Raw genomic sequence first — 55,126 nt, forward strand, 5'->3', positions numbered from 1 at the left:
CCCTGGTGAGTGCGGTCCGTACGCCACCTTCCATGCCATTGGTCGTCAAGGGTGACATCCAGAGCGCAGGTGCGGGCCTCGGCCTGCATAACACCGATCCGAAATCTGGTGGGCTGCTGCTCCAGATGGGCGGGAATTGGCCCGACAAGCTGGACACGCGGCTCGACACCGTGCCGGGTGCGTCACTTTCGCAGGCGGTCGTGCACGACGCGACGCTGAACGATCCGAAAACGGACGTCTTCAAGATGTACATGGGCGCCACGAGCGCTCGCTATGTGAACCACCCTGCGTTGCGCAAACTGGCCTGTGACGGCGATTGCGCCTCGGCCCTGGAGGATGCTTATGCGGCGGGCCAGCGCATCGTCTGGATTGCCGGCGACCTCAGGATCAGCAGCAACAAGGTGCTAGGCACGCTGGACGATCCCATGCTGATCGTCGCCACCGGCGCGGTCGCGTTGACCGGCCCCTTCCAGATCAACGGCATGCTGGTGGCACAAGGCGATCTGGCCTGGACCAACACCAGCGGCATGCCGTCGCTGATTAACGGCATCGTGCTTGTGGGGGGCGCCATGGCCACGCAAGGCGCCGTCGACATCGTCTACCAGCAAAAGATCGCCAACCAACTGCGCAATCGCATGGGCAGTTTCGTCCGCGTTCCCGGCGGCTGGACCGATTCGCCACCGCTGTGACCACCATGCAAAGCAGCACCAAACTTTCCCGTCGTGCTACCACGCGCCGGTCACGTGCCCAGCGCGGCGTTACGCTGATCGAGGCGCTGGTCGCCTTGGTCGTCATGGCCTTCGGCATGGTGGCGCTGGTCGGCCTGATGACCAATCTGCGCTACAGCAGCGATTTGGCGAAGCAGCGTTCCGAGGCGATGCGCCTGGCCCAGGCAGACCTGGAGTTGCTGAGGTCGTTCACGGTGCTGGACAAGACACCCATTGCCAATCCGCCGGCGGGCACCACGGACTACGACAACGACCTGAAAAGCAAGACCTTTCCTGCCATCGTCGGCCAGAACACCAATGCGACCTTCTCGCTGGTTCGTACGGTGCAGCCGCTGGTCGCAGACGCGCAGGAGCCGCAAGCCAAGATGGTGACAGTGCGGGTCTCCTGGCAGGACCGCAGCAACACCCAACAGACTCTGACGCTGGAAGGCATCATCTCCCGCTCCGACCCGGCCTACACGATGGCACTGGGTGTGACGCCACCGACCGAGGGGGTGCGCACGCCGGACGACCGCCATCCAGCGATCCCGCGCGGCGCGAAGAACCTGGGCGACGGCAGCAGCGCCTTCAGGCCGAGCCGGGACAGCGCGACGGTCTGGGTCTTCAACAACCTTAGCGGCGTCATCACCGGCAAGTGCTCGATCGACATCGACACGCCCATCACGACACTGACGGCGGAAAGCGTCGAGTCCTGCAAGAACAACACGGTAGGCTATCTTGTCAGCGGGGTGATCCGGTTTTCAACCGCCGACTCGCCCAATCCGGCCGCTCCCGACGGTGCGGCGCTGCCCGTATCGGTTTACGTCGCGCTGCGGGGCAGCGAATTCAAAGACAACATAGGCCAACTACTCCCCGGGGGCGAGTACCCGATCACTCCTAGCTCCGAGTGCTTCAGCGATGCGCCCTCGTCGCGTGCGTCGGACCAGCGGCTCGTCGACTACAACTGCATCGTCTATCCCAACAACCAGTCACCGCGCAACTGGTGGGGGCAGGTGCTGCTCAGTGGTATCGACCTCGGCGACACCGGCAAGACGTTCAAGGTCTGCCGCTACAGCGCCGACTACAACGGCAACGGTTACACCTACCTCGCCGGCTCGCCACCAAAAGTGCCGTTCCGCATCGACAACGAGGAGCACCCCGAGGTCTACCGCGGCGTCAGCGTGTCGCTCGCGCGTCAGAACTTCCTCGTCGTCCGCGGCGACGTGAGGTGCCCTACAGCACCTGCGCCCGACGCGAGCAAGGCCATCTTCGTCGACTACTCGACGATCCAGCTCCAGCCCTCGGCGCCCTGAGCCGCGTCGCTAGACTGGGCGGATGCCCCATTTCGACCCTGCCGGCGCGTGGCGCCGCGCCTTGCACCTGGCCGAACAGGCCATCGGCCTGAGCGACCCCAACCCGCGCGTGGGATGCGTGCTGCTGTCTGCTGATGGCAATGAACTCGGTGCCGGCCACACCCAGCCTGCCGGTCAGGCCCACGCCGAAGTCATGGCCCTGCTCGACGCAGCGCGGCGCGGCAACGACGTACGCGGCGCCACGGCTGTCGTCACGCTGGAGCCCTGCTCCCACCACGGCCGCACGCCGCCCTGCTGCGACGCGCTGATCGCAGCGGGCGTGGCCCGAGTCCTCGTCGCGGTGCAGGACCCCAACCCATTGGTGGCCGGCCAGGGAGCCGCCCGGCTGCGCGCGGCGGGCATCAGCGTGGAACTGGCGGAGCCCCTCGTCGCCGACGCGGCACGGGAGCTGAACATCGGTTTCTTCTCGCGCATGCAACGCGGCCGCCCCTTCGTCCGCCTGAAATCGGCCATCTCGCTCGATGGGCGCACCGCCCTGCCCGACGGCCGAAGCCAGTGGATCACCGGCGAAGCCGCGCGCGCCGACGGACACGCGTGGCGCAAGCGAGCCGGGGCCATCCTCACCGGCATCGGCACGGTGCTGGCGGACGATCCACGTCTGGACGTGCGCCTCGTGCCGACGGCACGGCAGCCACTGCGTCTCGTGCTGGACCCGCACGGCCGCCTGCCGGCCGCAGCCCGAATCCTGCAGCCGCCGGGTGAAGCGCGCGCGATCGGCCCGGGCCGGGCGGACCTGCCGGCCTTGCTGGACGACCTGGGGCGCCAGGGCATCAACGAACTGCACGTCGAAGCCGGACCCACCTTGTCCGGTGCCTTCTTCGATGCCGGCCTGGTCGACGAGTTGCTGGTGTACCAGGCGCCGATGCTCATTGGCGAAGGCCGCCCGCTGGCGGCGCTGGCGCCGCTGGCTGACCTGGGCCAGGCGCGCCGCTGGCGGCTCGTCGAAGCCGTACCAGTCGGCCCGGATCTGCGCCTTCGCCTGCGCCCAACCTAGGGTCGCCACCTACAATCGCCGGCTATGCCCATCTCCCCCATTCCCGAGCTGGTGGCCGAGCTGGCGGCTGGCCGCATGGTCATCCTCGTTGACGAGGAAGACCGAGAGAACGAAGGCGATCTCATCCTCGCCGCCGACCTGGTCACCCCCGAAGCCATCAACTTCATGGCCAAGCATGGCCGCGGCCTGATCTGCCTCACGTTGCCGCGCGAGCATTGCGAGCGTCTGCAGCTGCCACCCATGACGCGCCGCAACGGCACGCAGCACGGCACCGCCTTCACCGTGTCCATCGAGGCGGCCACCGGCGTCACGACCGGCATCTCGGCCGCCGACCGAGCGCGCACCGTGCAGGCCGCCGTCGCGCCCGATGCCAAGGCCAGCGACCTCGTCCAGCCAGGCCACATCTTCCCGTTGCAGGCCCAGGACGGCGGCGTGCTAATGCGCGCCGGTCACACCGAAGCCGGCTGCGACCTGGCCCACATGGCCGGGCTGTCGGCCACGTCGGTCATCTGCGAGATCATGAAGGACGACGGCACGATGGCCCGGCTGCCGGATCTCGAGATCTTTGCCGCCGAACACGACCTGAAGATCGGCACCATCGCCGACCTCATCGCCTACCGCAGCCGCCACGAAAGCCTGGTCACCCGCGTTGCGGAGCGCCGGCTGGCCACCGCCCATGGTGAATTCCAGTGCCAGGTCTTCACAGACCGCACCGGCGGCACCCACCTGGCCCTCACGCATGGCAGCTGGCAGCCCAGCGATGAAGTGCTGGTGCGCGTGCACGAGCCGCTGTCGGTCATGGACCTGCTCGAAGCCGGCCCCTGCGGCCATTCCTGGGCGCTGCCGGCGGCGCTGGCGGCCGTCAAGGCCAGCCCGGCCGGCGCCGTCGTGCTGCTGAACTGCGGCGAGGACGCCGCTGGCGTGCTGGCCCGCGCGCGCGACGAAAAGCCCGCAGCCCCGGTCAAGAGCGCGATGGACCTGCGCACCTACGGCGTGGGCGCACAGATCCTCAAGTCGCTGGGCGTGCACCGTATGAAGCTGCTCGGCAGCCCGCGACGCATGCCCAGCATGACCGGCTACGGCCTCGAAGTGACGGGCTTCGTCGCGGCGCCCGGCTGCTAACCGAAAGGCATCAAGATGCAAGACTCCGACCAAGGCCTGCCCGGCTTCGAGGGCGCTCTCGACGGCAGCGGGCTGACGGTGGCCATCGTCCAGGCGCGGTTCAACGACGCCATCACGACGTCGCTCGCCAGCGCCTGCATGGCCGAACTGTCGGTGCTGGGCGTGCCCGCCGAAGCCATCCGCCACGTCACCGTGCCCGGCGCGCTGGAAGTGCCATTGGCGCTGCAGGCGCTCGCCGAATCCAACGACTACGACGCGCTCATCGCGCTCGGCTGCATCATCCGCGGCGAGACCTACCACTTCGAGCTGGTCGCCAACGAAAGCGGCTCCGCCGTCACGCGAGTCGGGCTGGACCATGGCATCCCGATCGCCAACGCCATCCTCACCGTCGAGAACGAGGCCCAGGCCTGGGCCCGCGCCGAGCCCAAGGGCCGCGACGCCGCCCGCGTGGCCGTCGAGATGGCCAACCTGCTGAAAGAAATCGAGTGAACGCCCCTCAAAAGACCGCACCCAAGACGGCCAACAGACCCGCCGGCAAAAAGGCCCCCGTCAAATCGGCCCGCCGTCGCTCCCGCGAGGCCGCACTGCAAGGTCTCTACCAGTGGCTGCTGACCGGTGAGGACATCGGCGCCATCATCGCGCTGGGCCGTGAGCAGGAAGGCTATGCCAAGCTGGACCTCAAGCACTACGAGGCGCTGATGGGCGGCTGCGTGCACGAGGCTGCCGACCTGGACGAGATCCTCGCCCGCCACGTCGACCGCAAGACGACTGAGCTGTCACCCATCGAGCACGGCATCCTGATGATCGGCGCCTACGAGCTCAAGCACTGCCTGGACATCCCCTACAAGGTCGCGATCAACGAGGCCGTCGAACTGGCCAAGTCCTTCGGTGGCACCGACGGCCACAAGTACGTCAACGGCGTGCTTGACAAGGCGGCCGTCGATCTGCGCCCTCTAGAGCTCGCCGCGAAGCGTTGATGCAGGGCCGATGAAGCTGGCCACACGGCTCGACCGCATCGAGCCTTTCTACGTGATGGAACTGGCCAAGGCCGCGGCGCAGGTCGCAGCCGGCCCGGTCTGCGACCCGGCCCAGGGTGGGCGGCGCATGGTCCGGCTCAACATCGGCGAACCCGACTTCGGAGCGGCGCCGGCCGTGCGCGATGCCGCGGCTCGGGTCGCGCAAGGCCCCACGCCCTACACCGACGCCCTCGGCCTGCCTGCGCTGCGCGAGGCCATCGCGCGCTGGTACAGCCAGCGCTTCGGCCTGACCATTGCACCGGAGCGTATCGCCGTCACCGCGGGCGCGTCGGCCGGCCTGCAGCTTGCCTGCCTCGCGCTCTTCGAGCGCGGCGACGAGGTGCTGATGCCCGACCCCTGCTACCCGTGCAACCGCCACTTCGTGACGGCCGCCGACGCCACGCCGCGCCTGCTGCCCACCGGCCCGGCCGAGCGCTTCCAGCTCGATGCCGCGCAGGTGCGCGAGGCGTGGACACCCGCCACGCGCGGCGTGCTGCTGGCCTCGCCCAGCAACCCGACCGGCACCTCTATCGCACCCGAGGTGCTGGCTGAGATCGCCAGCTTCGTGCGCGGGCGCGGCGGCGCAACGGTGGTGGACGAAATCTACCTTCCGCTGAGCTACGAGGCCCAGTTCGGCCAGACGGCCCTGGGCCTGCCGGGTGGGCTCGGCGACGAAATCATCTCGGTCAACAGCTTCTCCAAGTACTTCGGCATGACCGGCTGGCGGCTGGGCTGGCTGGTACTTCCGCCGGTGCTCGTTCCGGCCGTCGAGCGCCTGGCGCAGAACCTCTACATATGCCCGTCCACGCTGGCGCAGCAGGCCGCCCTTGCGGCCTTCGAGCCGGCGTCCATCGCCGAATTCGAGCGCCGCCGTGCCGTGCTGCGCGAGCGCCGCGACTTCATCGTGCCGGCGCTGAACGAACTGGGCCTGACGGTGCCAGTCGCGCCCGACGGCGCGTTCTACGTCTGGATGGACGTGAGCCGGCGCCACGCGGACAGCTGGACCTTCGCCCACGAGCTGCTGCAGACGGCCCAGGTCGCATTGACACCCGGCCGCGACTTCGGCCTGGCCGACCCGCAACGCTGGATTCGACTGTCCTTCGCTTCGTCCATCGAAGACCTGCAGGAAGCCGTCGCGCGGCTGCGCAAGGTGCTCGGATGAACCGCTTCGAGTTCGCCGTCCGCGTCTACTGGGAAGACACCGATGCCGGCGGCATCGTGTTCTACGCCAACTACCTGAAGTTCTTTGAGCGCGCCCGCACCGAATGGCTGCGTGCGGCCGGCGTCGAGCAGCACCGGCTGCGCGAGGACACCGGCCTGATGTTCGTCGTCGCCGACACGCGCGTGCGCTACGTCGCGCCGGCCCGGCTGGACGACCTGCTGACCGTCACCGTCGCACCTGAACCCGCCGGCAAGGCCAGCCTCGTCGTGCGTCAACGCGCACTGCGGGGTGACACGTTGCTGGCCGAAGGCGAGATCCGCATCGGCTGCGTGCGCGCCCACGACCTGAAACCCCAACGCCTGCCCGACGACGTCGTCGCGGCGATCACCGCATGAACCAAGACCTCTCCATCGTCTCCCTGATCCTGCACGCCAGCTTCGCGGTGCAGCTCGTCATCGCCGGCCTGCTGCTCGTGTCGCTTGCAAGCTGGAGCGTCATTTTCGGCAAGCTCATCGGCCTGGGGCAGATCAAGCGCCGCAACGACGCCTTCGAGGCCGAGTTCTGGAGCGGCAAGAACCTCAACGACCTCTACCAGTCCGTCGGCAACCGCACGGACGGCGCGCCGCTGGAGCGCATCTTCGCGTCGGGCATGCGCGAGTTCATGAAGCTGCGCGAGAAGCGCGTGACGGACTCCGGCGCGCTGCTGGACGCCGCCCGCCGCGCCATGCGCGCGAGCTTCCAGCGCGAGCTGGACGCGATGGAAAGCAATCTGTCCTTCCTCGCATCGGTCGGCTCTGTCTCGCCCTACGTGGGCCTGTTCGGGACGATCTGGGGGATCATGCATGCGTTCGTCGGGCTGTCCAACCTGACGCAGGTCACGCTGGCCACCGTCGCGCCGGGCATTGCCGAAGCGCTGGTCGCCACGGCCATCGGCCTGTTTGCCGCCATCCCCGCCGTGCTGGCCTACAACCGCTTCGCGCGCCAGATCGACCGCAGCGCTATCACGCTGGAGACTTTCATCGAGGAGTTCTCCAACATCCTGCAGCGCAACGCCACCCAGGTCCACTGACATGGCGGCGACCATTCAGCGATCAGGCGGCCGCGGCCGCCGCACGATGAACGAGATCAACATGGTGCCGTTCATCGACGTCATGCTGGTGCTGCTGATCATCTTCATGGTCAGCGCGCCGCTGATCACGACCGGCCTGGTCGACCTGCCGAGCGTCGGGAAAAGCCGCCAGCAGCCAGAGCATGTCGTCCAGGTCATCGTCGGCACCGACGAGCGGCTGAAGATCAAGGTTGACCAGCTTGAGCCCGAGTCCATCGTCGTCAGCCGTCTCGCCGAACGCGTAAAGAAGGCACAGGGCAGCGACGCGACCAGCCCAGTCGTCATTTCCGCCGACAAGAACGTCAAGTACGAAGCCGTCGTGCAGGTCATGGACACGCTGCAGCGCGCCGGCATCCAGCGCGTAGGCTTGGCCGTCAAGAGCGGCGCGGCAGCCAAGTGATGAACACCGCCGTGCTGCGTCCGCCCGAAGCTGCCGGCATCGGCCGCGGCCTGGCCCTGGCACTGCTGGCCCACGGGCTGCTGATCCTCGCGTTGACCTACGGCCTGCACTGGCGTAGCGACAGCTCTCCGGCCTTCGAAGCCGAGCTGTGGGCCAGCGTGCCGCAGGTGGCTGCGCCGCGCGAGGAGGCCCCCCCAGAGCCAGAACCCGCGCCGGCCAAGCCCGAGCCTCAGGCCCAGCAGCGAGCGGCCGAGGAAGAGGCCGCACAGCAGCGCGAGGCCGAGATCGCCATCGCCAAAGAGAAGAAGCGCAAGGAGGAAAAGGCACGCGAGGACGCACTGAAGCTGGAGCGCGAGAAGGCCGAGAAGGCCGAGAAAGCCGCCAAAGAAAAGGAAGCCAAGGCGGCCAAGGACAAGGCAGCGAAGGAAGAGCAGGACCGCAAGAAGGCGCAGGACGCCAAGGACGCCAAGGCGGCCAAGGAAGCCGATGCCAAGCGCGAGGCCCTGCGGCTGGAAAACCTGCGCCGTATCCAGGGCATGGCCGGCGGCACGCCGGGCTCCACCGGCACGGCGGCGCAGAACGCAGCGCCGTCGGCCGGCTGGGTGGGCAAGGTCAAGGGCAAGATCAGGCCCTTGATCATCTATGCCGACGATGGCGGTGCCAACCCGACGGCCGAGGTACAGGTGGCGCTCGCGCCCGACGGACGCATCCTCGGCAGCAAGGTGCTCAAGGCCAGCGGCGACGCGGAGTGGGACCGTGCCGTGCTGCGCGCCATCGAGAAGGCCGAGACGCTGCCGCGCGACACCGACGGCCGCGTGCCGCCGGTACTGATCCTGAACCTCAGGCCGCGCGAATAGCCAGGACGCGGTCCGCCGACCAGCGGCCCGCGCCCCACAGCGCGATGACGACGGCCAGCACGCCCCACAACGTGTGCTGGAAGACGCCGGCCGCCGACAGTTCCTCGGCCGGCAGCGACAGCGCCGCCATCAGGTTGACGACGAAGAGCCCGGCGCCAGCGAAGCGCCCGGCTATGCCCAGCACCAGCAGCACGGGCAGCGCCACTTCGCCGGCGGTGCCGGCATAGGCTGCCAGCACGGGCGGCAGCAACGGCACCTGGTAGTAGTCGTTGAACAGCGCCAGCGTGGCCGACCAATCGCGCAGTTTCACGAGGCCGGACGAGAAGAAGACGTTGGCGACGTAGAGCCGCGCAGCCAGCAGCGCGAGCGACTGCAGGTGGCTGACGAGCGTGTCCAGCGGCGCCGGCAGGCGTGTGGGCGTCAGACCGGGGTCGGAAAAGCCGTGCCAGACGGCAGTGATGAGGCGGTTCATATGGGCGTTCCGGAGAGGTTCAGCGAGGAGGAGGCGTCGCGCTGGCCGCATGCAGCCAGGCGTTCTGCAGCGCGGCCTGCAGCCACGCGCCGAAGTCAAAGTCGGCTTCGGCGTCAGAACCTTTCACCAACGCGTCGGCCAGCGTGTCACCGGCCTGCAGCGCCGCCATGAAGGCGGCATCGCCCGCCGCGACCGAACGCCATTGCCCCCGCCAGCCCTGCCTCCAGACGAGCACCGGCCCGTCGTGTTGGGCGAGCAGTGCGACGCCGGGCCGCAGCACCAGCCGTAGCGCGTCGGGCGGCGTCGTGCCGAGCAGCGCCAATGACGCGGCGTCCAGCGCCACGTCGGCCGCGCGCTCCGCTTGGTGCAGCGCCCAGTCCAGCCGGGCAAGGTCCGGCAGGCCCGAAGCTTCACCGGCCCGCTCGACCAGGAAGCCGGCGAGCGCCCCGCCCCACTGCGCCAGGTCGCCCCGTTCCGGCGGATGGCTGCGCCAGAAGCTCCAGGCAAGTGCGGCGAAGTCCTCCTCGTCGAGCGCATCGCGCAGGCGCGTGAACGGCACGGCCAGCGCCTGGGCGGACAGCGCCTTCAGGTTGTTGCGGTAGGCCGCCAGCCGCCGCTCGCCACCGACAACGCCGGCCGGCGGCTCGCACCGGCCCAACAGCGCGTCGACCAACGCCTGCTGCGCGGCCTTCATCGGTGCAGCGCCCTCGCCCGCCCTGCCTCGGCCAGCAGTACGTCCAGCTCCGGTACGGCGGTGTCCCATTCGATGAGGGTCGGCACCGGGCCGAGGCGCTGCACGGCGTATTCGTAGACGCGCCACACCTCGTCGCGCACGCGGCTGCCGTGGTCGTCGATGACCAGGCCGTCCTCCAGCTCGCAATGCCCTGCCAGGTGGATCTCGCCGACGCTGCCGGGCCGGATCGCGTCGGTCCAGCGCATCGCTTCGGCCGCCGCCGCTTGCGGTCCATAGCCGGCGTTGCGCGCATTGACGACGAGATTGTTCACGTCCAGCAGCAGCCCGCAGCCGCTGCGCTGCGTCAGCGCGTTGAAGAACTCGGGCTCGGCCAGCGTGTCGCCGGCCCAGCCGACATAGGCGCTGATGTTCTCCACAAGCATCTGCCGGCCCAGGCGCTGCTGCACCTGGTCGACGTGCCGACACAGCAGCGCCAGCGAGTCGTCGTTGAAGGGGATCGGCAGGAGATCGCCCGCATGCAGGCCCGAGCCGACGCGGGCGAAGCAGGCGTGATCCGACACCCAGCCTGGCTGCACGCGCGCCACAAGGCGGGCGAGGCAGTCCAGGTGCCACGGATCCAGCCCCGCGGCCGAGCCCAGGCCCAGCCCCACGCCGTGCAGGCTGAGCGGGTAGGCCTCGCGGCCGGCATCCAGCACGGCCAGCGTCGCACCGCCGTCGGCGAAGAAGTTTTCCGAATGCACCTCGATGAAGCCGAGGTCCGGGCGGCGCGCCAGCAGCAGCTCGTAGTGCGGCTGGCGCCAGCCGATGCCGATCGGGGCGTCAGCCAAGGCTCACTTCTTCAGCTTGGCCTTGGCCTCGTCGGCCGTCATGCCGCCGCTGCTCTTGCAGCTGCCCTTGGCAACGTACTTCCACTCCTCGGCCGCATTGTCCGTCTTGGACTGGCCGGCACACGAGTGGCTGCCGTTGAGGTTGGCGCAGTCGTTCTGGCCGGCCTTGGCGATGCCGAAGCATTTCTCCTTGGCCGCGTCGGCCGCCTGGGCCTGGGCAACGAGGCCCAGCGACAGGGCGGTGACGAGGGCGGACGACACGAGGGTCTGGGTTTTCATGGACAGGTCTCCAAAAGGTGGGGCAATGAAAGGCGGCCGATGATGCGGCGGCACGAACGAAGTCGCAACAGCCGCCCAATCCTTACACTGCGCGCCGCAATGACAGCCTCACCCGACTACTGCCGGCAGATCGAAGCCCTGCGCCCCGTGCTGCTGAAGTACGCCCGGCTGCAGCTGCGCAACCCGGCCTGGGCCGAGGATGCCGTGTCCGAAACGATGCTTGCCGCGCTGGAGAAGCCACAGGCCTTCGCTGGCCACAGTCAGCTCAAGACCTGGCTCATCGGCATTCTGAAGCACAAGCTGGTCGACCAGATCCGCCGCAACAGCCGAGAGCTGTCCACCACCGCGACGGACGACGAGTCCGCCGACCTGGACGACCTGCTCTTCGCCGCCGACGGCCACTGGCGCGAGGCCCAGCACGACTGGGGCAATCCGGAAGACTCACTACGCCAGCTGGACTTCATGCGCGTGCTGGAGGCCTGCGTCGAGAAGCTGCCCGGCCAGCAGGGCCGCCTGTTCATGATGCGCGAGTGGCTGGAGCTGGAGTCCGACGAGATCTGCAAGGAATTGGCGATCACACCGACCAACCTGTGGGTCATGCTGCATCGCGCCCGGCTCCGGCTGCGGGACTGCCTGCAGTCGGGCTGGTTCGGTGCAACGTCCGGGGAGGCGACGTGACGGGTTGGATGATCAGTTGCCGCGAGGCCACACGCCTCACGCTAGAGGGCGAAGACCGCCGGTTGCCGCTGACGGAGCGGTTGTCGCTGCGCCTGCATCGCCGCGTCTGCACGAACTGCCGGCGCTTCGCCCGCCAGGTCGCGTTGATGCGCGAGGCCAGCGCACGCTGGCGCCACTACACCGAAGACTGACCCTCAGCTGACCGGCGCACCCTCGTCCGGCCCGACGGCCTGGCGCGCATCGGCCGTCAGCGCCACGGCCAACGCCAGGCGTACGGCGTCCACCTGCGCGGCCAGCCCCATGCTCGGCACGCTGGGCTGGGTGCGCGCCGCCTGCTCGGGCAAGGCCGGCAGGTGGATGAAACCACTGCGCACCGTCGAGCCCGCTAGCCGGTGCTGCAGCTCGTAGAAGACCTGGTTGCAGACAAAGGCCCCCGCTGAAAGCGACAGCCCGGCCGGGTAGCCTGCCGCACGCAACGCATCCCGCATCGCCTTCACAGGCAGCGTTGTGAAGTAGCCGTCGGGCGCGCCGGGGCGGACCGGCACGTCCTGCAGACGATCCCCGGCGTTGTCCGCGATGCGGGCATCGATCAGGTTGACCGCCACGCGCTCGAAGGACACCTCGCTGCGCCCGCTGGCCTGCCCCATCGCGACCACCAGCAGCGGCCGCACCACGGCCAGCGCGTCGGTCAGCGCCACCGGCGCTCCGCTGAAACTCGTGGGCAGACAGCGCGCGTGCACCGTCGCACCGGCGATGATCTGGCCATGCAGCGAACGCGCCACCTCCCAGGATGGATTGATCACTTCGCCACCAAAAGGCTCGAAGCCAGTGAGCAGGATGTTCATCACGCCATTGTCCCGGACAGACGGTACGCGCACGCCGCCGCGACCCTGGCGATCTGACGCCGAATCCGACCTTCCTCGATGACCGACCTCTCACTGCAAAAACCCTGGCCCCTGCCCGACGCCGACCCGCCCGCCGGCCCCGACCACTTCATCTGGCCCCAGCCCCCCTACGCTGCCTATCTGCACGCGCAATCCGCCGGCGAGCCCGGCCCCTGCGAGATCCTCGGCTTCAACGCTGGCCGCAGCACCGGCCGACTCGTGGCGCTCGACGCCAACGAGCGTGTCGTCCACATCCTGCTGACGCCCAATGGCGCCAGCGTGCCGCTGAAGTTCAGCCAGTTCCGCATGATCCAGCTGGCACAGCCCTTGACGCTGCCCTCCCGCGGTCAGCACGGCGTTGCTGGCAGCCCGGTGGCCGCGCTGAGCCTGGACCAGCCCACGCGCAGCTCCTTTCGGGTCGCGTTCGTCGGTGGGGGCGAGGTCAAGGGCTTCACGATCGGCCACCAGCACGACGCGCTGGGGGCGTTCCTGTTCCCGCCGGTGTCCGAACATGACGAGTCGGTCTACCGCGTCTTCATCCCGCGCGAGGCCATCGCGCAGTTTGAGGTCGGCGAGCGCATCGGCGACCTGCTGCTGAAGGAGCGGCTCGTTACGCCGGACCAGCTGGCCGAAGCGGCCCGCGAGCAGCAGGAGCTGCGGCACCGGCGCGTGGGCGACATCCTGGTCGAGCAGCACATCGTCACCGCCGAACAGCTGCTGCTGGCCATCGAGCAGCAGGCCCGCATGCCGATGGTCCGCATCGGCGAGGCGCTGCTGGCGCTGGACCTCGTCAAGCCCGAACAGCTGGAGCAGGCGCTGGCCCAGCAGCGCGACGACCGCTCGGTGCCGTTGGGCGAGCTGCTGGTGCGCCGCGGCTTCATCAGTCGCGCCCAGCTGCAGTCCGCGCTGGCACGCAAGATGGGCTACCCGGTCGTGGACGTGGAGCGTTTTCCGGTCGAGCCGGCCGCCATCCGCAAGCTGCCGCACGCGGTGGCCCGCCGGCTGGACGTTTTGCCGCTGCTCGTCCGCGATGGCCGCCTCGTCGTCGCGATGGAAGACCCGACCCGGCGCGACGCTCTCGACGAGATCGAGTTCATCACCCAGCTCAAGGTCGTGCCAACGCTCGGCCGCCTGGGCGCCGTCCAGCAGGCCATCACGATGGCCTTCGACCGCTTCGGTGCGGACGCGCTGGCCCGCCCCGCCGTTGACGGGCTGGCCGATCTGTCGGCCGACTTCGCGCTCGACAGTTCCAACAAGCTCATCGAAAGCCTGGAGCGCGACAGCAGCGAACGCGCCGCGCGGGAGGACGAACCCGCCATCGAGCAGAGCGACAACAGCCTCGTTCGCCTGATCAACACGATGATCATCGAGGCGCATGCACAGGGCGTGTCCGATATCCACATCGAGACCTACCCGGGGCGCGACAAGCTGAAGATCCGCTTCCGCCGCGACGGCGTGCTGCAGCCCTACCTGGAGCTGCCGCACACCTACCGCAACGCCATGATCGCCCGAATCAAGATCATGTGCGACCTCGACATCTCAGAACGCCGCAAGCCGCAGGACGGCAAGATCAACTTCGCGCGCTTCTCGCCGCAGCACAAGCTGGAGTTGCGCGTGGCCACCGTCCCGACGAACAACGGCCTGGAGGACGTGGTCATGCGCATCCTCGCCAGCAGCCGCCCCATCCCGCTGGAGCGGCTGGGCCTGGCGCCGGCCAACCTGGCCGCGGTGCATGCGGCGGTGCGGCGCCCCTACGGCATGGTGTTGTGCGTGGGGCCCACCGGCTCCGGCAAAACGACGACGCTGCACTCCGCTTTGGCCCACATCAACACCCCCGAGCGCAAGATCTGGACGGCCGAGGACCCGATCGAGATCACGCAGAGCGGGCTGCGCCAGGTGCAGGTCAACCCGCGCATCGACTGGACGTTCGCCAAGGCGCTGCGGGCCTTCCTGCGGGCCGACCCGGACGTCATCATGGTCGGTGAGATCCGCGACCAGGAGACCGCCGAGATCGCCATCGAAGCCTCGCTGACCGGCCACCTGGTGCTGTCGACGCTGCACACCAACAGCGCGGCCGAGACGATCACGCGGCTGCTCGACATGGGCATGGACCCGTTCAACTTCGCCGACTCGCTGCTGGCCGTCGTCGCCCAGCGCCTCGTGCGGCGCTGCTGCACCGCCTGCCAGACAGCCGCGCCGATGACCGAAGCCGAGCTGGCTGAGCGGCTGGACGACTTCCTGCACGTCTTCCCGGCAGACGCCCGCCCCGACCGCTCAGCAATGGCGGCGCAGTGGCTCACTGCCCACGGCCGGCAGGGCCGGCTGGTGACGTTCACCAGCATCGGTTGCGCCGCCTGCGGCGGCTCGGGCTACCGCGGGCGCGCCGGCCTACATGAGGTGCTGACCGTCACCAAGGCGCTGCGCCGCATGATCCAGACGGGCGCTCGCGCAGAGGAAATCCATCACGCCGCGCTGGCGGACGGCATGCATTCTTTGAGGCAGGACGGCATCATCAAGGTCTTGCAGGGCGTCACAACGCTCGCCGAAGTCCACGCCACGACCAATACCTGAACCCGGCTGGCGCAGCCCGCTGCGCCCTCTGTTGAAGGCCCGAACCGATGAGTGACGCATCCCCGGCCTCCGCTGCCGTCCGCCCCAAGCTGCGCCTGGGCGACGTCCTCGTCGAGCAGCAGCTGATATCGGCTGAGCAATTGACGCAGGCGCTGGAGTTGCAGCGCGCCACGGGCAAGAAGCTCGGCCGCATCCTCATCGAGGCCAACCTCATCACCGAAGAGGCGCTCGCCCACGTGCTGGCGCGCCAGCTGCGAGCGCCGTTCGTCAACCTGAAGACCTTCCCGCTGAAGACCGACCTCGTGCGCCTGCTGCCCGAGACACCGGCGCGGCGCTTCCGTGCACTGGTGCTGGAGGAGCGCGGTGACACGCTGCTCGTCGCGATGGCCGACCCGCTGGACCTGTTCGCCTTCGACGAACTGGCCAAGATCCTCAAGCGACGTCTGGCCATGGCCGTCGTGGCCGAGAGCCAGTTGCCGGCCGTCTTCGACAAGCACTACCGCCGCAGCGACGAAATCTCGGGCCTGGCCAAGGCGCTGGAAAAGGACATCGGCGACGCCGTGGACTTCGGCGCTCTGCAGGCCAGTGTCGGGCAGGAAGGCGCGCCGGTCGTGCGGCTGCTGCAGTCCGTGTTCGAGGACGCCACGCGGGCCGGCGCGTCGGACGTGCACATCGAGCCTCAGGAAGGCGAACTTCTCATCCGCAACCGCATCGACGGACTGCTGCAGACGCTGACGCAGGCCGACAAGCGCATCGCCCCGGCGCTGGCCCAGCGGCTCAAGCTGATGGCCGGCCTGGACATTTCCGAGAAACGCCTGCCGCAGGACGGCCGCTTCACGTTGCGCCTGTCCGAGCGCACGCTGGACGTGCGCCTGTCCACGATGCCCAGCCAGTACGGCGAGTCGGTCGTCATGCGGCTGCTGGGCCAGGGTTCGGCGCTGCGGCGACTGGGCGACATCGCGATGCCAGACGACATGCTCAAGCGCTTCCGCGAGCTGCTCGCCCGCGACGCCGGCATGATCCTCGTCACCGGACCGACCGGCTCGGGCAAGACCTCGACGCTGTACGCGGCGCTGGCCGAACTGGACGGCGAGCGGCAGAAGATCATCACCGTCGAGGACCCCGTGGAGTACCGGCTGCCGGGGCTGACGCAGGTGCAGGTGAACGACCGCATCGAGCTGGACTTCGCCCGCGTGCTGCGCGCGGCGCTGCGGCAAGACCCGGACGTCATCCTCGTCGGCGAGATGCGCGACGCCGAGACGGCCGAGATCGGCCTGCGTGCCGCCATCACCGGCCACCTGGTGCTGAGCACGCTGCACACAAGGGACACGGTGTCCACGCCGTTCAGGCTGCTGGACATGGGGGCACCGCCCTTCATGGTGGCCACGTCGCTCCAGGCCGTGCTGGCGCAGCGGCTGCTGCGCTGCGTCTGCAAGCACTGCGCCGAGCCGCATGTCGCGACGCCGCAGGAACAGGCCTGGGTGAACGAGGTGCTGGCGCTGAACGGCGAACCTCCGGGACCGGTGACGAACGTGCGCGGCACCGGCTGTGCGGAATGCCACGGCACCGGCTACCAGGGGCGGCGGGCCATCTACGAGATGCTGGAGATCGACGCTGACATGGCGCTGGCGATCCAGCGCAGCGATGCAGCGGCGTTTCTGGCGGCAGCGCGGCGGGCATTGAAGGGGCGCACGCTGGCGGATCGGAGCCTGGCGCTGGTGCGGGCGGGAAGGACGTCGCTGGCGGAGGCGGTGCGGATCAGTGTGGATGCGGAATGATGCGCTGCGCGGTGGCTTCGGCTTTTCGCCATGGCCCGCCCGGGCGAACTCCCCGCATGGGCTGCGGCGCCAAGCCACAGTTGCCCAACGAGCGCTTTGCTAGCACGCACACCGGCACAGCCCCCGCCCCCAAACCCCGCCCGCCATCGCAGCGCCACCCATGAACTTCGCCTTCAAAGGCCGCAACCCCCGTGGCGAACTCGTCGAAGGCATCGTCGATGCCGCCAGCAGCGATGCCGTCGCCGCCCAGCTCATGGCCGGTGGCGTCGTGCCCGTCAGCATCGAGCCGACGCAGGACGCCGTTACCCGCCCGGATGGCGGCCACTGGCTGCAGGCCCTGCTCGCCAAGCCCGTCAGCGCCGAGGACACCCTCGTGCTGACGCGGCAGTTCTACACGCTGCACAAGGCCGGTGTACCCATCCTGCGCGCGCTGGCCGGCCTCGAGGCGTCCACCGCCCATCCCGGCCTCATCCAGCTGCTGCAGGACGTGCGCGCCAGCCTGGACCAGGGCCGCGAGCTTGCCGCCGCATTCGCTCGCCACCCCGCCGTGTTCAGCCCCTTCTATGTCGCCATGACCCGCGTTGGCGAGCTGACCGGCCGGCTCACCGAGGTGTTCCAGCGGCTGTCGGAGCACCTGGAGTTCGAGCTCGACATCCGCGCGCGCATCAAGCAGGCGCTGCGCTACCCGACGATGGTCGTCGCCGCGATGGCCATCGCGCTGGTCATCATCAATCTCTTCGTGCTGCCCAAGTTTGCCGAGGTCTTCGCGCATTTCAAGAGTGAGCTGCCGCTGATGACGCGCGTGCTTCTCGGCTTCTCGTCCTGGACGGTTACGTGGTGGCCGCTGGTCCTCGCGGCCATCGTCGGCAGCGGGCTGCTGTGGCGTAACTGGATCGCCACGCCCGCCGGGCGCTACGCGTGGGACCGCTTCAAGCTGCGTCTGCCCATCGCCGGCGACATCGTGCTCAAGGCCACGCTCGCGCGCTTCGCCCGCAGCTTCGCGCTGGCCAGCCGCTCGGGCGTGCCGATCAGCCAGGCCATGACGGTCGTGGCGCAGACAGTCGACAACGCCTACATCGGCGCCCGCATTGAGCAGATGCGCGATGGCGTCGAGCGTGGCGAAAGCATATCGCGCTGCGCCACCGCCACCGGCGTGTTCACGCCCATCGTGCTGCAGATGATCGCCGTCGGCGAGGAAACCGGGGAGCTTGACACCCTGATGACCGAGATCGCGCAGATGTATGAGCGCGAGACCGACTACGCCATCAAGGGCCTGTCCGCAGCCATCGAGCCGGTGCTGCTCGCCATCATCGGCGCGCTGGTGCTGGTGCTGGCGCTGGGCGTGTTCCTGCCGCTGTGGAACCTGGGCCAGGCCGCCATGGGGCGCTGACGCCGGCACGGGCGTGAAGCCTGCAACGGTTTGCAGGCCTCCACCGGGCTGCGCGGCGGGCTTGTGCGTTTTTCACTCGGACGTTGCTGCTGCACCCCGGATAGTGCGCCGCGTCAAGAACAACACGCGCTGCGAAGGAATACCGCCATGAACAAGTCTCGGCAAGCAGGCTTCACGCTCATCGAGCTCGTGATGGTCATCGTCATCCTTGGCGTGCTCGCCGCCGTGGCGCTGCCCAAGTTCATCAGCGTCGACGCCGACGCCAAGCAGGCCGCCATCAACAGCGTCGCCGGTGCGCTCAGCTCGGCCTCGGCCATCAACTACGCCAGCCGCAAAGCCAACGCCGCCAAGGGCGTGGCCGTGGCCAACTGCTCGGACATCGAGAAGGCCATGCAGACCTACAACGGCACCGCCGGCACCGGCCTGCCGACTGGCTACACCATCACCGCGGCCGCCATCACGCCGGTGGACACGACCAAGTCCAACTGCGTGCTCAACGCCAACGGCCTGACGGCCAACTTCACGGCCACCAGCATCAACTGATGGCACGGCCACGCGCACCGCGTGGCTTCACGCTGGTCGAGCTCGTGCTCGTCCTCGTGATCACGGCCGCCCTGGCGGTGTTCGCCCTGCCGAAGGTGCTGGACACGACGCTGTGGCGGCTGCGTTCGTTTGGCGACGACCTCGTCGCCCGTCACCAGGCCATGGGGCGCCTGGCGCTGCAGCAGCGCAGGCCCATCGTCGCCACCATCACCGGCTCCGGCGTCAGCTGGGCCTATGCCGGCGGCGCCAGCCTGGGCACCCTGTCCTGCCCGGTCACCGAGTCGCCCTGCATCGCCGAGGGCGGCAGCCGCAGCATCACGTTCAACAGCGCCCACAGCGGTGCGACTGCCACCAGTACCGGCAGCGACCTCGGCGTCACCGTGGCACACGGCAGCTACAGCCAGGCCTATGTGATCGCCGCGGACACGGGCCTGATCTACCCCCTTCCTTGAACCTTGCCGCAGACTGGGCTGGGCTAGCATGAAACGCATGCCTCACCCGCGCCGCGCCTCGGGCCTCACGCTGATCGAACTGCTGCTGTTCATCGCCATCGTCGGCATCGCGCTGGCGGCGATGCTGAGCGTGTTCGTCACGGCCACCGGCGCGAGCGCCGACCCGATGATCCGTCGCCAGCAGCTAGCCATCGCCGAGTCGCTGCTTCGCGAGGTCCAGGCCATGCCGTTTACCTGGTGCGACCCGACCGATGCCAATGCTGTAACGGCCACGTCCAACGCTGGCTGCGCCACGCTGACCGAGGGCCCTGGCCCCGAGGTCGGCCAGACGCGCTACGGGCCCAACTCGTTCAACAACGTCAACGACTACGCCGGCTTTTCGATGGCCGGCATCCGTGACCTGAGCAACACGCTCGTCGGCGGGTTGTCCGGCTATGGCGCCAGCGTAGCCGTCACCGCCGCCGCGCTGGACTCGGTCACCGCCGCCAGCGGCGATGCGCTGCAGATCACCGTCACCGTCACCGGTCCCGACAGCAGCAGCCTCGTGCTGCAAGGCTGGCGAACCCGCTATGCGCCGGATGCGCCGTTCTGACGCCGGCCGACCGGCTCGGCCGCGCGGCTTCACGCTGGTGGAGGCCGTCATGGTGATCGCCATCACCGGCGTCGTCATCGGCGTCATCGCCGTGTTCATCGCGCCGGCCACGACGGCCTATTTCGCCAGCAGCACCCGCGCCCAGCTCGGCGACGAGGCCGACACCGCGCTGCGCCGCATCGGCCGCGACCTGGCCGCCGCACTACCCAACAGCACGCGCGTGACCGGCATGAGTTTGGAGCTGATCCCGGTCAGAAGCGCAGCGCGCTACGCGGTGGGCACCGAGACGGGCGACCCGCTGCTGTTCGGCACGCCCGACAGCAGCTTCGCCATCGTCGGCCCGGCGCTGCAGCTAGCCTCGGGCAACCAGCGGCTGGCCTGGTACAACCTGGGCGCCGGCGTGCCCGACGCCGACGCCTACACGCAGGCCAACGTGCGCATTGCCGCCAACGCCGCCGGCAGCGCCACCAGCATCACCCTCTCCGGCGGCGCGCTGCCGCCGGCGCTGCAGGCGCCACCCTACCGCGTCTACGCCATCGAGCAGCCCGTCACCTACCGGTGCGACACCACCGCCGAGACGCTGACGCGCTACAGCGGCTACGGCTTCCTGGCCACGCAGCCCGACCTGCCCAGCGGCGGCAGCGCGGCCGTGCTGGCCCGCCACGTCAAGAGCTGCAGCTTCGACTACGGCAGCGCTGCCGCCGTCGGCTACGGCGTCGTCACGCTGCGGCTGCAGCTCGGCGCGCAGGGCGAGACGGTGAGCCTCTATCACGCCGTGCACGTGGACAACCTGCCGTGATGCCTCACCTCCTGCCGACTTCGCCGGCCGCCGCTCCGCAGGCCCGGGCCCGGGCCATGGCACCCCGTGGCTTCACGATGGTCTCCATGCTGTTCATCCTCGTGGTGCTGGCCGCGCTCGGCGTGGCGCTGGCATCGCTCAGCCAGCGCCAGCAGCTCGGCTCGGCCGGCGAGCTGGCCGCGGCCAAGGCGTACCAGGCCGCCTATGCAGGCCTCGAATGGGGCAGTTTCCAGGTGCTGCGCGGCGGTGCGCAGCCGCCCTGCTTCGCCACGCGCAGCTTCAAGCTGCCCGACCAGCTCGCCGACTTCACCGTCACCGTCAGCTGCACCCGCACGCCGGCCAGCGGCACCGTGACGGACGACGGCGTACCGCTGGCCTTCTACACGCTGGTCGCGACCGCCTGCAACCTGACGGCCAGCGGCGCCTGCCCCAATGCCACGACGACCGAACCTACCTACGCCGAGCGGCAGCTGACAAGGACGCTGAGTCCATGATGCGCCGCCTGCTGGCCTCGTTCGCGCTGCTGCTCCTGGCGCTGCCGCTGCAGGCCGCCGCGGCCGCCTATAGCCTGCCCGGCAACCCGCCGCCGGGTTGCACCGGCAGCAACAGCAGCTACACCTGCGCCGCACTGACGCTGGCCTACGGCGACACGCTGGCAGTCAACGCACCCAAACCCGCCACGCTGACCATCAATGGCAACCTCAGCACCGACACCTCGCAGGTCAACACCGCCGGCGCTGCCAGCGACCTGACGCTCGTCGTCAACGGCACGCTGACGCTGGGCTACCAGGCCCGGATCACCGCCAACATCACCGCCACGAGCGTCAATGATGGCGGGGGCGGCAGCGTCGTCATCACCGGCAACCTGGCTGCCACCGGCGGCAACGTCACGCTGGGCTACCTGACCACCGTCAGCGGCAACCTATCCACCACCGGCGCCGGCACGCTGACCACGCCGCAGAACGGCAGCATCGGCGGCAACGTCTCGGCCGGCTCCGGCGCCATCGGCATCAGCCAGGTCACGTCCGTGGCAGGCAGCGTCACGGGCAGCGGGCCCATCAGCGTCGGCCAGGGCGCGGTGGTGTCGGGCAATGTCGCCACGTCGTCCGGCACGGTGGACCTGGCCTACCAGGCCCGTGTCAACGGCAACGTCAGCGGCCCCGGCGCCATCACATTGGGCCAGGACAGCGTGGTGGGCGGCAGCGTGACTGGCGGCGCCGGCAACGTCTCGGTGGGCTACGCCGCCAGCATCGCCGGACCCGTCACGACGAGCACCGGCACCATCGACCTGGCGCAGAACGCGATGGCTTCGGCCTGCGTCAAGTCCACCGCCAGCGCGGGCATCACGCTGGGCTACCAGAGCCGGGCGAACAGCGTCTGCTGCGGCGGCGCGAGCTGCAGCAACAGCTGTGTCGTCAACAACTCCACCTACGCGATGCCCGCGCTGTGCGCCGCCAGCGCGCCGACGCTGCTGGCCGACTACCGCATGGATGAGTTGCCCGCCTGGAACGGCACGGCCGCCGAGGTCAAGGACAGCAGCGGCAACGGTTACAACGGCCAAGCTGCCACCGCTGCGGCCGGCACGCCGGTGGCCACCACGCTGAGCGGCTCACCCGCCCATGGCACGACGGCCGCGGGCAGCTGTGGCTACGGCGTCTTCAACCGCGCGACGCCCAGCGCCACGCATGCCTATGTTCAGCTGCCCGGCAGCTTCCCGGCGTTGTCCGGCAACTTCAGCGTGGTGGCCTGGGTGCGCAGCAGCACGCCGGCGCAGCCGCACCAGCGCGTCATCGCGCGCGACGACAACCAGGACGGCTGGGCGCTGAGCCTGGGGGACGCAGGGACGCCGTCACTGCGCCTGTTCAACCGCAACGTCTCCGCCACCGGCAGCGTCACGGTGGCCGGCAGCAACGGCACCGGCGCCACGACGGGCAACTGCGCCAGCGGTACTTTCTGTCTCGACAGCGCACCGGTGTTCGCGGCCGACACCTGGTATTACGTCGCCGCGCTGGTGGACACGACTGGCCAGCAAGTGCAGATCCTCGTCTACAGCGCCGGCGGCACGCTGCTGGCCAGCGCCAGCTCGGCCTACAGCGGCACCTGGCGCGCGGGAACCGGCGGCACGACGCTGGGCGGCGAGTCCGCCAGCTCCAGCGAGGGCGTGCAACCCACCTTTCACTTCAACGGCAACATCGACGAACTGCAGGTGTACAACGGGCTGCTCACGCCCGCCGCCATCGCCAGCCAGTTGGCCCGCTCGCGCAGCTGCCCGGCCGTCGGCAGCTTCAGTGTGAGCGGCACCGGCAGCGCTTCCACCTGCACGCCGCAGACGCTCACCATCGCCGTGCGCGACATCAACGGCAACGTGCTGACGAACTACACCGGCACCGTCCAGCTCTCCACGAGCAGCGGCCGTGGCGACTGGAGCGCCGGCGCCGGCCCGGCGCCGGCGGGCGGCCTCGCGACCGGCGCCCCCAACAGCGGCCTGGCGAGCTACACCTTCGCGACGGGTGACGCCGGCGTCGTCAAGCTGCGGCTGGCCCACAGCTTGGGGCAGAACCTCACCGTCACTGTCGTCGACGTTGCCGTGCCCGCGTCCAGCAGCACATCGGCCGTCATCGGCTATCGCGACAATGCCTTTGTCTGGACCGAGGCGGTGCCCGGTGGCTTCGTGGCCGTCGCGGGCCGGCCGCATGGCCTGCGTGTCTCGATACTCAAGCGCGACCCGACAACCGGCGTCTGTGGCATCGCGACCGACTACACGGGCAACCGCGCCGTCAAGCTGTGGCGCACCGACAGCGGCGGCCCCTGGGCGGCGCCCGGCGTCGTCAGCCCAGCGCTCGCCGTCATCCCCGCGGCGCGCCCGGCCGCCAACAACCTGACGCTGGGCTTCAATGCCGGCGTGGCCGGTTTCGACCTCGCGACGGGCGACGTCGGCAAGTACGCCTTCAGCCTCGACGACGATTCGCTCGGCGGCGCCGCCACGACCGCCAGCGGCACGAGCGCCGAGCTGACCGTGCGGCCGTTCACGCTGGCCATCACGGGGCTCACCGCCGGCAGCACCGCCAACCCGGGCGGCAGCGCGGCGAAGGACGCCATCTTCGCCAAGGCAGGCGCGCCGTTCTCGGCCAGCGTCACCGCCTACCGCTGGAGCAGTGGCGCCGACAGCAACAACGACGGCGTGCCCGACGCGGGCGTCACGCTGGCCCAGGTGTCGGCCGGCGGTCCGACGCCGGGCTTCAACGCCAGCGTCGCGCTGACGCCGCTGGCCGACTCGCAGACGCCCGCGGGCAGCGCTGGCGGCGTGCTCGGCACGTTAGGCAACAACGTGCTGAGCGGCTTCAGCAACGGCACGGCCACCGCAGCCGGGCTGACCTACAGCGAGGTCGGCAGCTTCCAGCTCAACACGTCGGCCGTGACGGGCAACTACCTGGCCACAGCCGGCCTCAACCTCGACGCGCTGGTCTTCGATGCCGCCGGCCAACAGCAGCCGCGCGTGGGGCGCTTCATTCCGGCGGGCTTCGCGCTCAGCAGCCCAAGCTATGTCCACCGCGTCGACCTCGGCTGCACGGTCGCCTCCACCTTCACCTACCTGGGCGAGAACTTCCGCCTGGCCTTCACGCTGACCGCGCAAAACGCCAGCGGCGGCACGACGCAGAACTACGCCGGCAGCTTCGCGCGGCTGGACCTGGCGCTGCCCGGCAGCTTCAAGCTGGCCGGCATCGCGGGCACGACGGTGTTCAAGACCGGCAACGGCCGGCTCGCGACCGTGCGCAGCAACGGCAGCTGGCGCCAGGGCGTCGCCGACGTGAAGCTGGATGCCAGCGCAGGGCGCGCGGCAACGCCCGACGGCCCCTTCAATGCTGACTTCGGAATCGCCGCAGTGGACGGCGATGGCGTCGGCATGCTGGCGCCCAACCTCGACACCGACAGCCCAGCCGACGGGGTCGATGCGGTCCGCGTCGGCACAATCCCTCTGCGCTTCGGGCGTCTGCGGCTCCAGAATGGCATCGCACCCGCCAACCGGACGCTGGCCCTGCCGCTGGATGCCCAGTACTGGAACGCCACGGCCTCGGCCTTCAACACCAACACCTTGGATTCCTGCACCCGCGTCAGCGCCGCGAACCTCAGCTTCGGCAACCTGCGCAGGACGCTGGAGGCCAGCGATGCCGCCATGGCGGGCCCGTCGGTGACGGTGGCGCAGGGCAAGAGCAGCTTGCTGCTGGCCGCGCCGGCGGCGGGCCATGTCGGCACGTTGGACGTGGCCGTCGCGCTGGACGCTGCCACGCCGCCCGCCGATGCCTCGTGCCTCAAAACGCAGACCGGCTGGACGCCCGCCAAGGCCGCGACCGGCGGCGCCGGCCTCGCCGCGCTGCGCGGCGCGTGGTGCGGAAGCTCGGCCACCAGCGACCCGGCCGCCAGGGCCACCTGGGGCCTGGTCCGCGGCGCCAACGGCGTCATCTACCAGCGGGAGAACTACTGATGCGCTGGCCCTGGACACGGCGCCGCAGCGCCCACCGCCTTCTTTTACGCCGCGTGGGCCACGGCCCGCAACATGCCTTCGTGCTGACCGACGGCGCTTCCGGTGAACAGCCCGCGCGCCTGCTGCGCTGGGGCCTGTTGGCTGAGCCTGCGCCCATCGCGGCCGGCGAGGCCATCGCGCTGCTGGACCCCGGCGACTACCAGATCCTCAGGGTCGACGCGCCCAACGTGCCACCCGACGAACTGAAGGCGGCGGCACGCTGGCAGATCAAGGAACTGGTGGACGTGGACATCGCCGAACTGACGCTGGACGTCATGCACGTCGGCGGCGACACCGAGCGTCCTCACACGACGGCGCCCCGCCATCTGTTCGTCGTGGCCGCGCGCAGCCGCGCGATCCAGTCGTTGACGGGCAGCGCCGCCGCCGTGACATCCCAGATCGGCGTCGTCGACGTGTGGGAGACGGCCCTGCGCAACCTGCTCAGTGCGCAGGCGCGTGCCGATGACCTGGCCACGCGGGCCTGCGCGGCCGTGCTGATCGACGAGGGCCATTGCCTGCTGGTCGTCTGCGCCGGCGACGAGCTGTACTACACGCGGCGCCTCGACGGCGATCACAAGCTGCTGGCCCGGGCCCGCAACGGTACGGATGAGGCCAGCCCCGCCGAACTGCCGCTGGGTTTCGAGTACCAGCCGGGCGGCGACTTCGACGCGTCCGAGGAGTCGCCACTGGTCGTGGAGCTGCAACGCTCCATCGACGTCTGGGAGCGCAGCTGGCCCGAGCTGCCGCTGGCGCGGCTGTACGTCGCCACGGCGCGCCATGGCACCGAGATCGCCACCCTGATCCAGCGCGAGCTGGGCCTGCGCACGCTGGCGCTGGATCCGCTCGCGGCCTTTGCCCCGGGTGCGCCGGCCCCCGAGGGCGATGCCGCCCGCGCGCTGGCCGCCTGCCTGCCGCTGCTGGGCGCGGCGCTGCGCGCCGAGACCCGCCAGCTCTGAGAGACGCGATGCTGCCCGCCCACCCTTCCCGCATCCTCGCCCGCACCGGGCAGCCAGGTCTGCGCTGATGGCCCAGCAGATCAATCTCCTCACGCCCATCCTGCTGACGCCCAGGCGCCACTTCTCGGCGCTCATGCTGCTGCAGGCCGCCGGCGTGCTGTTGGTGGCGGGTGTTGCGCTCGCGGCATGGCTGCAGCAGCGCGACCGCGCGGCCGAGCGCGATCACCAGCAGTTGCTGGCACGGCTCGCCGCGGAGCGGCAGTCGTTGGCCGTCGCGCGCGCCAACCTGCCCGCACCGCAGGACGCCGCAGCGCTGCAGCAGCAGGTCCTGGCCCTGGAAGCCGGCAATGCCGAGCGCGCCGCGTTGCTGCAGGCGCTGAGCGGGCACGCGGGCCGGCCCGGCCAGCGCCACTCCGACCTGCTCGACCTGCTCGCACGCAGCCTGCCGGCCCCGGCCTGGCTCGGCGAGCTGCGCTACACGCCTGGCCACGTGGAAATGGTGGGCGGCACGCTGGACACCGACGTGCTGCGCCCGTGGCTGGCGCAACTGGCAGCGCAACCGCTGCTGGCCGGTCAGGAGCTGTCGGCGCTTCGCGTGGAGCGGCTCGGTACGCCGACGGCCGAGGCCGGCAATCCGCCGCTGCTGGAAAACGGTGCCGCGCTGTCCGCCAGCGGCCTGCCGGTCTGGGCTTTCCGCGTCGTCAGCGAACCGGCCAGGCCGGCCTCGGGGGTACCGCGATGAGCACCCCAACCTCCATCCACACGGCGCCGCTGCGCCGGCAGCTCGCGCCGCTAAAGGCTCGCTGGCAGCGCCAGGCCCGCCGCATCGACGCGCTGAGCCTGCGCGAGCGGGCCATCATGTTCCTCGGCATCGTTGCGGTGCTGGCCGCGCTCTTCGACACACTGGTGCTGACGCCGCTGTCCGCGCGCGCCCGCCAGCGTGGCGAGGCCGCGCAGCAGCAGGCCGCCGAAGTGGCCCAGCTGCGCGAGCAGTTCGTCGCCGACAGCCGCAACCACGGCGACCCAGGCGATGCGCTGCGCCGCCGCCTCGACACGGCCCGGGCCACGCGCGAGCGGCTGGACGCCGAGCTGCGTGCCGCCGGCTCGGCCGACGAAGGTGACGGGCTGCCCACCGTGCTGCAGCGGCTGCTGGCCCGCCAGCCCGGCCTCGTGCTGGAACGGCTGCGCCTGCTGGCCGACACGCCCGTCGCCTCGACATCCGGCGCCATGCCTGGCCCCGCGTCGGCCATGGCCGCCAGCGTGCGCACGACCACCGACATGCCAGCCCTGGCCTGGCAAGGCGTGGAGCTGCAGGTGCAGGGCCGCTATGGCGACCTGCAGCACTACGTGCAGGCGCTGGAGCGCCAGCTGCCTGGCCTTCGCTGGGGCGAAATGCGCCTGACCGCCGGCAGCGGCGACGAGCCGCCCCGCCTCACCGCGCAGGTCCACCTGTTGAAAGTGCAGCCATGAGACCACCTGCAGGGCGCCCGCCGAGGCTGTCGCCCGTCATCGCGACGCTGCTGCTCGCCGCCCTGCCGGCCACGGCCCAGCAGACCGCCCGCGACCCGACCGCGCTGCCGCCGTCGCTGCGCAGCGCGATGGCGGCAGCGGCAGCTTCCGCGCCGGCCGGCGCCAACGCAGCAGACACCGCCATCCGGCAGGTCGTTTTCGTACAGGGCCGCGGCTACGTCGTGCAGCGCGGCCGGCGCTACGGCGTAGGCGAGCTGCTGGACGGCGCTCGCATCGAGCGCGTCACCGAGCAGGCCGTCTGGCTGCGCGAGGGCGGCCAGCTGCGCCGTGAACCGCTGTATGGCGGCGTAGAGAAACGCCCGCCCGCCGCCAAGACATCCAAGGAGAAGCAGCCATGAAGGCTCCCGTCCCCCAGGCAGCGCCAGTGGCATCGCCGCTGGCGCTGTGGCTGCAGCCCTGGCTGCTCGGCGCCACGGCGCTGCTGGCCGGCTGTGCCGACCGGCCGCTGCAGGTGGCACAACCCAGCCAGTCGATGCGCGAGGCGCTGCAGGCCCAGCGCGCCGCCCCGGTCCCGCCGGCCGCAGCCTCTGCACCGGAGGCCGTGGCCCTGCCAGTGCCGGCACCCGCACCGGCGCTGCCGCCTGAGCCGCGCTTCGACCTCATCGTCAACGGCGCCAATGCGCGCGACGTGTTTCTGTCCCTCGTCAGCGACACGCGCTACAGCATGCTGGTGCATCCGGCCGTGTCGGGCACGCTGTCCGTCACGCTCAAGGGCGTCACGCTGCGCGAATCGCTGGAGGCGATCCGCGAGGTCTACGGCTTCGACTACGCGATCGACGGGCGCCGCGTCACCGTGTTCCCGCCCACGCTGCAGACGCGCGTGTTCACGATCAATGCGCTGGCCCTGCAGCGCAGCGGACGCAGCGAGGTGCGCGTGAGCTCCGGCGCCGCGCCGGTCAGCAGCCAGAACGGCAGCGGCAACACGCCGGCAGCGGCGGGCACCACCGGCGGCAGCAACACGGTGCTGCAGCAGGAAAGCAGCCAGCTCAGCACCAAAGTCGCCAATGACTTCTGGGCCGAGACGGCCACCGCCCTGGCGGCACTGGTGGGCAACGGCGAGGGCCGCACCGTCATCACGAGCCCGCAGACGGGCACGGTTGCCGTCCGCGCGATGCCCGAGGAGCTGCGCCATGTCGAAGCCTGGCTCAAGGCCACGCGCATGGCGGTGGAGCGCCAGGTCATGCTGGAGGCCAAGATCGTCGAGGTCGAGTTGCGCGAGGGCTACCAGAGCGGCATCGACTGGTCCAACATCGGCAGCCGCGGCGTCGTCGGCCAGACGAGCGTGAACCCGTCCATCCCGAGTGGCGTCAACAGCATCGTCAACCCGCTGGTGAGCAACAGCCGCGGTTTCCCGACGCTGTCCACCGGCACGCAGCAGCCCTCCTGGTCGGACCTCATCCCCGTGCCGTCCGCCGGCGGCGGAACGCTGGGTCTGGCGCTCACGCGTGGCGGCTTCCAGGCGCTGCTGAGCTTCATCGAGAGCCATGGCGACACGCAGATCCTGTCCAGCCCGCGTATCGCCACGCTGAACAACCAGAAGGCCGTGCTGAAGGTCGGCACCGACGACTACTTCATCACCGGCATCAGCGGCAGCAACAGCAACAACGCCACCAGCAGCACCGGCACGACAGGCACCACCAACCAGATCCCGACGCTGACACTGACGCCCTTCTTCAGTGGCATTGCGCTGGACGTGACGCCGCAGATCGACGCGGCCGATACCATCACGCTGCACATCCATCCGTCGGTGTCCAACGTGACCGAGAAGGTCAAGCAGGTGGACCTCGGCGCCATCGGCAACTTCCGCCTGCCGCTGGCCAGTGCCAGCGTCAACGAGACCGACACCGTCGTGCGCATCCCCGACGGCCACATCGTCGCCATCGGCGGGCTGATGCAGATGGAGGCGTCGCGCCGCGGCTCGGGCGTGCCGGGCGCCGACGGCAATCCGCTGACCTCCATGCTGTTCGGCAACCGCGCCAACAGCGGCCGCAAGCGCGAGCTGGTGGTGCTGATCAAGCCCAGCATCATCCGCAGTGCGGAGGACTGGGAGCAGCACAACCGGCTCGTCAGCGAGTCGCTTGAAGACACCGAAAATCGCTCCCGTCGCGTCATCCGTGTGAACGCGGCTGAACCCAACACGAAATGACTGAACCCCGACTGACTTCCCTCTCCCACGGCGGCGGCTGCGGCTGCAAGATCGCGCCGGGCGTGCTGTCTGAAATCCTGCGCGCCAGCGGCGCGGCCAGCGTCGTGCCGCCGGAGCTGCTGGTGGGCATCGAGACGTCCGACGACGCCGCCGTCTACCGGCTCAACGACGAGCAGGCGCTGATCGCGACGACGGATTTCTTCATGCCCATCGTCGACGACCCGTTCGACTTCGGCCGCATCGCCGCGACGAACGCGATCAGCGATGTCTACGCGATGGGCGGTCGGCCCATCCTGGCGCTGGCCCTCGTCGGCATGCCGGTGGCGCAGCTGTCAACGCAGACCATCGGCCGCATCCTCGCCGGCGGCCAGGCGGTGTGCGCGGCGGCAGGCATTCCGGTGGCCGGTGGGCACACGATCGACTCGGTCGAGCCTATCTACGGCCTCGTCGCGCTGGGCCTCGTGAACCCGGGCCGCGTCAAGCGCAACGCCGGCGCGCAGCCGGGCGATGTGCTCGTCCTGGGCAAGCCGCTGGGCGTAGGCATCTACTCAGCCGCGCTGAAGAAGGGCGCGCTGGACGACGCCGGCTATGCGCAGCTGATCGCCAGCACGACGAAGCTCAACACGCCCGGTGCGGCGCTGGCCGCGCTGGACGGCGTGCATGCGCTGACGGACGTGACCGGCTTCGGCCTTGCCGGCCATGCGCTGGAGATGGCGCGCGGCAGCGGCATGAAAGTGTCCATCGACTGGGCACGTGTGCCGCTGCTGCCCGGCGTGCGGGCGCTGGCGGAGCGAGGCTTCATCACCGGCGCTTCGGGCCGCAACTGGGCCAGCTACGGCAGCGACGTCGACACCGCACTGGCCGACGTCGACCGCGCGCTGCTGTGCGACCCACAGACCAGCGGCGGCCTGCTGGTGGCCTGCGCGCCGGACGCGCTGGACGCGGTCATGCAGGCCTTCGCGGGCTTCGACGCTGCCGTCATCGGCCGCGTCAAATCCGGCAGCGGCCTCAGCGTGGGCTGACGGCCGGCAATGCGCCGGGCAGGTGGCGAGCTTCCGGCCAGCCCAGCAGCCGGCGCAGTTCCGGCGAGACAGGCAGCGGCTGCACGCCGTCCGGCACGCGGGCCAGTTCGAAGCGGCGCAGCTCGACGCTGCGGAAGACGGTGCCGTCATCGCCGATGAACGCGCGACCCACGGCCTCGACGCCTGGCACGCCCTGGCGGAACTCCTCCAGCGTCGCGTACGTCGCCTGGCAGGCACTGCCGGTGACGGGCGCCCAGCTCACCAGCGGCTGGCCGGTGCCGGCACGCAGGTAGACGTTGCCGTCCACGCGCGTGGACGGCGCCTGCGTGACCTGGCCGCAGGTGACGGGGGCCTGCTCGAAGCGCAGCAGCGGGCCCTTGACGCTGGCATCAGCCACCAGCAGGTTGCCCTCGAAGACATGGCCCACGCGCTCGTTGACGTCCGGCCCGGTCTGCGGATGCCAGCCGAAGTGGTCGCCCTGCGCGCTGCGCTCGTTGCGATCGATCAGCACCTGCGAGTTGACGAACGTGTTGTGCAGCACCTTGGCGCCCGCGCTGTTGAGGATGCGCACGCCCTGCTGGTTGTTGACGAACACATTGCCGGCGACGGTGATGCCTTTGCTGATCTCGAAGAACAGCCCGGCCATCGCGCCCTCGACGTAGTTGTTGACGAAGACGCCGTCGATGTTGCCCACGTCGTACCAGACGCCGTTGGAGTACGGCTGCTCGACGATGAGGTTGTCGCGCACCGTCACGCGGTAGCTCTGGTTGAAGATCTTCACGGCCGATGGGTAGTAGCCGGTGAGCTTCTCGACGTTGTTGCGGCGGATCAGGTTGCGCTCCAGCAGCGCGTCGGACGAGCCGATGACGTAGATGCCTTCCGTGCCCGTGTCGCTGATGAGCGAGTTGCGGATGACGAGCTTGTCGCCACGGAAGTAGCCGGCCACGCGCGAGCAGTGGCTGATGGTCACGTTCTCCAGCAGCGTGCCGACGACCTCCTTGCCATGCGCGCTCTCGGGCGACGGGCCGACCGGGTCATCAGTGGGCTCCTCCGAGACGGGCGTCGACGGCTTCTTGCCCTCGATGTCGATGGCGCGGTAGGCGTACTGCGTGAACGTCAGGCCGCGCAGCTGCGGACCGATGCGGTCCGGCGCCTTGCCGTTAACCGGCCGCGACGGCCGGTGCAGCGCGATGTCGTGCGCCGTGATCTCGACGGTGCGGCCGGCCGGGTTCACGCCGATGTAGACGTAGCCCTTGTCGTAGTCGACGTAGAAGCTCTTGCCGCCAGCCAGTTCACCCTCCCAGCCCGCCGAGGCTAGCGCTTCGCCGTCGACGAACACCATGTCGTTGTTGAAGCGGTGCAGCGGTGTCTTCGTGCCTTCAAGCTTGCGCTGCCACCAGCCGAGCGGCCCGGCCGGGAACAGCGTGGCCCATTTCGTGCGCCAGACGCCATGAGGCAGCGCCTCCCAGTCGGCGGCCACGCGCGTGCCCTTGAGCACCGGCTTCTCGTCCAGGTAGGGCTGGATGGCGATGCCCTGGTTCAGCTCAAGCCCACCGGTGCGGTAGGTGCCGCCGCGCATGACGATGACGTCGCCGGTGACGACGCGGGCGATGGCCGCCTCGATCGTCGTCGGCGCATTCAGCTGCGTGCCGGCCGCGTCGGCCTGGCCGTCGGGCGCGACGTAGTAGACATGGGCCGCCTTGGGCACGGCATAGCGTTGCGGCACGGGGCCGTAGGGACCGCCGGACGGCTGTGCAGTGGCGGGGCCGGCGAGCCAGGGCGCGGCCAGCAAGCCGAGGGCAGCGGCCCAGCGGCGGATTCGGAAGGGGGTGGTCAATGCAGTCTCCGTTACTTTCACCGCGCCGGCCACCCAGAAGGTAGCGCTACCAGCCGCGGGGCCCGCACGCTACCACGTCACCGCGGCCGCGGGCCGACCACCCCCAGCGCCAGCGCAATGCCCACCAGCACGACGGCGCCGCCGGCCACCATCTGCGCCGTGACGCCCTCGCCCAGGAACAGCGCGCCCCACAGCATCGCGAACAGCGGGATGAGGAAGGTCACCGACACCGCATTCGTCGGCCCCACGCGGCTCATCAACCGGAAGTACAGGACGTAGGCCAGCGCCGTGCACAGCCCCGCAAGCGCGACCGCGCTGCCCCAGGCGATGCCGCCGGGCAGCGCCGCCGGCCGCAGCCAAAGTGCCGGCACCGCGAGCAGCAGCGCCGCCGCGATCTGGCTGCCGGCGGCCACGGCCAGCGGCGGCACGCCACCGAGCATCCGTTTTGTCGCGTTGGCCGCGATGCCGTAGCACAGCGTCGCCATGGCGCAGGCCAGCACGGCCCAGAAACCGCCGTGGTCTGCGCCCGGCTTGAAGCTGGCCTTGTCCCACGCCAGGAACGCCACGCCGGCAAAGCCGATGACGAGGCCTGCAACCCGCCACCGCGTCAAGCCCTGGCGCAGCCAGACGAAGGCGACGACGGCCGTCCACAGCGGCGTCGTCGCATTGACAATGCTGGACAGCCCCGCCGTGATGGCCAGCGCCGCGAATGAGAACAGCGCGAACGGGATGGCGCTGTTCAGCGCCCCCACCAGCAGCAGCCCGCGCCAGTGCGTGCGCAGCACGGCCAGCTGGCCGCGGCGGGCAAGCAGCGGCAGCAGCATCAGGCTGGCCAGGCTGACACGCACGGCAGCCAGTGGCACCGGGCCAAAGTCCGGCGCGCCAAGACGCATGAACAGGAAGGACGCACCCCACAGCGCCGCCAGCAGCGTCAACTCGGCCAGGTCGAAGGCCTTCATGCCGCGCCGCCCTCCAGCGCCAGCAGCGCCTGCTTGCGCGCCAGCCCGCCGGCATAGCCGGTCAGCGAGCCGTCGGCGCCGATGACACGGTGGCAGGGAATGAGGATGGAGATCGGGTTGCGGCCCACGGCCGCGCCGAGCGCCCGAGCCCCCTGCGCGCGGCCAAGCCGCTCGGCTAGGCGGCCGTAGGTGGCCGGCGTGCCGGGCGGGATGTCGAGCAGCGCCTGCCACACCGCGCGCTGGAACGCCGTGCCGGCCGGGTCCAACGGCGGCAATGTGAACGACTGTCCGCCGAAGTAGGCGGCCAGCGCGTCGGCCGTGGCGGCCAGCACCGGGTCGGCGCCGTCGTCCACGGGCACGTCCAGCGGGCCGGGGTGGTGCTTCTGGTCGTCGAACCACAGGCCGGACAGGCCCGTGGCACTACGCGCTGCCGTCAACGGCCCCAGCGGCGTGGCGATACGGCGTTGCAGCCGGTGATGCAGGGTCATGCGTGTCTCCAGAGATGCAGCACGGCGTAGCTGCGGAAGGGCCGGTAGCGCTCCGCGGCCTCCAGGTAGGCCTTGGGCGAGAGGGGCCCGCCGGCACCGAGTGCCTTGCGCAGCACCACGTCGCCGGGCGGGAAGGCATCGGGCCAGCTCCAGCCACGCATCAGCATGTAGCTGGCTGTCCACGGGCCGATGCCGGGGATCTGCGTGAGCGCCTCCGCGGCCGCCTCCGGCGGGCCCTCGCGCCGGGCAAACGACAGCTGCGGCCAGGCCTGCGCCAGCGCGACGAGGCTGTCGGCGCGGCGGCCGATGATGCCGAGCGACGCGATCTCGTCCCGCGTCGCGGCGGCGATGCGCTCGGGCGTTGGGAACAGCCGGCCGCAGCCTTCGGGCGCCTCGGCCAGCGGCTCGCCGAACCGCTCGACGAAGCGGCCCGCCAGGGTGCGCGCCGCGGCTACCGTCACCTGCTGGCCCAGCACGGCGCGCACGGCTAGCTCGAAGCGATCCAGGCAGCCCGGTAGCCGCTGGCCAGGCACGGCACCGTCGCCCAGCGCGGCGGTGATGGCGGCAGGGTCGGCGTCCAGGTCCAGCCAGCGGCGCACCAGCGGAAGCAGCGAGCCCACTGCCGGCCACAGCTCTGGTGACAGCGACACACCCGCCTCGCCCGGCTTGTCGAAATCCACGCGCAGCCAGCCGGCATGGCGCCGGCCCGCATGCACCAGCGCCACGGTCCGCGTGATAGCGCCCTGCTCCACCCGCTCGACGCCGGCCACGGCCCGCGGCGCCAGGAAGTCCAGCACGCCGGCCGCGTCGTAGGGCTCTCGGTAGCCCAGCCGCAAACGAGATGCCGGCGGCGCGGTGCTGCCCTCGCGGCGCAGCGCCGTGGGTTGCAGGCGGTAGTGCTCCAGGAAGGCCGCGTTGAAGCGGCGCAGGCTGGCGAAGCCGGCCGCAAACGCAACCTCCTGGACGGCCAGCGTGCTGTCGGTCAGCAGGGCCTTGGCCAGCAGCAGGCGCCGTGTCTGCAAATATTGCAATGGCGATACGCCATGCTCTGCCTGAAAGATGCGCCGCAGGTGGCGGCTCGTGATGCCCAGGTGCCTCGCCAGGTCCTCGACGCTGGCGTCGGCGTCGTCGCAGGAGTCCAGCCACGCGGCGGCCTGCTGGGCCAGCGTCCGCGAGGCGTCCATCGTCGTCCACGGCAATGCGCGCGGCGCGAGCTCCGGCCGGCACTTCATGCAGGGGCGAAAGCGCTCGGCCTCGGCCTGCGCGGCGGTCGCGAAGAAGCGGCAGTTCTCACGCCGCGGTAGACGCACGCGGCAGACGGGGCGGCAGTAGATGCCGGTCGACGTGACGCCCACGTAGAGCCGGCCGTCGAAGCGTGCGTCATGCGCCTGCAGCGCGGCGTAGGCGGCGTCGGGTGGGAGGGTGTCGATCAGCATGCCGCCAGTCTAGGCAGCGCCCCTGCCAGGTTCTGGCAGTTTTCGGACATGCCGCTGCCGGGCACCCAATCGTTCAGTGCAGGTAGCGGCGGCGGAGCTGAGCGACGGTGCCGTCGCTCTCGAGCTGCCGGTAGGCCGTGATCCATCGCTCCGCCTCGTCGGCGGCCAGGTCTCGCGACGCGGCCATGTAGAGCGTTGCGCCGCCGAGCGTCGTGTGCAGCATGAAGCGGTTGCGCGGCTGACCGTAGTCGTCCATGGCCGCCTCGAGCATCGGCGTCCCGGCATAGACGGCGTCCAGCATGCCGTGATGCAGGCGCCGCAGCAGATCCCGGTAGTCCTTGCCCTCGACGATGTTAACGAAGCCGGCTACGCGCAGGTTGGTCGTGAGCAGCGAGCCGCGCAGCACGCCGACACGCAGCTGGCGCAGCGCCGGCAGATCGAGCTGCTTGGCGCCCGCCCGGCCATAGATGCCGAAGCGCACCGGCATCAGCGGCAGCAGCCACTGGAAGCGGGTCTCGCGGTCCGGCGTGCGGGCCAGCGGAAAGATGCCGATGTCGGGCCCCTGCTCCGCCATGCGCACGGCGCGAGCCCAGGGCACGTATTGCACCTCGATCGACCGCCCCAGCCGCGCCGCCATGGCCATCGCTAGGTCATGCGCATAGCCGCGCGGTCGATCGTCGCCGGCGGAAGCGAAGGGCGGCAGGTCGCCGGCCACCCATTGCAGGCCCGGCTCGGCCTGCGCGCCGGCGCCCAGCAGCGCGGCTACGGCCAAGACCAGCATGCGGCGGAGCGACGGAGCCATGGGCGCCGACTCTAGCGCCCCCAGGTTCACATGGCCTTGAACAAATGCACATAGGCGCGGCTGACCGGCAGCTCGCGTGACTGGCCCCTGACGCGCACGAACAGCCGGCTCTGCTCGTCGCGCCGTGTGCCGGCCAGATGGTCCAGGTTGATGATCGTGGAGCGGTGCACCTGCCAGAAGCGGTCGGGATCCAGCTGGCCGGCCAGCTCGAAGATCGGCGTGCGGATCAGGTGCTCGGCCGTCGTCGTCTGCACGATGGTGTACTTGTCGTCGGCGTGGAAAAACAGCACATCGTCCACCGGCACCTGGTGCATCAGCTCGCCCTGGCCGGCGCGGATGTAGCGCAAGCGGACCGGCGCCTGGGCGGCGGCCGGCAGCAGGCGCTTGAGCGTCTCGGCCAGCGCGCTGTCGGCCGTCGTGGACACCTCGCGCAGCCGCTGCACGCAGGCGGCCAGACGCTCGGCCTTCAGAGGCTTGAGCAAGTAATCCACCGCGCGGGCCTCGAAGGCGTCAACGGCGTACTGGTCGTACGCGGTGACGAAGACCACACGCGTCCCCCCCTCGATGCCCTGCGCCACTTCCAATCCGGTGAGGCCCGGCATCTGGATGTCGAGGAAAGCGATGTCGGGCTGCAGCGTGGCAATGGCCTCGGCGGCCTCGATGCCGTTGACGGCGACCTTGACGATCTGCAGCTCCGGCCAGGCCTGCGCGAGCTGGGCCTTGAGGTATTGCGCGAGGTGCGGTTCGTCGTCGGCGATGAGGGCGGTCGTTGGGGTCTTCATGGGTCAGGCGGAAGCGGGGTGGGGAATCTGAATGCGAGCAAGCGTGCCGCCGCCGTCGCGCGGCAGCAGTTCGAGGCCGGCGGTCGGGCCGAAACGGGCGGTCAGCCGCTCGCGGATGTTGCCAAGCGCGATGCCGTTGCCGCCGCGGCGCCTGGGGCCGTCCAGCCCCTGGCCGTCGTCGGCCACCTCGATCCACAGGCGGCCGTCGGCTGTACGGGCGCTGACCGAGACCGTGCCGCCGGCAATCGTCGGCTCCAGCCCGTGATGGATGGCGTTCTCCACCAGTGGCTGCACCAGCAGCGGCGGCACGGCCAGCGCGCCGAGCTCCGCGGGCAGCGACATCGCCACGCGCAAGCGGTCGCCCATGCGCAGCTGCATGAGCCCGAGGTAGGCTTCCAGCATCGCGAACTCCTGGGCCAGCGTCGTCGCCTCGCCGCGCATCTGGCCGAGGCTGGCGCGCAGGTAGTCGGTGAAGCGCTCCAGCATCAGTTTTGCGCGTGCGGGGTCGAAGTCGATGAGGCTCTGCACGTTGGCCAGCGTGTTGAACAGGAAGTGCGGCTCGATCTGGCCCTGCAGCAGCTTGAGTTGCGCCTCAGTGACGCGGGCCTGCAGCTGCTCGCGGTGCAGCCGGGCGCGATAGCGCAGCATCATCGCGCCGGAGACGAGCGCCGAGATCAGCAGGAACTGGCGCCAGAACTCCGCGCGGCCCAGCAGGCGGGGCAGCGGTTCGGTCATTTTCCAGACCGTCTCGACCAGACTCAAGCCGACGACGACGCCCAGCAGGGCCAGCACGATGGAGAACGACGCGAAGAACAGGCCGTAGCGCCAGTCGCGCAAGCCATTGAGGACATCCAGCCACCGCTGCGGCGCGAACCGCTCCAGCCCGCGGTAACCAACGTACTGGCAAAGCGTCACGCAGGCGCTGACCAGCAGGTTGGCGGGCAGTTGGGCATGCCACCACGCCGCGGTGCCGAGGTTACCGGCCTGGATGCCGCCGAACACGGCAAAGGACAGGCCGAACGCCAGCATCCACGCAGCGTAGATCACCACGCGGACGTGCAGGCGGTCGGGGCGCTGCTTCATCAGCGTCCTGCGGCGACGCAAGGCCTGGGTCAACTCTTCTTTGAAGCTCATGGCCGGCGAGTGTAGGAAGCGTCGGCGGCATGCCCCTTGCATGAGTGACGGATCGACGGCGCGGCCGACGGATGGACAGCCCAGGGGGCTGCCTACAATCCGCCGCGATTTTCAAACCCAGCTTTCGAGGGCATCCATGCAGGTTCACGCTTCCATCTTCAAGGCCTACGACATCCGTGGCGTCGTCGGCCAGACCTTGAACGAGGAGCTCGCCGAGCACCTGGGCCGCGCCTTCGGCACCGAGGCCAAGGCGTTGGGCGAGAAGGCCGTGGCTGTCGGCCGCGATGGCCGCCTGTCGGGCCCGGGCCTTGGCGCCGCGCTGATCCGCGGCATCGCCTCCACCGGCCTCGACGTCGTGGACATCGGCGCCGTGACGACGCCCATGCTCTATTACGTCGCTGCCACGCGCGGCAAGCATGGCTGCACGTCGGGCATCCAGGTCACCGGCAGCCACAACCCGAAGGACTACAACGGCTTCAAGATGGTGCTGCAGGGCGCCGCCGTCTACGGCGAGCAGATCCAGGGCCTGCGCCGCCGCATCGAAGCCGAGGACTACGCCACCGGCAAGGGCCGCGTGGGCCAGATGGACATCGTGCCCGAGTACGCTGCCCGCATCGTCAAGGACTGCAAGCTGTCGCGCCCGATGAAGATCGTCGTCGACAGCGGCAACGGCATCCCCGGTGCCTCCGCCCCAGCCATCCTGCGCGCACTCGGCTGCGAGGTCATCGACATCTTCTCCAAGGTCGACGGCGACTTCCCCAACCACCACCCCGATCCGTCCCGCCCCGAGAATCTGGAAGACCTCAAGCGCATCGTCCACGCGACCGACGCCGAATTGGGCCTGGCCTTCGACGGCGACGGCGACCGCCTCGGCATCGTCACGAAGGACGGCGAGATGATCATGCCGGACCGCCAGATCATGCTGATCGCGGCGGACATCCTCAAGCGCCAGCCTGGCGCTGAGATCATCTTCGATGTCAAGTGCACACAGCGCCTGGCGCCGTGGATCAAGGAGCACGGCGGCAAGCCGCTGATGTGGATGACGGGCCACTCGCTCGCCAAGGCCAAGCTGAAGGAAACCGGTGCGCCACTGGCCGGCGAGCTGTCGGGCCATATCTTCTTCGCCGAGCGCTGGTACGGCTTCGACGACGCGATGTACACCGCCGGCCGCATGTTGGAGATCCTGTCCCGCTTCGCAGACCCGAGCGCCACGCTGCAGGCGCTGCCCAACAGTTTCAACACGCCCGAGATCAACGTGCCGTGCGCCGAAGGCGAGCACCATGAGGTCGTCAAGCAGCTTAAGGCGCTCGTCGGCCTGAAGGACTTGCCCGGCGCGCTGGAGATCAACACCATCGACGGCATGCGCTTCGAGTACGCCGACGGCTTCGGCCTGATCCGCCCGTCCAACACGACACCGGTGCTGGTGCTGCGCTTCGAGGGCCATACGCCCGAGGCGCTGGAGCGCATCCAGCACGACGTGCTGGCCCAGCTCAAGCGCGTGAAGCCCGACGCGACCTTCGCCGCCGGCCACTGAGCACGCCATGAGCGGCTTCGGCTTGGTCGTCGCGATGCTAGGCGCGCTGCTGCTCTACATCGTGCCAGCCCTGCTCGCCATTGGCCATGTGCTGCGCCACGACCAGCCTCGCATCTGGTTCGTGGTGTTCCTCTGCATGCCGCTGGGCGGGCCGCTGCTCTACATGCTGTGGCCGAGGAACTCAGCTTCCCGCCCGCTCCGCCAATGACCGAGTGGCTCGCCAGCGCGGCCTACGCGGCCGTGCTGCGACTGCTGACGCCGTTCTACCTGCTGAGGCTGTGGCGACGCGGCGCACAGGAGCCGCTGTACCGCCATGCGCTGGGCGAACGACTGGGCTTCTATCCCCGCGGCGTCCTGCCCGCGCCGGGCCGGCTGTGGATCCATGCGGTGTCCCTGGGCGAGACGCGTGCGGCCAGTGCGCTCATCGCCGCGCTGCGCGAACGCGAGCCGGGCCTGCGGCTGCTGCTGACCCATTCCACCGCCACCGGCCGCGAGGCCGGCCAGGTGCTGCTGCGCGACGGCGACGCACAGGCCTGGCTGCCCTATGACACGCCTGGCGCGGTGAGGCGCTTCCTGCGCCACTGGCAACCGCGCATCGGCGTGTTGATGGAAACCGAAGTGTGGCCGACGCTACAGTGCGAGGCCCGCGCGGCGCGGCTGCCCATGGTGCTGGCCAACGCGCGGCTTTCCGAGAAGAGCCTGCGCCAGGGCCTGCGCTTTGCGGCGCTGATGCGGCCTGCGGCCCGGCGCATGACGCTGGCCCTCGCCCAGACCGAGGCCGACGCCGCACGGCTGCGCGCCATCGGCGCTCCTCGCGTGGAGGTGGCCGGCAACCTGAAGTACGACATCGCCATCGATGCCTCGCTCATCGCACGGGGCCGGGTATGGGCGACACAGGTTGGGCGGCCGGTGCTCATGCTAGCCGTCAGCCGCGAAGGAGAGGAGGCGGCACTGCTGGCCGAGTGGGCCAGGCAGCCCCAGCCTCGCCCCCTGCTGGCCATCGTGCCGCGCCACCCGCAGCGCTTCGACGAGATCGCCGCGCTCGTCGAAGGCACGGGCTTCACGCTCGCCCGTCGCAGCCGCTGGGGCGACGAACCGCCGCCCGAGGCGCAGCAGGCCGACGTCTGGCTGGGCGACTCGATGCGTGAGATGCCGCTGTACTACGGCCTCGCCGCCGTGGCGCTGCTGGGCGGCAGCTTCGAGCCGCTGGGCGGGCAGAACCTCATCGAGGCTGCCGCCTGCGGCTGCCCGGTCCTGGCCGGGCCCCACACCTTCAATTTCGCCGAAGCCACCGAGCTGGCGCTGGCGGCCGGAGCCGCCCAGCGCTGCGCCTCGCTGCCCGAGGCCGTCTCGCGCGGCGTCGCACTGTGTGCCGACGCACCGGCCCGCACCGCGATGGCAACGCAGGCGCTCGGTTTCTCAGCCGCCCACCGCGGTGCGGCGGCGCGCATGGCCGGGGCGCTCGATCTCGTCAGCTGGCAGACAAACGATAAGGTCTGATGAACGCCATCAACGCATTGCTGCAACTTGCCTTTCTGCTGTCTGGCTGCGCGGCGCTGATCTACCAGTCCATCTGGACGCATTACCTCGGGCTCACCCTCGGACACGCGGCCTATGCCCAGTCGCTGGTGCTGATGATGTTCATGGGCGGCATGGCCCTCGGCGCATGGGTCGTCAGTCGCATCACGACGCGGCTGCATCGGCCGGTGATGGCCTACGCCAGTGTGGAAACCCTGATCGGCTTGCTGGGCCTGGCCTTCCACGGCGTCTTCCTGGCCGTGACGCAGTGGAGCGAGGCGACAGTGCTGCCGGCCATCGGCAGTGCAGGCGGTGCCGCGCTCTGGCAGTGGCTGAGCGCAGCGCTGCTGATCACGCCGCAAACCGTGCTGCTGGGCGCCACGTTCCCGCTGATGGCCGCCGGTGTGCTCCGCCTTCCCGGCAGCGCCCAAGGCCGCACCCTGGGCGGCCTGTACTTCATCAACGGCCTGGGTGCTGCGCTGGGTGCGCTGTTGGCCACCTTCGTGCTGCTGCCACGCTGGGGCATGCCGGGAGCGCTGACGGCGGCGGGCTGGCTCAACCTGGCGGTCGCCGCGCTCAGCTGCGCCGCCGCGCGTGGGATGCATGGGCCGGAATCCGGCACTGGGCCCCAACCCACACCATCCGCCGCCGCGCCGGGCCGGCTGCTGCATGCGCTTCTGGCGGCGACATTCCTCTCCAGCGCTGCATCGTTCGCCTACGAGCTGGGCTGGGTGCGCATGCTCAACCAGGCGCTCGGCAGCAGCCTGCACAGCTTCGAGCTGATGCTGTCCGCCTTCATCCTGGGGCTGGCGTTGGGCGGGTTGTGGGTGCGGCAGGTCGGCGACCGCATCGCGGACCTCGTCCGCTATGCCGGCATCGTCCAGGTGCTGATGGCGCTGTGCGCGATGCTGTCCGTCGCGGTGCTGGGCAGCGCCTACCACTGGGTGCCATGGCTGATGACGGCGTTGGCCCGCAGCGCGGCCGGGTATGTGCTCTACAACGTCGCCACCGCAAGCATTGCCATGGTCATCATGGTGCCGGCCGCCTTTTTCGCCGGCATGACGCTGCCGCTCTTCACGGCCGCGCTGCTGCGCCGGGGCGCGGGCGAACGCGCGGTTGGCCAGATCTACGCGGCCAACACGCTGGGCGCGATCCTGGGCGTGCTGGTGGCCGCCCACGGTCTGATGCCGCTGATGGGTGTGAGCCTGATGCTGCTGCTGGCGGGTGCGCTAGACCTCGCCATCGGCCTGGCCCTCCTGCGCGTGTTGAGCCCGGGCCGCTGGACGCCCGCCGTCGCGGCAGCCGGCCTGCTGGGCGCCGGCACCCTAGGGACACTGCTGCAATGGGGGTTGCCGGACCGGCTGCTGCAGTCTGCCGGTGTTTTCCGATATGCCACCGACCAGCTGGACCAACGCGAGCTGCTGTTCTATCGCGATGGCGCGACTGCCAGCATTTCCGTCGTCCGACAACATGGCAAGCTCGTCATCGCCACCAATGGCAAGCCTGATGCCGCACTCAGCCCCCTCGTCCAGCGCCCCGGCCCCGACGAGTCCACGATGATGATGCTCGCCGCGCTGCCGCTCGCAGCCCATCCACGGCCAGAGGACGTGGCCCTCATCGGCTGGGGTTCGGGGCTCAGCACGCATGCAGTACTGGGGTCCGACAAGCCGAAGCGGGTGGACACGATCGAAATCGAGCCCGCGATGTGGGAAGGCGCCCGCATGCTGGCCCCGAACAACTCGCGCGCCTACCAGGACCCGCGCTCGAAGGTGCATTTCGAGGATGCCCGGGAATTTTTCGCCCGCGGCCAGCGGCAGTACGACGTCATCATTTCCGAGCCTTCCAACCCGTGGGTCAGCGGCGTGGCCAGCCTGTTCACCCACGAGTTCTATCGCCGCGTGCGCGCCAGCCTGAAGCCCGGCGGCATGCTGGTGCAGTGGGTGCATAGCTACGAGATGTCGGACCCGCTGCTGGCGCAGATGATCGCGGCGCTGTTGCAGTCCTTCCCGGACAGCGAGGTCTATGCCGCCAATTCAGCCGATCTGGTCATCCTCGCCCCGACCGCCGAGCTGCCGCCGCTCAGCGGCGAGCCCTGGCGCCAGCCGCTGCTCGCCGCCGAGCTGCGTCGTGTCGGCATGGGCTCGCCCGGCGACCTGGCGATGCGGCGCCTGGGCAGCTCGGCCCTGCTGCGCACCTATGTGCGCCTGAACGAGGCCGCGGCGCACTCCGACTTCTTCCCGACCGTCTCCCTGCAGGCCCCCCAGGAGCGCTTTGCCAACGCGAACGCAGCATTGATGCAACGGCTGGCCACGTCAGGCCCGCCCGTGCTGCAGGTGCTGGACTGCCGCCCCCGGCCAGGCCGCGAGCAGGGCCGCCTGGCGGTACGGGCGGATCAAATGATCGAGGCCCGGCAGCAGGCCTTGTGGGCGCTGGACCGTTGGGCCGGGCGCGTCATACCGGCGGCCCGCGGCAGTGACGTGAACCGGCAGGTGGACGCCCTCCTCACGCATCGCCGCGCCTCGACCCCGCTGGACGCGGATAGCCTGATGCTCTACCTGGCCAACCTCGCCAACAACCTGCTCCCGCATGGGCCCGAAGCGGAACAGCACGCGCTGTGGGACCAGGCCGGCTGGCGACGTGAACACCCCGACCTGCCGACGAAGGTGCATGACCAGCTCGCGCTCTACGACGCGACGGTACAGCGCGATTGGCCTGCCGCAGAGGCAGCCGCAAGCCGCCTGCTCGCCCGCCCGGCCGCGGAACTCCCCCCTGCGCTGCGCGAGCAGGCCCTGGTGCTGGGCATGCTCGCGGGCAAGGCGCAAGGCCAGGCGGCTGCCGTACGCGACTGGGAAGCACGCTGGGGTACCGCCGTCCCGGCGGGGCCGTTCGGCGCCACGCGCCGCTTCCTCAAGGCCTGGGAAGATGGCGGCGAACGCGCCTGCGCCGCCGCTAGTCCCTGACGAAGCGCAACGTGTTGCCGCCCTGGAACAACGTCAGCGCCCGAGCGTCTGAGTCGAACTCGATCTCTAGCGGCGTCACCTTCGCAAAGAAGCGCCGCAGCGACTTGGCGAACAGCTCGAACTCGCCCTGCCCCGTCGCCTGCGCGAAGAGCCGCGCGCCATCGGCGCGCACGCTGAGCTTGAACTGCGGGTTCAGCGCGTAGGAGCCAGCCAGCGGCCGGAGCTGGTCGGCCGGCAACTCGATGACCGCCTGCTGCACGACGGCCGGATAGCGCAGCGGCACGCTGCGGTCCAGCAGATGCAGCGCGAGATCGCCGACCGGCACTTGGGCATTGGCCAACACGACGGCGGCGCGCCCGCGCGACGGGTCCAGCCACAGTGAACTGCTGAAGCCGCCGGTACCACCGTCGTGGTTGAAGAGCGTGCGGCCGTTCAGCGGCGCCAGCAGCCAGGCCAGGCCGATAGGGTTGATCGGCGCGGCCCCGTCCGCATGCCGGCGCAGGCACCGGTCGAAGGCCTCGCGCAACGGCCCGTTGTCGCGCCCCATCGCCACCTCGGCGTAGCGCAGCAGGCCTCGCGCCGAGCCGTGCAGCGCCCCCGCGCCCGCAGCGGCGCTCTGGAAATGCCAGGCCGGCACAGGCATGCCCTGTGCGTCATGCCCCTGCAGCAGCGCCGGCCGGGCAAAGCCGATGTGCCCCTCCAGCCGCAGCGGCTGCAGCACGCGCCGCGTTAGCAGCGTTGCGTAGTCGGTGCCCTGGCGTAGCGCCAGGGCATGGCCCAGCAGGCCGAAGCCGAGGTTGGAGTATTCAAAGCGGCTGTCGCGCGGCACCTGCGGTTGCCAGCCCTTCAGGAACAGGCGCAGCGCCGCCCAGTCGTAGTCGGCGTATGGGTCGCCAGCGTTCGCGGGGCGCATGTTCGACGCCACCCGCGGCAGGCCGGAGCGGTGCGTCGCCAAGTCCACCCAGCGGATGGGCTGGTCGACGCTGTCGCGCAGCCTCAGGCCATCGGGCAACGCGGCCTCGACGGCGTCGGTCAGCGCCAGTTCGCGCCGCACGACGGCATCGGCCAGCAGCAGCGCGGTGAAGGTCTTCGTGATGGACCCGATCTCGAACGGGCTGTCGGCGTCGGGCGGCGGGCCGACCTTGGCGGCGCCGGCGAACCGGGCCTGGCCGGCATCGAGACGGCCCGCGGCCAACGCCACCCCGTCCTGTTTCAGCCGCGCGTCCAGCAGCGGCTGCAGGTCATCCGCCGCAGCTTGCGTCGGCAGCGTCAGTGCCAGGCTGCCCGTCGTGAGCCATGCCTGCCGTCGGGTCATCCACATCCTGAGGCCTCCGTGGTGCGGCAGCATAACGGGCCTCTGCCGCGGCACGGCGCCGCAGCAGGAAGCGCCGGATCGCGTCGTCGCGGCACAGCGCTGCGGCCCGGCCGTAGGCGTCGGCGGCACCGGTGGCGCCGCGTTGCTGCAGCAGCTCGGCGCGCAGCGCCCAGTAGGGCTGGTGGTCGGCCACGAGCGCGTCGTCCAGCGCTGCCAGCAACGGCCAGGCGGCCTCGGCGCCCTGCCAGCGCGCCAGCGCGCCGATGTGGCCCAGCTGCAGGCCCAGCGTGGGCCAGCGCGACAGCAGCCCCTGGTAGAGCAGCGTCAGCGTCTGCCAGTCCGTGCGGCCGGTGTCGGCGCGGCGGGCGTGGACAGACTGGACGGCCGCCTCCAGCTGATAGCGGCCCAGCTGGCCGGCGCGACTGGCATGAGCCAGTACGTCGGCTGCCTGCTGCATCAGTTCACGGTCCCAGCGCTGCACGTCCTGCTCGTCCAGCGGCACGAAGGCGCCGTCGGCATCTCGTCGCGCACGGCGCCGGCTTTCGCAGAACAGCAACAAGGCGAGCAAGCCCAGCGCTTCCGGCTGCGGCAGCCGCTCGGCCAGCAGCCGCACCAGCGCCACCGCGTCAGGCAGCGGGCCGGCGGCATCCTCCCACGCCAGGCCATAGGCGCCATAGAGGGCGTCCAGCACCGCCGGCAGCCGCGCGGGCAGCTGCGGTTCAGCGGGCACCTCGAAGGCCATACCGGCGTCGCGGATCTTGGTCTTGGCGCGCGACAACCGCTGGCCCAGCGCCGCCGGGCTGACGAGAAACAGTCCCGCCATGCGCTCCACCGGCACGCCCATGACGACCTGCAGCATCAGTGGCGTGTGCACGGCACGGTCAATGGCGGGATGCGCGCAGACGAACAGCAGCTTCAGCCGCTCGTCGGGGAAGTCGGCTTCGCTCGGCGTCGGGCCCGCATCGGCCGGCTGCGCTTGCAGGTGCAGCCAGTCCTGCGCGAAGGCGTCGTGCACCTGCGCGTGGCGGCGCTCGTCGCGCCAGCGGTTGCGGGCGACCGTGAGCAGCCAAGCCGCCGGGTTGGCGGGCACGCCTCGGGCCGGCCAGCTCGCAAGTGCCTGCAGCGCCGCGTCGGCTACGGCGTCTTCCGCGGCTGCAATGTCGCGGCTGCGCGCGGCCAGCAGCGCGACGAGGCGGGCGCGGTCGGCCCGCAGCGTGGCGGCCAGCGCCGCGTCCGCGCCGACGGCGTCAGTCACGGGGCAGGTTGGGCCGAACCTCGACGACGATGCCCGGCCGGTCCGGGAAGCGCGCCGCCCACTTCAGCGCCGCATCCAGGTCGGGCACGTCGACGACGAAGTAGCCGCCCAGCATCTCCTTGGTGTCGGCCACCGGGCCGTCGTGCAACACCAGTTCACCCTTGACGCGGCGCAGCGTCGTGGCGGTTGCCGGCGGTTGCAGGCCCGCGCCACTGACGAAGACGCCGCCGTCCTTCAGTGCCTGCAGATAGGCCATCGTGCCGCCCCAGTAGGCGGCCTGGCGCTCAGGGTCGTTGCGCGCGGCAAAGCCATCGGCGGTCTCGAAGATCTGGATCGTGTAGTGCATGGCGTCGTCCTTTCGGCAAGTGTGGCAGGGCGAAGGGGCATGGGCTCCTTCGCGCCGATGACGCGCCAGGCGGGCCCGTTTCGACAACGGACCGCACTTTTTCTCAGCCGCCGGGGCCGGCGGGTGTCCAGCCCCCGCCCAGCGCCTTGACGAGCTGGGCCGTCGCCGCCCACTGCGCGCCGCGCAGTTGGGCCAGCGCGCGCTCGGTCGCCAGCGGCGTGCGTTCGGCCTCGGTCACGTCCAGGTAGCTGACCGCGCCCTGGTCATAGCGACTGCGGGCCACCTTCAACGCCTCTCCGGCGGACGCCAGCGTGCGGTTCTGCGCCGTCACGACGGCCGCGCGCCCCTGCAGCTCGGCCAGCGCATCGTCCACCTCGCGCAAGGCCTGCAGCATGCGCCCGCGGAAGGCGGCCAGCGATTCGTCGACCTGGGTCTTCGCACCGGCCAGGTTCGCCTGGTTGCGGCCGCCGTCAAAGATCGGCAGCGAAATGCTGGGGCCCACGTTGTAGAGCCGTGCCGGCGCGGAGATTAGGTCGCCCAGCTCCTTGCTCTGGTAGCCGAAGCTGCCGGTCAGGCGGATGGACGGGTAGAACGCCGCCTCGGCGATGCCGACCTGGGCCGTCGCCGCATGCAGCTGCGCGAGGCTTTGCGCCAGGTCGGGGCGGCGCTGGAGCAGCTCCGATGGCAGGCCTGCGCGGATCTGCGGCGGTGTCGCCAGCGGCGCGGCCTGCAACTTGAGCCCGGCCGCCGGCTGGCCGGTCAGTGCGGCGAGCTGGTTCAGGACGAGGGCCTCGCGGCGCGGCAGGTCGGCCAGGTCGGCGTCGGCGGCGGCCAGTTCGGCGCGCACCCGCTCCAGGTCCTGCGTCGTGGAAGCGCCAGCATCGAAGCGGGTTTGCGCCACCTGGAAAGCCTTGGCGCGGCTGTCACGCAGCCGCTGCAGCGCGTTGGCCTCGTCGGCCAGCGCACGCCATTGCCAGTAGGCAGCGGCCACGTCGGCCGTCAGCGCCACGCGGGCTGCCGCAGCGTCAAGCGTGGACGCATCGAGCTGCGCCTGTGCGGCCTCGGCCTGGCGCTTCACGCGGCCCCACAGGTCGATTTCCCAGCCGAGCGAGGCCTGGATGCCCGTCTGCGTGCCGTCGAAGATGATGGGCTGGCCGCCGAGGACCGGCGTCGTGACTGACTTGGCCGAGGTGCGCAGGTCGGTGACGCTGGCGCCGACGTCCAGCCGCGGCCGCTCGTCGGCCCGCGTTGCGCCGAAAACGGCGCGGGCGCGTTCGATGCGCGCCGCCGCGGCGGCCAGCGTCGGGCTGGCCTGCAGCGCCTGGCCTTCGAGGGCATTCAGCTGGGCGTCGTCGAACATCAGCCACCAGTCGCGCTGCAGTTCGGCGCCGGCGGGCGATGCCGCGCGGTAGGCGGCCGGCGCGTGGGCAGCGGGGGCCTCGTAGTTGGGGCCAACCGTCGTGCAGGCGGCCAGCACGGCAGAGGTCAGCAGCGTCAGGACAAACTTGGCATTCATTTCATTCTCCGAACCGGAGGGTGGGGTCCGGCGGCAGTCAGGTCGTGGCGGGGTGTCAGTGCGCGGCTTCGGCGGACGCCGCACCACCCAGCACCTTGTTGGTCATCCAGACGATGACGACGCAGCTCAGCAGCGCCAGGCCCAGGATCAGGAAGGCGTCGTTGTATGCCATGACGAAGCTGTCGCGGCGGACGACGTTGTCCAGGGCCTTGACGGCCATGTCCTGCGCCGTGGCGAGGTCGAATCCCTTGGCCGAGAAGTTCTGCGCGAGCGCATCCAGCCGCGCCTGCGTGGCTGGGTCGTAGGCGCTGACGGCCTCGCCGATGCGGGCGCTGTGCAGGTGTTCGCGGTTGGTCAGCATCGTGGAAAGCGTGGCGATGCCCACCGAGCCGCCGAGATTGCGCATCATGCTGAACATGCCGGCCGCACTGGACAGCAGCTGCGGCGCGATGCCGTTCACGGCGAAGTTCGTCAGCGTGATGATGATGAACGGCTGGCCCAGAGCACGCACGATTTGCGCTGCGATCAGCTCGGGGCCGGCGGTGTCCGCGCTCATGTGGGTGTTCATGAAGCAGGAAGCGGCGAACAGCACCAGGCCCACGCTCATCATGATCCGGTTGTCCAGCTTGGTGGACAGCTTGGCGGCGAATGGCATGACGAACAGCTGCGGCAGGCCCATCCACATGATGACGAGGCCGATCTGCATCGGCGTGTAGTTCGCGATCTGGCCCAGGTACAGCGGCAGCACGAAGGCCGAGCCGTAGAGGCCCATGCCGGTCGTGAACGCGATGACGGACGCGATCAGGAAGCTGGGCCGGCTCAGGATGTGCAGGTCGATGAAGGTGTTCTTGCGCGTCAGGCCACGCCAGGCCCAGCCGTAGAGGCCCACCACCGCCAGCACGGCAGCCGTGATGATGAAGTGGCTCTGGAACCAGTCCTTGGCATTGCCCTCCTCCAACATCGCGGTCAGCGAGCCCAGGCCCATGGCCATGAAGATGATGCCCAGCCAGTCGACCTCGCGCAGCAACCGCAGCTTCATCGGCTCCTTTTCCAGGCCAATGGACACGCCCAGCATCAGCAGCACGCCCGGCACCCAGTTGATGTAGAAAATGCTGGGCCAGCCGTACAGCTCGGTCAGGTATCCGCCCACCGTCGGGCCTAGCGTGGGCGCGAGCGTGGCCGTCATGCCGAACAGCGCCAGGCCGATGGGCCGCTTCTTCAGCGGCAGCTTGCGCGTGACCAGCGTCATCGCCATCGGAATCATGACGCCACCTGTGAAGCCCTGCGCCGCGCGGAAGGCGATCATGCTCTCCAGGCTCCAGGCCATGCCGCATAGCGTGCTGAAGACCAGGAACAGCGCCACGTTGACGACCAGGTAGCGCCGGGTGGAGAACACCATGGCCAGGAAGCCGGCCAGCGGAATAACGACGATCTCGGAGACGAGATAGGCGCTGGAGATCCAGCTGCCCTCTTCCTGCGTGGCCGACAGCGCGCCGAGGATGTCGCGCAACGACGAGTTCGTGATGGCGATGTCCAGCACCGCCATGAAGGCCCCCAGCAGGCTGGACAGCACGGCCAGCCACGTGCGGCCGCTGACCTTCTGGTCGGGCGGCGGCGGGAGATAGTTTTCATTGCCCATGTCAGTAATCCGTCGAGCCGGGGTTCATGGATTTGCGGGCCCGGCGCCGGGCCGCTCCCAAGCCGGCCCGCGTCGAGCGATGTGCTTGCCGGGCGACCCGGCTAGCATCGCCGTCCCCGCGGGGGACCGGCCAAGATACTTCTTGGACACGGGGCTCCATCACTCGGCGATTTCGACTTCCACCTGCACCGACAGCCCCGGCACGATGCGCGTGGCCTGCTCGCCGAGCGCCTGCAGACTTTCGGGCTCGAACACGACCTTGACCGGCACGCGCTGGACGATCTTCGTGAAGTTGCCGGTGGCGTTGTCCGGCGGCAGCAGCGCGAAGCTGGCGCCCGACGCCGGCGCGAAGCTGTCGACATGGGCTTGCAGTTCGCGGCCCGGGAAGGCGTCGACCTTGACGCGCACCTTCTGGCCCGGCTTCATCTTCGCGAGCTGCGTTTCCTTGAAATTGGCGACGACCCAGGTCTCGGTCTCCACGATGGCGGCCAGTTGCTGGCCCGGCTGAACGCGCTGGCCCACCTCGACCGTGCGCTTGCCGATGCGGCCATCCGCCGCGGCGCGCACCTCGGAGTAGCCGACCTGGTTCTGTGCGTCCTTCAACAGGGCCTGCGTCGCACTCTTCTGCGCGGTGGCCGACTGCCGGGCGCTCTCTGCGGCGGCAATGGCTTCCTTCGCGGCATTGGCGCTGGCCTTGCGCGCGGCCAGGTCGGCGCGTGCCACCTCGCGGGCGGCCAGCGCCGCGTCCAGCTCCTGCTTGCTCGTCGCACGCAACTCGGCACCGAACAAGGCCTGGCTGCGCTTGGCCTCCAGCTCCGTGCGCGCCAGCACGGCCTCGGCCTGGGCGACCTGCGACGTCGTGGCTGCCGCCTGGGCACGGGCCTGAGCGATCTGCGCGCCGCTGGCGGTGATCGCCGCGTCGGCCTGGGCGATCTGCGCCTTCAGCCGCTCAACTTGCACGGCTGCGTCGGCCGGGTCCAGCCGCAGCAGCACGTCGCCCGCCTTGACGGGCGCGTTGTCGCGCATATGCAGCTCCGTGACGACACCGGCCACCCGCGTGGCCACTGGGTGGAGGCGGCCGGCGACATAGGCGTTGTCGGTTTCGACGAGATGCTGGGCGCGCCACCACATGCGGCCGCCGAGGCCCAGACCACCGGCCAGCAGCAACGCGCCGATGACGAGCAGCGGCACGGGCGGGCCGCTCTTGCCTGCGGTAGGGGCGATGGGCGTGGGCACGTTGTCATCGGCCTGGGGAGCGTTCATCTCGGGTCCTGTCTATTCGTCAGATGTTGGGGGTGTTGCGGGGGCAGAGTCGGCCCATGCCGCCGCTCTGGAAGCGCTGCAGCGCGGCCACGACCTGGGCCTCATCGCTCATGACGAAGGGGCCGTGGCAGACGACTGCCTCGCGCAGCGGCCGGCCGCTGAAGCAGGCCAGCCGCAGAGGTTCTTCGGCCGTAATCCGGGCGCGGCCTGCCTCGTCGAGGCTGAAGGCACGGCCCGCCGTCAGCGGCAATGCTGCGGCACGGCCGCTGCCTCGGATGACCAGGGCAAAGCCCTGCTCACCGGCAGCCAGCGTGATGTTGAAGCCGGCGCCAGCGTCGATATCGACGACCCTGAGCGCTGCAGGCGACGGCAGATTCAGCCCGGTCTCGCCACCGAAGACCTGCACGGCACGCCAGCCGGCGCCCGTGCGCACGGGCATTTGCGCTGGCGAGAGTCGCATGATGGCGGGTGGGCAGAGCTTCAGCGCGGCCGGCAGGTTCAAGAAGATCTGCAGGCCGTGCGCCTCACGCCCCGAGTCGGCGGGCACCTCGTCGTGCATGAGGCCCCGGCCGGCCAGCGTCCAGTGCAGACCGCCGGGCGGGATGACGTGCTCGCCGCCGAGTGAATCGCGGCTCAACACGCCGGTGGCCGAGTCGGCAAAGAGATAGGTCACCGCCGAGAAGCCGGCATGCGGATGGGGCGCGAACGCGGCCTCGCGCATGCGGAAGTGGTCAACCCGGATGAACGGGTCGAGCAGCGTTGCGGGCTCGCGCCAGCCGTCGGCCTCGAAGCCGTCACCGATGCGGTGGCGCTGGGACTGCAGCAGGCGGGGTGTTGACATGATGGCCGCGACTGTAGAGAGTTCCATTTTTCGCGCATAGCCACAAACGGCGAACGCACTGTTCCAGAAACGAAACGAAACAAACCGACATGAAAGTCGATGACCTGTTGCTGTTGGCGCAGGTGCAGCGGGCGGGCTCCCTGTCTGCCGCATCCCGGTTGATGGACCTGCCCAAGGCAACGCTGAGCCGGCGCCTCACGGCGCTTGAGACCTCGGTGGGCGCGCGGCTGTTCGTCCCGGGCGCCGCACGGCTCACGCTGACGGAACTGGGCGAACAGCTGGCCGAACGCGCCCAGCGCCATGAAGACGACATCGCGGAGACGCGTGAATGGCTGGCCTCGCGCGACGCCACGCCGCAGGGCAAGCTACGCGTGTCGGTGCCCGCGGAGTTCGCGATGCTGTTGCTGGCGGACAGTTTTGCCCGCTTCGTGCGGCGCTATCCCAGAGTGGATTTGGAGGTTGACACGACGCCGAGGCACGTCGACCTCTTCAACGAACCCTACGACGTGGCGGTGCGCGCCGGCCCGGTGGACGAGCCGGAACTGGTTGCGCGGCTGTACATGCAGCTGGAGCGCGGGCTGTACGCCAGCCCCGTCTACCTGCAGGCGCGGCACGCGCCGCTGACGCCGGCCGACCTGGCCGCGCACGATTTCGTCGCGCTGACGCAGGCGAAGGACGTCAACAAGCGGCTGCGCAATGGCAAGCAGACCGTGGACGTGCCGATGCGCGGACCGCTGGAGGCGAACTCCATCGGCCTTGTGCTGTCGATGGCGCGGGCCGGCGGCGGCATCGGCAGCTTCCCGTTCGGCATGGTGGCGTCCGACGTCGAGGCCGGCACGCTGGTGCGGGTGCTGCCGGACTGGGGCTACGAGCCGCTACCCGTCTACCTGCTGACGGCCAGCCGACGGCTGATGCCCGCCAAAACGCGGGCCTTCATCGACCACCTGTTCGAGACCAAGCCCGACTGGGCCAAGGCCCAGCCGATGCCTAAGCTCAGGCGTTGAGGCCCAAAGACGCCTGGCGATCGGCCGAGGCACCGACAGGCCGCGCAGGCGACCAACGGCAGCCAGCGCTGCCAGCACGAGCGGCAATGTGGCGGGCTCGGGCAACTGGCCAAGCGAGACCGCCACGCCGACCGAAGAACGGACAGCCACGGCACTCGCGACGGACGGAACCTGCCAGACGTAGTCACACGCCATGTCAGCGCCCGCGTCACAGCCGAATTCCGGATACGGCGCGTGGCTCGGGCTCGTTCAGTAGCCGCCCCAGTCGCCCGCCCTGGCGCCGCCCACAGCCAGACCCGATACCCAGCCGGTCGCAACCGGGAAGGTGGTAAACGTCAAGCGGTTCCAGTCATGGAACCACAGCAACCGGGCCTCGGTATCCAGCACCTGCTGTCCATCCGGCTGCAGCACGAGCGCAGGCCGGGCAGTGCCTGACAGCTCCAGACAGGCCGCCAGGCCCCACAGTGATGTCTTCCAGTCCATGCGCGCCCCCGGACGTTTTTGCCATGGCGAACAGTCTGCGCGTCGTGCGACCGCCCTGCCCTTCGCAAGAACTGGCTACTGCCCCCGCGCAGGCTGGGGGTCCTGGCTTCCACCAGCTGGCGCGCAGACCGGGACCTATTGCACGAATCGCCGCCTTCGCTCCTGCTTGCGATAGCGGAACGCACCTATAAAGCGACCCGACCAGATGTGCGTCACAACCTCAGAAGTCACGCAACTTCGCATCGGCCACACGAAAACATCACCGAGCAGGGGAATGCTGCTCGGCCTGTTCCGGTGCCTGCCTGGCCGGTGGCGACGTTCGGTCGCACGAGCGGCCACGGACCGGCAGAACAGCCCCTACTTGAAACACGACGGAGAACTTCCATGACATCAGCCCAACGACTTCGCCTGCTGGCTCTGGCTGCCGCGGCAGCACTACCCATGCTGCCCGCCACCAGCTTCGGCGCCGAACCGGCCGCCCACTCGGGCCACCACCCGACGCACTGGAGCTACGGCGGCGCGACCGGCCCGGCCCAATGGGCCAGCGTCGACGAGAAGTTCGGCACCTGCGCGATCGGGCAGACCCAGTCGCCGATCGACATCCGCACCGCCGATGTGCAGACGGCCGCGCTGCCGGCCATCAACTTCGACTACAAGCCGACGCCGCTGAAGATCATCGACAACGGCCACACCGTGCAGGTTAACGTCGCGCCGGGCAGCTCGATCACGGTCGGAGACAGTCGCTACGAGCTGCTGCAGTTCCACTTCCACAAGCCCAGCGAGGAGCGCATCAACGGCAAGGCCTATCCGCTGGTGGCTCACCTCGTGCACAGGAGCGACGCGGGCCAGCTGGCCGTCGTCGCCGTGCTGCTGGACAAGGGCGCCCGGCATCCGCTGATCCAGGCCGTGTTCGACAACCTGCCCAAGACCCGGGAGCAGGAGACGCCCGTGCCGGGCATCGGCATCGACCTGAGCGCCCTGCTCCCGGAGAACCGCGCGTACTACAACTTCGCCGGCTCGCTGACCACGCCGCCGTGCAGCGAAGGCGTGAACTGGTTCGTGCTGAAGACGCCGGTCCAGGTGTCGGCCGAGCAGATCGGCCGCTTCGGCCGCGCCTATGCGATGAACGCCCGGCCGGTG

54 protein-coding genes (2 of these 54 only partly in view) are annotated in these 55,126 nt (G+C 70.1%); 34 read left to right on the forward strand and 20 right to left on the reverse strand.

What is annotated here, in order from left to right; genetic code table 11:
- The 11 genes in view from LXT13_RS15650 to tolA are tightly spaced (at most 24 nt apart) and all read left to right on the forward strand, a layout consistent with a single transcriptional unit that may run on beyond the window.
- Window positions 1-689: the 3' portion of a PilX N-terminal domain-containing pilus assembly protein gene (locus LXT13_RS15650; RefSeq protein ID WP_233372898.1), read on the forward strand. Its footprint begins 595 nt before the window's first position; the window shows 689 of its 1,284 coding nt (coding positions 596-1,284); its start codon lies beyond the left edge, outside the window; the stop codon is at window positions 687-689.
- Window positions 690-694: 5 nt separating this feature from the next.
- On the forward strand, window positions 695-2,020 hold the full coding sequence (locus LXT13_RS15655) for a type IV pilus modification PilV family protein (RefSeq protein ID WP_233373212.1): 1,326 nt from the start codon (window positions 695-697) through the stop codon (window positions 2,018-2,020).
- A 22-nt stretch (window positions 2,021-2,042) separates the two neighbouring features.
- Window positions 2,043-3,074, forward strand: a complete 1,032-nt coding sequence (ribD, locus tag LXT13_RS15660; RefSeq protein ID WP_233372899.1) for a bifunctional diaminohydroxyphosphoribosylaminopyrimidine deaminase/5-amino-6-(5-phosphoribosylamino)uracil reductase RibD — start codon at window positions 2,043-2,045, stop codon at window positions 3,072-3,074.
- 24 nt (window positions 3,075-3,098) lie between these two features.
- Window positions 3,099-4,196: a bifunctional 3,4-dihydroxy-2-butanone-4-phosphate synthase/GTP cyclohydrolase II gene (gene ribBA / locus LXT13_RS15665; RefSeq protein WP_233372900.1), complete on the forward strand. Its 1,098-nt coding sequence runs from the start codon at window positions 3,099-3,101 to the stop codon at window positions 4,194-4,196.
- A 15-nt stretch (window positions 4,197-4,211) separates the two neighbouring features.
- Window positions 4,212-4,685: a 6,7-dimethyl-8-ribityllumazine synthase gene (ribH, locus tag LXT13_RS15670; RefSeq protein WP_233372901.1), complete on the forward strand. Its 474-nt coding sequence runs from the start codon at window positions 4,212-4,214 to the stop codon at window positions 4,683-4,685.
- A complete protein-coding gene (gene nusB, locus LXT13_RS15675; RefSeq protein WP_233372902.1) occupies window positions 4,682-5,173 on the forward strand; it encodes a transcription antitermination factor NusB in 492 nt (163 codons plus the stop codon). Before ribH ends, nusB begins: the two co-directional genes overlap by 4 nt.
- Window positions 5,174-5,183: 10 nt before the next feature.
- Window positions 5,184-6,374, forward strand: a complete 1,191-nt coding sequence (locus LXT13_RS15680; protein WP_233372903.1) for a pyridoxal phosphate-dependent aminotransferase — start codon at window positions 5,184-5,186, stop codon at window positions 6,372-6,374.
- Window positions 6,371-6,769: a tol-pal system-associated acyl-CoA thioesterase gene (gene ybgC / locus LXT13_RS15685; protein ID WP_233372904.1), complete on the forward strand. Its 399-nt coding sequence runs from the start codon at window positions 6,371-6,373 to the stop codon at window positions 6,767-6,769. The genes LXT13_RS15680 and ybgC overlap by 4 nt, the downstream gene beginning before the upstream one ends.
- Window positions 6,766-7,443: a protein TolQ gene (gene tolQ, locus LXT13_RS15690; protein WP_233372905.1), complete on the forward strand. Its 678-nt coding sequence runs from the start codon at window positions 6,766-6,768 to the stop codon at window positions 7,441-7,443. The genes ybgC and tolQ overlap by 4 nt, the downstream gene beginning before the upstream one ends.
- Window position 7,444: 1 nt before the next feature.
- Window positions 7,445-7,882: a protein TolR gene (tolR, locus tag LXT13_RS15695; protein WP_233372906.1), complete on the forward strand. Its 438-nt coding sequence runs from the start codon at window positions 7,445-7,447 to the stop codon at window positions 7,880-7,882.
- Complete coding sequence (gene tolA, locus LXT13_RS15700; RefSeq protein WP_233372907.1) at window positions 7,882-8,739, forward strand: cell envelope integrity protein TolA; 858 nt, start codon at window positions 7,882-7,884, stop codon at window positions 8,737-8,739. Before tolR ends, tolA begins: the two co-directional genes overlap by 1 nt.
- On the opposite strand, the gene LXT13_RS15705 is transcribed toward tolA, so the two are convergent.
- From LXT13_RS15705 to LXT13_RS15720, 4 genes are read right to left on the reverse strand one after another with little or no spacing between them, the layout of a single operon-like run.
- Window positions 8,723-9,211: a DoxX family protein gene (locus tag LXT13_RS15705; RefSeq protein ID WP_233372908.1), complete on the reverse strand. Its 489-nt coding sequence runs from the start codon at window positions 9,209-9,211 to the stop codon at window positions 8,723-8,725. The genes tolA and LXT13_RS15705 overlap by 17 nt on opposite strands.
- 19 nt (window positions 9,212-9,230) lie before the next feature.
- The gene (locus LXT13_RS15710) at window positions 9,231-9,905 is read right to left on the reverse strand and encodes an HvfC/BufC N-terminal domain-containing protein (RefSeq protein WP_233372909.1); all 675 of its coding nucleotides are present in this window, start codon (window positions 9,903-9,905) and stop codon (window positions 9,231-9,233) included.
- Window positions 9,902-10,732, reverse strand: a complete 831-nt coding sequence (gene bufB, locus LXT13_RS15715; protein ID WP_233372910.1) for an MNIO family bufferin maturase — start codon at window positions 10,730-10,732, stop codon at window positions 9,902-9,904. Before bufB ends, LXT13_RS15710 begins: the two co-directional genes overlap by 4 nt.
- A gap of 3 nt (window positions 10,733-10,735) precedes the next feature.
- Complete coding sequence (locus LXT13_RS15720; protein WP_233372911.1) at window positions 10,736-11,011, reverse strand: BufA1 family periplasmic bufferin-type metallophore; 276 nt, start codon at window positions 11,009-11,011, stop codon at window positions 10,736-10,738.
- 99 nt (window positions 11,012-11,110) lie between these two features.
- Here LXT13_RS15720 and LXT13_RS15725 point away from each other — a divergent pair, with 99 nt between their 5' ends.
- Both LXT13_RS15725 and LXT13_RS15730 read left to right on the forward strand, forming a co-directional pair.
- Window positions 11,111-11,689 carry a sigma-70 family RNA polymerase sigma factor gene (locus tag LXT13_RS15725; RefSeq protein WP_233372912.1) on the forward strand — a complete coding sequence of 193 codons (579 nt, stop codon included), beginning with the start codon at window positions 11,111-11,113 and terminating at the stop codon, window positions 11,687-11,689.
- Window positions 11,686-11,880, forward strand: a complete 195-nt coding sequence (locus LXT13_RS15730; protein WP_233372913.1) for an anti-sigma factor family protein — start codon at window positions 11,686-11,688, stop codon at window positions 11,878-11,880. Before LXT13_RS15725 ends, LXT13_RS15730 begins: the two co-directional genes overlap by 4 nt.
- Before the next feature lie 3 nt (window positions 11,881-11,883).
- Here the strand turns inward: LXT13_RS15730 and pcp are convergent, their stop codons facing one another.
- Complete coding sequence (pcp, locus tag LXT13_RS15735) at window positions 11,884-12,534, reverse strand: pyroglutamyl-peptidase I (protein WP_233372914.1); 651 nt, start codon at window positions 12,532-12,534, stop codon at window positions 11,884-11,886.
- Window positions 12,535-12,612: 78 nt separating this feature from the next.
- Between pcp and LXT13_RS15740 the strand changes: the two genes are divergently transcribed.
- The 15 genes from LXT13_RS15740 (at window position 12,613) to selD (ending at window position 30,874) form a co-directional block, all read left to right on the forward strand.
- Window positions 12,613-15,144 (forward strand): GspE/PulE family protein, encoded by a 2,532-nt coding sequence (locus tag LXT13_RS15740; protein ID WP_233372915.1) that lies wholly within the window; start codon window positions 12,613-12,615, stop codon window positions 15,142-15,144.
- A 47-nt stretch (window positions 15,145-15,191) separates the two neighbouring features.
- Entirely contained in the window at window positions 15,192-16,922 is a 1,731-nt protein-coding gene (locus tag LXT13_RS15745) for a GspE/PulE family protein (RefSeq protein WP_233372916.1), read from the forward strand.
- A 160-nt stretch (window positions 16,923-17,082) separates the two neighbouring features.
- The gene (locus LXT13_RS15750; protein WP_233372917.1) at window positions 17,083-18,312 is read left to right on the forward strand and encodes a type II secretion system F family protein; all 1,230 of its coding nucleotides are present in this window, start codon (window positions 17,083-17,085) and stop codon (window positions 18,310-18,312) included.
- Between the two features lie 147 nt (window positions 18,313-18,459).
- Window positions 18,460-18,855 carry a prepilin-type N-terminal cleavage/methylation domain-containing protein gene (locus LXT13_RS15755; protein ID WP_233372918.1) on the forward strand — a complete coding sequence of 132 codons (396 nt, stop codon included), beginning with the start codon at window positions 18,460-18,462 and terminating at the stop codon, window positions 18,853-18,855.
- Window positions 18,855-19,307, forward strand: coding sequence for a prepilin-type N-terminal cleavage/methylation domain-containing protein (locus LXT13_RS15760; RefSeq protein WP_233372919.1), 453 nt, complete (start codon window positions 18,855-18,857; stop codon window positions 19,305-19,307). Before LXT13_RS15755 ends, LXT13_RS15760 begins: the two co-directional genes overlap by 1 nt.
- Before the next feature lie 37 nt (window positions 19,308-19,344).
- Window positions 19,345-19,899: a type II secretion system protein gene (locus tag LXT13_RS15765; protein WP_233372920.1), complete on the forward strand. Its 555-nt coding sequence runs from the start codon at window positions 19,345-19,347 to the stop codon at window positions 19,897-19,899.
- Window positions 19,886-20,698 (forward strand): PulJ/GspJ family protein, encoded by an 813-nt coding sequence (locus tag LXT13_RS15770; protein ID WP_233372921.1) that lies wholly within the window; start codon window positions 19,886-19,888, stop codon window positions 20,696-20,698. Before LXT13_RS15765 ends, LXT13_RS15770 begins: the two co-directional genes overlap by 14 nt.
- A complete protein-coding gene (locus tag LXT13_RS15775) occupies window positions 20,698-21,192 on the forward strand; it encodes an agglutinin biogenesis protein MshP (protein WP_233372922.1) in 495 nt (164 codons plus the stop codon). Before LXT13_RS15770 ends, LXT13_RS15775 begins: the two co-directional genes overlap by 1 nt.
- Entirely contained in the window at window positions 21,189-25,181 is a 3,993-nt protein-coding gene (locus tag LXT13_RS15780; RefSeq protein WP_233372923.1) for a DUF6701 domain-containing protein, read from the forward strand. The genes LXT13_RS15775 and LXT13_RS15780 overlap by 4 nt, the downstream gene beginning before the upstream one ends.
- Window positions 25,181-26,176 (forward strand): hypothetical protein, encoded by a 996-nt coding sequence (locus LXT13_RS15785; protein ID WP_233372924.1) that lies wholly within the window; start codon window positions 25,181-25,183, stop codon window positions 26,174-26,176. Before LXT13_RS15780 ends, LXT13_RS15785 begins: the two co-directional genes overlap by 1 nt.
- Before the next feature lie 67 nt (window positions 26,177-26,243).
- The gene (locus LXT13_RS15790; RefSeq protein ID WP_233372925.1) at window positions 26,244-26,918 is read left to right on the forward strand and encodes a hypothetical protein; all 675 of its coding nucleotides are present in this window, start codon (window positions 26,244-26,246) and stop codon (window positions 26,916-26,918) included.
- Complete coding sequence (locus LXT13_RS15795; protein WP_233372926.1) at window positions 26,915-27,646, forward strand: hypothetical protein; 732 nt, start codon at window positions 26,915-26,917, stop codon at window positions 27,644-27,646. The genes LXT13_RS15790 and LXT13_RS15795 overlap by 4 nt, the downstream gene beginning before the upstream one ends.
- On the forward strand, window positions 27,643-28,044 hold the full coding sequence (locus LXT13_RS15800; RefSeq protein WP_233372927.1) for a hypothetical protein: 402 nt from the start codon (window positions 27,643-27,645) through the stop codon (window positions 28,042-28,044). Before LXT13_RS15795 ends, LXT13_RS15800 begins: the two co-directional genes overlap by 4 nt.
- A complete protein-coding gene (locus tag LXT13_RS15805; protein ID WP_233372928.1) occupies window positions 28,041-29,852 on the forward strand; it encodes a secretin N-terminal domain-containing protein in 1,812 nt (603 codons plus the stop codon). Before LXT13_RS15800 ends, LXT13_RS15805 begins: the two co-directional genes overlap by 4 nt.
- A complete protein-coding gene (gene selD / locus LXT13_RS15810; protein WP_233372929.1) occupies window positions 29,849-30,874 on the forward strand; it encodes a selenide, water dikinase SelD in 1,026 nt (341 codons plus the stop codon). Before LXT13_RS15805 ends, selD begins: the two co-directional genes overlap by 4 nt.
- Here the strand turns inward: selD and LXT13_RS15815 are convergent.
- From LXT13_RS15815 to LXT13_RS15845, 7 genes are all read right to left on the reverse strand, one after another.
- A complete protein-coding gene (locus LXT13_RS15815) occupies window positions 30,861-32,711 on the reverse strand; it encodes a right-handed parallel beta-helix repeat-containing protein (RefSeq protein WP_233372930.1) in 1,851 nt (616 codons plus the stop codon). The two genes, selD and LXT13_RS15815, sit on opposite strands and share 14 nt — an antisense overlap.
- Window positions 32,712-32,788: 77 nt before the next feature.
- Complete coding sequence (locus LXT13_RS15820; RefSeq protein ID WP_233372931.1) at window positions 32,789-33,670, reverse strand: DMT family transporter; 882 nt, start codon at window positions 33,668-33,670, stop codon at window positions 32,789-32,791.
- Complete coding sequence (locus LXT13_RS15825) at window positions 33,667-34,158, reverse strand: methylated-DNA--[protein]-cysteine S-methyltransferase (protein ID WP_233372932.1); 492 nt, start codon at window positions 34,156-34,158, stop codon at window positions 33,667-33,669. The genes LXT13_RS15820 and LXT13_RS15825 overlap by 4 nt, the downstream gene beginning before the upstream one ends.
- The gene (locus LXT13_RS15830; protein WP_233372933.1) at window positions 34,155-35,594 is read right to left on the reverse strand and encodes an Ada metal-binding domain-containing protein; all 1,440 of its coding nucleotides are present in this window, start codon (window positions 35,592-35,594) and stop codon (window positions 34,155-34,157) included. The genes LXT13_RS15825 and LXT13_RS15830 overlap by 4 nt, the downstream gene beginning before the upstream one ends.
- 73 nt (window positions 35,595-35,667) lie before the next feature.
- Complete coding sequence (locus LXT13_RS15835) at window positions 35,668-36,396, reverse strand: substrate-binding periplasmic protein (RefSeq protein ID WP_233372934.1); 729 nt, start codon at window positions 36,394-36,396, stop codon at window positions 35,668-35,670.
- A 26-nt stretch (window positions 36,397-36,422) separates the two neighbouring features.
- Entirely contained in the window at window positions 36,423-37,178 is a 756-nt protein-coding gene (locus tag LXT13_RS15840) for a LytR/AlgR family response regulator transcription factor (RefSeq protein WP_233372935.1), read from the reverse strand.
- Between the two features lie 3 nt (window positions 37,179-37,181).
- Window positions 37,182-38,312: a sensor histidine kinase gene (locus LXT13_RS15845; protein ID WP_233372936.1), complete on the reverse strand. Its 1,131-nt coding sequence runs from the start codon at window positions 38,310-38,312 to the stop codon at window positions 37,182-37,184.
- A 136-nt stretch (window positions 38,313-38,448) separates the two neighbouring features.
- Here LXT13_RS15845 and LXT13_RS15850 point away from each other — a divergent pair, with 136 nt between their 5' ends.
- Genes LXT13_RS15850 through LXT13_RS15865 form a run of 4 tightly spaced genes read left to right on the forward strand, consistent with a single transcriptional unit; the run spans window position 38,449 to window position 44,324 of the window.
- Window positions 38,449-39,846, forward strand: a complete 1,398-nt coding sequence (locus tag LXT13_RS15850; RefSeq protein WP_233372937.1) for a phosphomannomutase/phosphoglucomutase — start codon at window positions 38,449-38,451, stop codon at window positions 39,844-39,846.
- Between the two features lie 7 nt (window positions 39,847-39,853).
- Complete coding sequence (locus tag LXT13_RS15855) at window positions 39,854-40,054, forward strand: hypothetical protein (protein ID WP_233372938.1); 201 nt, start codon at window positions 39,854-39,856, stop codon at window positions 40,052-40,054.
- Entirely contained in the window at window positions 40,051-41,346 is a 1,296-nt protein-coding gene (locus LXT13_RS15860) for a 3-deoxy-D-manno-octulosonic acid transferase (RefSeq protein WP_233372939.1), read from the forward strand. The genes LXT13_RS15855 and LXT13_RS15860 overlap by 4 nt, the downstream gene beginning before the upstream one ends.
- Window positions 41,346-44,324: a spermine/spermidine synthase domain-containing protein gene (locus LXT13_RS15865; RefSeq protein ID WP_233372940.1), complete on the forward strand. Its 2,979-nt coding sequence runs from the start codon at window positions 41,346-41,348 to the stop codon at window positions 44,322-44,324. Before LXT13_RS15860 ends, LXT13_RS15865 begins: the two co-directional genes overlap by 1 nt.
- Here the strand turns inward: LXT13_RS15865 and LXT13_RS15870 are convergent.
- The 7 genes from LXT13_RS15870 to LXT13_RS15900 all read right to left on the reverse strand — a co-directional run bounded on the left by LXT13_RS15870 (window position 44,314) and on the right by LXT13_RS15900 (window position 52,499).
- Complete coding sequence (locus LXT13_RS15870) at window positions 44,314-45,645, reverse strand: beta-lactamase family protein (protein ID WP_233372941.1); 1,332 nt, start codon at window positions 45,643-45,645, stop codon at window positions 44,314-44,316. The two genes, LXT13_RS15865 and LXT13_RS15870, sit on opposite strands and share 11 nt — an antisense overlap.
- Window positions 45,566-46,894 (reverse strand): RNA polymerase sigma factor, encoded by a 1,329-nt coding sequence (locus LXT13_RS15875; protein WP_233372942.1) that lies wholly within the window; start codon window positions 46,892-46,894, stop codon window positions 45,566-45,568. The genes LXT13_RS15870 and LXT13_RS15875 overlap by 80 nt, the downstream gene beginning before the upstream one ends.
- Window positions 46,887-47,240: a YciI family protein gene (locus LXT13_RS15880; RefSeq protein ID WP_233372943.1), complete on the reverse strand. Its 354-nt coding sequence runs from the start codon at window positions 47,238-47,240 to the stop codon at window positions 46,887-46,889. Before LXT13_RS15880 ends, LXT13_RS15875 begins: the two co-directional genes overlap by 8 nt.
- A 103-nt stretch (window positions 47,241-47,343) precedes the next feature.
- Window positions 47,344-48,756 (reverse strand): efflux transporter outer membrane subunit, encoded by a 1,413-nt coding sequence (locus tag LXT13_RS15885; RefSeq protein ID WP_233372944.1) that lies wholly within the window; start codon window positions 48,754-48,756, stop codon window positions 47,344-47,346.
- Window positions 48,757-48,811: 55 nt separating this feature from the next.
- A complete protein-coding gene (locus LXT13_RS15890) occupies window positions 48,812-50,395 on the reverse strand; it encodes a DHA2 family efflux MFS transporter permease subunit (protein ID WP_233372945.1) in 1,584 nt (527 codons plus the stop codon).
- 159 nt (window positions 50,396-50,554) lie between these two features.
- Window positions 50,555-51,658: an HlyD family secretion protein gene (locus tag LXT13_RS15895; protein WP_233372946.1), complete on the reverse strand. Its 1,104-nt coding sequence runs from the start codon at window positions 51,656-51,658 to the stop codon at window positions 50,555-50,557.
- Between the two features lie 19 nt (window positions 51,659-51,677).
- Window positions 51,678-52,499, reverse strand: coding sequence for a pirin family protein (locus LXT13_RS15900; RefSeq protein WP_233372947.1), 822 nt, complete (start codon window positions 52,497-52,499; stop codon window positions 51,678-51,680).
- Between the two features lie 89 nt (window positions 52,500-52,588).
- Between LXT13_RS15900 and LXT13_RS15905 the strand changes: the two genes are divergently transcribed.
- Window positions 52,589-53,503, forward strand: a complete 915-nt coding sequence (locus LXT13_RS15905) for a LysR family transcriptional regulator (protein ID WP_233372948.1) — start codon at window positions 52,589-52,591, stop codon at window positions 53,501-53,503.
- Window positions 53,504-53,752: 249 nt separating this feature from the next.
- Here the strand turns inward: LXT13_RS15905 and LXT13_RS15910 are convergent, their stop codons facing one another.
- On the reverse strand, window positions 53,753-53,986 hold the full coding sequence (locus tag LXT13_RS15910) for a hypothetical protein (RefSeq protein WP_233372949.1): 234 nt from the start codon (window positions 53,984-53,986) through the stop codon (window positions 53,753-53,755).
- A 384-nt stretch (window positions 53,987-54,370) separates the two neighbouring features.
- Between LXT13_RS15910 and LXT13_RS15915 the strand changes: the two genes are divergently transcribed.
- On the forward strand, window positions 54,371-55,126 hold the 5' portion of the coding sequence (locus tag LXT13_RS15915) for a carbonic anhydrase (protein ID WP_233372950.1). It continues 39 nt past the right edge of the window; 756 of the gene's 795 nt are visible here — the first part of the coding sequence; its start codon is at window positions 54,371-54,373; the stop codon falls past the right edge of the window.

The sequence above is a fragment of the Pelomonas cellulosilytica genome, from assembly GCF_021353265.1.
GTDB lineage: Bacteria > Pseudomonadota > Gammaproteobacteria > Burkholderiales > Burkholderiaceae_C > Pelomonas > Pelomonas cellulosilytica.

Bases quoted from the DNA above. Each gene is read 5' to 3' on its own strand.
- LXT13_RS15655 (WP_233373212.1), top strand. From the start codon at position 695: ATGCAAAGCAGCACCAAACTTTCCCGTCGTGCTACCACGCGCCGGTCA.
- ribD (WP_233372899.1), top strand. From the start codon at position 2,043: ATGCCCCATTTCGACCCTGCCGGCGCGTGGCGCCGCGCCTTGCACCTG.
- ribBA (WP_233372900.1), top strand. From the start codon at position 3,099: ATGCCCATCTCCCCCATTCCCGAGCTGGTGGCCGAGCTGGCGGCTGGC.
- ribH (WP_233372901.1), top strand. From the start codon at position 4,212: ATGCAAGACTCCGACCAAGGCCTGCCCGGCTTCGAGGGCGCTCTCGAC.
- LXT13_RS15680 (WP_233372903.1), top strand. From the start codon at position 5,184: ATGAAGCTGGCCACACGGCTCGACCGCATCGAGCCTTTCTACGTGATG.
- ybgC (WP_233372904.1), top strand. From the start codon at position 6,371: ATGAACCGCTTCGAGTTCGCCGTCCGCGTCTACTGGGAAGACACCGAT.
- tolQ (WP_233372905.1), top strand. From the start codon at position 6,766: ATGAACCAAGACCTCTCCATCGTCTCCCTGATCCTGCACGCCAGCTTC.
- tolR (WP_233372906.1), top strand. From the start codon at position 7,445: ATGGCGGCGACCATTCAGCGATCAGGCGGCCGCGGCCGCCGCACGATG.
- tolA (WP_233372907.1), top strand. From the start codon at position 7,882: ATGAACACCGCCGTGCTGCGTCCGCCCGAAGCTGCCGGCATCGGCCGC.
- LXT13_RS15705 (WP_233372908.1), bottom strand. From the start codon at position 9,211: ATGAACCGCCTCATCACTGCCGTCTGGCACGGCTTTTCCGACCCCGGT.
- LXT13_RS15710 (WP_233372909.1), bottom strand. From the start codon at position 9,905: ATGAAGGCCGCGCAGCAGGCGTTGGTCGACGCGCTGTTGGGCCGGTGC.
- LXT13_RS15720 (WP_233372911.1), bottom strand. From the start codon at position 11,011: ATGAAAACCCAGACCCTCGTGTCGTCCGCCCTCGTCACCGCCCTGTCG.
- LXT13_RS15725 (WP_233372912.1), top strand. From the start codon at position 11,111: ATGACAGCCTCACCCGACTACTGCCGGCAGATCGAAGCCCTGCGCCCC.
- pcp (WP_233372914.1), bottom strand. From the start codon at position 12,534: ATGAACATCCTGCTCACTGGCTTCGAGCCTTTTGGTGGCGAAGTGATC.
- LXT13_RS15740 (WP_233372915.1), top strand. From the start codon at position 12,613: ATGACCGACCTCTCACTGCAAAAACCCTGGCCCCTGCCCGACGCCGAC.
- LXT13_RS15745 (WP_233372916.1), top strand. From the start codon at position 15,192: ATGAGTGACGCATCCCCGGCCTCCGCTGCCGTCCGCCCCAAGCTGCGC.
- LXT13_RS15750 (WP_233372917.1), top strand. From the start codon at position 17,083: ATGAACTTCGCCTTCAAAGGCCGCAACCCCCGTGGCGAACTCGTCGAA.
- LXT13_RS15755 (WP_233372918.1), top strand. From the start codon at position 18,460: ATGAACAAGTCTCGGCAAGCAGGCTTCACGCTCATCGAGCTCGTGATG.
- LXT13_RS15760 (WP_233372919.1), top strand. From the start codon at position 18,855: ATGGCACGGCCACGCGCACCGCGTGGCTTCACGCTGGTCGAGCTCGTG.
- LXT13_RS15765 (WP_233372920.1), top strand. From the start codon at position 19,345: ATGCCTCACCCGCGCCGCGCCTCGGGCCTCACGCTGATCGAACTGCTG.
- LXT13_RS15770 (WP_233372921.1), top strand. From the start codon at position 19,886: ATGCGCCGTTCTGACGCCGGCCGACCGGCTCGGCCGCGCGGCTTCACG.
- LXT13_RS15775 (WP_233372922.1), top strand. From the start codon at position 20,698: ATGCCTCACCTCCTGCCGACTTCGCCGGCCGCCGCTCCGCAGGCCCGG.
- LXT13_RS15780 (WP_233372923.1), top strand. From the start codon at position 21,189: ATGATGCGCCGCCTGCTGGCCTCGTTCGCGCTGCTGCTCCTGGCGCTG.
- LXT13_RS15785 (WP_233372924.1), top strand. From the start codon at position 25,181: ATGCGCTGGCCCTGGACACGGCGCCGCAGCGCCCACCGCCTTCTTTTA.
- LXT13_RS15790 (WP_233372925.1), top strand. From the start codon at position 26,244: ATGGCCCAGCAGATCAATCTCCTCACGCCCATCCTGCTGACGCCCAGG.
- LXT13_RS15795 (WP_233372926.1), top strand. From the start codon at position 26,915: ATGAGCACCCCAACCTCCATCCACACGGCGCCGCTGCGCCGGCAGCTC.
- LXT13_RS15800 (WP_233372927.1), top strand. From the start codon at position 27,643: ATGAGACCACCTGCAGGGCGCCCGCCGAGGCTGTCGCCCGTCATCGCG.
- LXT13_RS15805 (WP_233372928.1), top strand. From the start codon at position 28,041: ATGAAGGCTCCCGTCCCCCAGGCAGCGCCAGTGGCATCGCCGCTGGCG.
- selD (WP_233372929.1), top strand. From the start codon at position 29,849: ATGACTGAACCCCGACTGACTTCCCTCTCCCACGGCGGCGGCTGCGGC.
- LXT13_RS15820 (WP_233372931.1), bottom strand. From the start codon at position 33,670: ATGAAGGCCTTCGACCTGGCCGAGTTGACGCTGCTGGCGGCGCTGTGG.
- LXT13_RS15825 (WP_233372932.1), bottom strand. From the start codon at position 34,158: ATGACCCTGCATCACCGGCTGCAACGCCGTATCGCCACGCCGCTGGGG.
- LXT13_RS15830 (WP_233372933.1), bottom strand. From the start codon at position 35,594: ATGCTGATCGACACCCTCCCACCCGACGCCGCCTACGCCGCGCTGCAG.
- LXT13_RS15835 (WP_233372934.1), bottom strand. From the start codon at position 36,396: ATGGCTCCGTCGCTCCGCCGCATGCTGGTCTTGGCCGTAGCCGCGCTG.
- LXT13_RS15840 (WP_233372935.1), bottom strand. From the start codon at position 37,178: ATGAAGACCCCAACGACCGCCCTCATCGCCGACGACGAACCGCACCTC.
- LXT13_RS15845 (WP_233372936.1), bottom strand. From the start codon at position 38,312: ATGAGCTTCAAAGAAGAGTTGACCCAGGCCTTGCGTCGCCGCAGGACG.
- LXT13_RS15850 (WP_233372937.1), top strand. From the start codon at position 38,449: ATGCAGGTTCACGCTTCCATCTTCAAGGCCTACGACATCCGTGGCGTC.
- LXT13_RS15855 (WP_233372938.1), top strand. From the start codon at position 39,854: ATGAGCGGCTTCGGCTTGGTCGTCGCGATGCTAGGCGCGCTGCTGCTC.
- LXT13_RS15860 (WP_233372939.1), top strand. From the start codon at position 40,051: ATGACCGAGTGGCTCGCCAGCGCGGCCTACGCGGCCGTGCTGCGACTG.
- LXT13_RS15865 (WP_233372940.1), top strand. From the start codon at position 41,346: ATGAACGCCATCAACGCATTGCTGCAACTTGCCTTTCTGCTGTCTGGC.
- LXT13_RS15870 (WP_233372941.1), bottom strand. From the start codon at position 45,645: ATGTGGATGACCCGACGGCAGGCATGGCTCACGACGGGCAGCCTGGCA.
- LXT13_RS15880 (WP_233372943.1), bottom strand. From the start codon at position 47,240: ATGCACTACACGATCCAGATCTTCGAGACCGCCGATGGCTTTGCCGCG.
- LXT13_RS15885 (WP_233372944.1), bottom strand. From the start codon at position 48,756: ATGAATGCCAAGTTTGTCCTGACGCTGCTGACCTCTGCCGTGCTGGCC.
- LXT13_RS15890 (WP_233372945.1), bottom strand. From the start codon at position 50,395: ATGGGCAATGAAAACTATCTCCCGCCGCCGCCCGACCAGAAGGTCAGC.
- LXT13_RS15895 (WP_233372946.1), bottom strand. From the start codon at position 51,658: ATGAACGCTCCCCAGGCCGATGACAACGTGCCCACGCCCATCGCCCCT.
- LXT13_RS15900 (WP_233372947.1), bottom strand. From the start codon at position 52,499: ATGTCAACACCCCGCCTGCTGCAGTCCCAGCGCCACCGCATCGGTGAC.
- LXT13_RS15905 (WP_233372948.1), top strand. From the start codon at position 52,589: ATGAAAGTCGATGACCTGTTGCTGTTGGCGCAGGTGCAGCGGGCGGGC.
- LXT13_RS15910 (WP_233372949.1), bottom strand. From the start codon at position 53,986: ATGGACTGGAAGACATCACTGTGGGGCCTGGCGGCCTGTCTGGAGCTG.